A 57,671-nucleotide genomic window follows, 5' to 3' on the forward strand; every position below is an offset into this window, starting at 1 on the left:
AGCACGCGCGCTTCCATCTGCGCTTCCAGCGACAGCGGCACGTGCACCGCCATCTGGTCGCCGTCGAAGTCCGCGTTGAACGCCGCGCACACCAGCGGGTGCAGCTGGATCGCCTTGCCTTCGATCAGCACCGGCTCGAACGCCTGGATGCCCAAGCGGTGCAACGTCGGCGCACGGTTGAGCAGCACCGGGTGCTCTTTGATGACGTCTTCCAGGATGTCCCAGACGATGGGGGTGCCCGCCTCGACCTCTTTTTTGGCCGCCTTGATGGTGGTGGCGATGCCCATTTGCTCCAGCCGCGCGAAGATGAACGGCTTGAACAATTCGAGTGCCATCAGCTTGGGCAAACCGCACTGGTGCAGCTTGAGCGTCGGGCCCACCACGATGACCGAGCGGCCCGAGTAGTCGACGCGCTTGCCCAGCAGGTTCTGGCGGAAGCGGCCACTCTTGCCCTTGATCATGTCAGCCAGCGACTTCAGGGCACGCTTGTTGGCGCCCGTCATGGCCTTGCCGCGGCGGCCGTTGTCCAGCAGGCTGTCCACGGCTTCCTGCAGCATGCGCTTTTCGTTGCGCGCGATGATCTCCGGCGCCTTGAGCTCCAGCAGGCGCTTGAGCCGGCTGTTGCGGTTGATGACGCGGCGGTACAGGTCGTTGAGGTCGGAGGTGGCGAAGCGCCCGCCGTCCAGCGGCACCAGCGGACGCAGATCCGGCGGCAGCACGGGCAGCACTTCCAGGATCATCCACTCGGGCTTCATGCCCGACTTCTTGAACGCCTCCAGCACCTTCAGGCGCTTGGCGTTCTTCTTGACCTTCATCTCGGAGCCGGTCAGGTCGTTGCGCAGTTTCTCGATTTCGGCGTCCAAATCGATGGCCTGCAGCAGCTCTTTGATGCCTTCGGCGCCCATCTTGGCGACGAACTCGTCACCGTACTCGCGGCGCTTGGCGTCGTAGTCGTCCTCGGACATGATGCTGAACTTCTTCAGCGGCGTCATACCCGGGTCGACCACCACGTAGGCCTCGAAATACAGCACGCGCTCGATGTCGCGCAGCGTCATATCGAGCACCAGGCCCAGCCGCGACGGCAGGCTCTTGAGGAACCAGATGTGCGCGCACGGCGCGGCCAGCTCGATGTGGCCCATGCGCTCGCGGCGCACCTTGGTCTGGGTCACTTCGACGCCGCACTTCTCGCAAATGACGCCGCGGTGCTTGAGGCGCTTGTACTTGCCACACAAGCACTCGTAATCTTTGATGGGGCCAAAGATCTTGGCACAGAACAGACCGTCGCGCTCCGGCTTGAAGGTGCGGTAGTTGATGGTCTCGGGCTTTTTCACCTCACCGAACGACCAAGAGCGGATTTTTTCCGGCGAGGCCAGACCGATCTTGATGGCATCGAAGTGCTCGTCGGGCGTGAACTGCTTGAACAGGTCGAGCAAGGATTTCATGGCGTGCGTCCTCGGGTGGGGGCTCTATTCAGTTGCGTTCCAGCTCGATGTCGATACCGAGCGAGCGGATTTCCTTGACCAGCACGTTGAACGATTCGGGCATGCCCGCATCGATCGCGTGCTCGCCCTTGACGATGGATTCGTACACCTTGGTGCGGCCCTGCACGTCGTCGGATTTGACGGTGAGCATCTCCTGCAGCACGTAGGACGCGCCATAGGCTTCCAGCGCCCAGACTTCCATCTCGCCGAAGCGTTGGCCACCGAACTGCGCCTTGCCGCCCAGCGGCTGCTGGGTGACCAGGCTGTAGGGGCCGGTAGAGCGCGCGTGCATCTTGTCGTCCACCAAGTGGTGCAGCTTCAGGTAGTGCATGTAGCCCACCGTCGTCTTGCGCTCCAGCGGGTCGCCGGTGCGGCCGTCGTAGAGCTGCGCCTGCGTGCGCGACTCGGTCAGGCCCTTGGCCTTGGCCACCTCATCGGGGTAGGCGAGCTGCAGCATGGCGCGAATCTGCTCTTCGCTGGCGCCGTCGAACACGGGCGAGGCAAACGGCACCCCCTTGGTCAGCTCGCGCGCCATGGCGACGATTTCGTCGTCCGACAGCTCGTCGAGGTTCTCCTTGCGGCCCGTGGAGTTGTAGATCTTGTCCAGGAAGGCGCGGATCTCGGCCACCGCCGCTTGCCGTTGCAGCAGCTCGCCGATGCGCTCGCCCAGCCCCTTGGCCGCCCAGCCCAGGTGCACCTCCAGCACCTGCCCGATGTTCATGCGCGAGGGCACCCCCAGCGGGTTGAGCACGATATCCACCGGCGTGCCGTCGGCCATGTAGGGCATGTCTTCCACCGGCACGATCTTGGACACCACGCCCTTGTTGCCGTGGCGGCCCGCCATCTTGTCACCGGGCTGTAGGCGGCGCTTGACGGCCAGATACACCTTGACCATCTTCAGCACGCCCGCCGGCAGCTCGTCGCCCTGGGTCAGCTTCTTGCGCTTTTCTTCGAACGCTTGGTCGAACGCGTGGCGCGTGGCCTCCAGCGAGTTCTTGATCGACTCCATCTGCGCGGCCAGATCATCGTCGGCGACGCGGATGTCGAACCAGTGGTGGCGGTCGATCTCGGTCAGGTACTCCTTGGTCAGCACCGTCCCCTTGGGCAGGCGCTTCGGCCCGCCGTTGGCGGTCTTGCCGATGAGCAGTTTTTCCAGGCGGTCGTAGGCGTCGGCCTCGACGATGCGCAACTGGTCGTTGAGGTCGAGGCGGTAGCGCTTGAGCTCGTCGTCGATGATCTGCTGCGCGCGCTTGTCACGCTGGATGCCCTCGCGTGTGAAGACCTGCACGTCGATGACGGTGCCCTGCGAGCCCTGCTCCACGCGCAGCGAGGTGTCCTTGACATCGGACGCTTTCTCGCCAAAGATCGCGCGCAGCAGCTTTTCCTCGGGCGTGAGCGTCGTCTCGCCCTTGGGCGTGACTTTACCCACCAGCACGTCACCGGGCTGCACCTCGGCGCCGACGTAGATGATGCCCGACTCGTCCAGCCGGTTGAGCTGCTGCTCGGACAGATTCGGGATGTCGCGCGTGATTTCCTCCGGCCCCAGTTTGGTGTCGCGCGCCATGACCACCAGCTCCTCGATGTGGATGCTGGTGTAGCGCTCCTCGGCCACCACTTTCTCGGAGATCAGGATCGAGTCTTCGAAGTTGTAGCCGTTCCAGGGCATGAAGGCGATCAGCATGTTCTGGCCGATCGAAATTTCGCCCAGATCGGTGGAAGCGCCATCCGCGATCACCGCGCCCTTGTGGATGCGCTCGCCCTTCTTGACGATGGGGCGCTGGTGGATGTTGGTGTTTTGGTTGGAGCGCTGGTACTTGATCAGGTTGTAGATGTCCACGCCCACTTCGCCCGCCACCGCCTCGTCGTCGTTGACGCGGATGACGATACGGGTGGCGTCGACGTAGTCCACCACGCCGCCGCGCTTGGCGGTGACGACGGTGCCCGAGTCGATCGCGGCCACACGCTCGATGCCCGTGCCAACCAAGGGCTTCTCGGGCCGCAGCACCGGCACCGCCTGGCGCGACATGTTGGCGCCCATGAGCGCGCGGTTGGCGTCGTCGTGCTCCAGGAACGGCACGAGCGAGGCCGCCACCGAGACGATCTGCGCGGGCGAGACGTCCATGTACTGTACGCGATCCGGCGTGGTCAGCACCGATTCGCCCTTCTCGCGTGCCGACACCAGCTCACCGACCAGGCGGCCTTCTTCGTCCAGCTCGGCGTTGGCCTGGGCAATGATGTACTTGCCCTCCTCGATGGCCGACAGATAGTCGATCTGGTCGGTCACCTTGCCGTCCACCACGCGGCGATACGGCGTCTCGATGAAGCCGTACTCGTTCAGCCGCGCGTACAGCGCCAGCGAGTTGATCAGGCCGATGTTGGGGCCTTCGGGGGTCTCGATCGGGCACACGCGACCGTAGTGCGTGACGTGCACGTCGCGCACCTCGAAGCCGGCGCGCTCGCGCGTCAGACCACCCGGGCCCAGGGCCGAGACGCGCCGCTTGTGCGTGATCTCGGCCAGCGGGTTGGTCTGGTCCATGAACTGCGACAGCTGGCTGGCGCCGAAAAACTCCTTGAGCGCGGCCGAGATCGGCTTGGAGTTGATCAGGTCGTGCGGCATCAGCGGCTCTTGTTCCGCTTGGCCCAGCCGCTCCTTGACCGCCTTTTCGATGCGCGCCAGCCCGGTGCGGAACTGGTTTTCGGCCAGTTCGCCCACGCAGCGTACGCGGCGGTTGCCCAGGTGGTCGATGTCATCCACCTCGCCCTTGCCGTTGCGCAGGTCCACCAGGATCTTGACCACGGCCATGATGTCCTCGTTGGTCAGGACCATCGGGCCTTCGGACGACTCACGGCCGACGCGGGCGTTGAACTTCATGCGCCCCACGCGCGACAGGTCGTACGTCTCCGGGTTGTAGAACAGGCGGTGGAACAGGGCCTGCACCGCGTCCTCGGTCGGCGGCTCGCCGGGGCGCATCATGCGGTAGATCGCCACCCGGGCAGCAAATTCGTCGGCCGTTTCATCGATGCGCAGCGTCTGGCTGATGTAGGGCCCTTGGTCCAGCTCGTTGGTGTAGATGCAGGGCAGCTCCTGGATGCCGGCCGAGCGCAGCTTCTTGAGCAGGGTTTCGGTCAGCTCGTCGTTGGCGCGCGCGATGATCTCACCGGTGTCGGGGTCGACGATATTTTTGGCCACCACCCGACCGATGAGGTAGTCCTCGGGCACGCTGATGTGGGTGGTGCCCGCCTGCTCCAGCTCACGCACGTGGCGCGCCGTGATGCGCTTGTCTTTGGCGACCACGACGCGGCCGTTGGCGTCGGTGATGTCGAAGCGCGCCACTTCGCCCTTGAGCCGCTCGGGCACGAAGGCCATCAACGCCCCGCTGTCCATCAGACGGAAGTGGTCGTTGACGTAGAAATTGGCCAGGATCGCCTCCGGCGTCAGGCCGATGGCCTTGAGCAGAATAGTCACCGGCATCTTGCGCCGGCGGTCGACGCGGAAGTACAGCAGATCCTTCGGGTCGAACTCGAAATCCAGCCACGAGCCGCGGTAGGGAATGATGCGGGCCGAGAACAGCAGCTTGCCCGAGCTGTGCGTCTTGCCCTTGTCGTGCTCGAAAAACACCCCCGGCGAACGGTGCAACTGGCTGACGATGACGCGCTCGGTGCCGTTGATGATGAAAGAGCCCTTGTCGGTCATCAGGGGCACCTCGCCCATGTAGACCTCTTGCTCCTTGACCTCTTTGACCACCTTGGACTGTGGCGTGGAGGCCTCGCGGTCGTAGATGATGAGCTGCACGCGCGCACGCACCGCCGACGCATACGTCAGGCCGCGCGTCTGGCATTCACGCACGTCGAACACCGGCTTGCCCAGCGTGTATTCGACGAACTTCATCTCGACATAGCCGTTGTGCGACACGATCGGAAACGCCGACTCGAACGCGGCTTGCAGGCCGACCGATTTGCGCTCGCGCGGCGGCACGTCGGCTTGCAGAAACGCCGTGTAGGCGTCCTTTTGCATCTGCAGCAGGTAGGGGATTTCCAACACGCTGTCGCGGCTGCCAAAGCTCTTGCGGATGCGCTTGCGTTCGGTGTAGGAGTATTGAGCCATGAGATCTCCGGGCTTGAGGTCTGCGGCGACTGACGGCGCACGGCGGGTGCGCGCCTGGGGGTTCTTGGCGACCGGCCCCTACCGGTCTCTGGGCAGACGGCCCGCGCGCGGCGCGCAGGCCCGAACCAAGCGGTCTTGCTGCAGTCGGGGTCAGAAGACACGGCAAAGCGGTCGGCAATATGACCGTTTTGCCGTGTGCTCTGCAAGCGGCAAAGGCTGGAGGCCCGCACAGGCACTCCAGCCCTTGGATCAAGAGCCGATTACTTGAGTTCGGCCTTCGCGCCGGCTTCTTCCAGCTTCTTCTTGGCGGCCTCGGCGTCGGCCTTGGGCATCGCTTCCTTGACGGTCTTGGGCGCGCCATCGACCAGGTCCTTGGCTTCCTTCAGACCCAGGCCGGTGATCTCGCGCACGGCCTTGATCACGCCCACCTTGTTCGAACCGGCTTCCTTGAGGATCAGGTCGAACTCGGTCTTTTCTTCGGCGGCCGGGGCGGCAGCGCCCGCAGCGGCAGCGGGGGCGGCCATGGCGGCGGCGCTCACGCCAAACTTCTCTTCGATCGCCTTGACCAGATCGTTGAGCTCCATCACCGTCATGGTGTCCAGAGCGGCCAGGAATGCGTCTTTGTCGAATGCCATGATGATTTCCTAAAAAACGGGTTGATTGGGAACGACCGAATTAGGCGGGCTGCGCCTCACCCTTTTTCTCGGCCAGGGCCGCGACCACGCGCGCCAGGCGCGACACCGGCGACTGCATGAGGCCCAGCAACTGCGACAGCAGGACCTCCTTGGAGGGGATGCTCGCCAGCGACTTCACGCCGTTGACATCCAGCGGCTTGCCGGCGTAGACCCCACCGCGCAGGACCATCTTGTCGTTGGTCTTGGCGAACTCGACCACCACTTTCGCGGCGGCGACAGCGTCTTCCGAAAAGCCGTAGATGAGCGGACCGGTCATCTGGTCGGCGGCGACCTCGAAGGGCGTGCCAGCCAGGGCACGGCGCGCCAACGTGTTTTTCAGCACATTGACGGTCGCACCGGCCTTGCGGGCCTCGACACGCAACTTCGTGAGGTCGGCCACCGTGATGCCACGGTACTCGGCCATCACCAGCGTCTGCGCCTTCGCGGCCAGTGCCGACACTTGGTCGACGACGGCCTGCTTCTCACTGCGGTTCAGACTCAAGGTTGACTCCTTTGAGAACCCCTCCCGGGGAGGAGGGGGTTTCCCGATCACGCGACCCCGACCCCGGAGCCACGCACCTGTTGCAGCGATCAACCGTTTTCAGGAAACCGCACCGGCTCGACCCGGTACCCGATTCCATCCCGCGGCGGGATCGCCATCTGCGCTGGCTGTCGACCCGATCGTCGACACTTAAGTGAGCCGATGGCCCACACCAGCGGTCTCGGATGGCTTCGCCACACCTGGGCAGACGCGGCGAACCCACCACACACTCGCGCCATGCGCACAGCAGCCACTGCACGCGTGACGCGGATTCCATTCAGCCCGCAGCCGTCACCGTCTGCGGATCGACCCGCACGCCCACGCCCATGGTCGACGACACGGCGATCTTGCGCAGGTACTGACCCTTGGCCGCAGCCGGCTTGGCCTTGTTGAGCGCTTCGATCAACGCCGCCAGGTTGCCCTGCAGCTTCTCGGTGTCGAACGACCGACGGCCGATGGTGGTATGCACGATGCCCGCCTTGTCGACGCGGAACTGCACCTGACCCGCCTTGGCATTGCGCACCGCGGTGGCCACGTCCGGCGTCACGGTGCCCACCTTGGGGTTGGGCATCAGGCCACGCGGACCCAGAATCTGACCCAGCGTGCCGACGACGCGCATCGCGTCGGGGGCAGCGATCACGACGTCGAAATCGATGTTGCCGGCCTTGACCTGTGCCGCCAGGTCGTCGAAACCGACGACGTCGGCACCGGCAGCCTTGGCCTCTTCCGCTTTGGCGCCCTGAGCAAACACCGCGACCCGCTTGGTCTTGCCGGTACCATTGGGCAGCACCACGGCGCCACGCACGACTTGGTCCGACTTGCGGGGATCGACGCCGAGTTGCACGGCGACGTCGACCGATTCATCGAATTTGGCGGTGGCGCATTCCTTGACGATGGCCAGCGCCTCGGGCAGCGGATACAGCTTGGTCGAGTCGACCTTGCCTTGCAGGGCCTTTTGCTTTTTGGTCAGTTTCGCCATCTCACAGCCCCTCCACGATCACACCCATCGAACGCGCCGAACCAGCGATCGTGCGCACGGCGGCATCCAGATCGGCAGCAGTCATGTCCTTCATCTTGGTCTTGGCGATTTCCTCGAGCTGCGCGCGCGTGATCTTGCCGACCTTCTGCGCATGCGGCTTGGACGAGCCCTTGTCCAACTTGATCGCCTTCTTGATCAGCGTGGTCGCCGGCGGCGTCTTGATGATGAAGGTGAAGCTCTTGTCCGCGTAGGCGGTGATGACCACCGGCAGCGGCAGACCGGGCTCCATGCCCTGGGTCTGGGCGTTGAACGCCTTGCAGAACTCCATGATGTTGAGGCCGCGCTGACCCAGCGCCGGACCGATCGGGGGGGAGGGGTTGGCTTTACCCGCTGGCACCTGCAGCTTGATGAAGCCGACGATTTTCTTGGCCATGAGTGATATGCTCCTGCGAGTGCTGTCGGCATCGCGCGCCCCAAGGGACGCTCGTCACCTCCTCGCACCAAGACCCGGATATCTCTTTCGGCCGCACTGGGCAGCCGCCGCACCGTCGCCGAGCCGACCCCGACAGCACGAAGCCCGCGCACGGCTGCGCAGGCTGAAGAACTTGGCATTATAGCGCGTTTTCGGAAATGCGCTAGGCGCTGCGGCAAGCGCCGACGCGCTTCAGGTCTTCTCCACCTGATTGAAGTCGAGCTCGACCGGGGTCGCGCGACCAAAGATCGTGACCGACACGCGCAGCTTGTTCTTCTCGTAGTTGACTTCTTCGACGGAGCCGTTGAAGTCGGCGAAGGGTCCTTCCTTGACGCGCACCAGCTCGCCCACCTGGAACTCGACCTTGTGGCGAGGACGGTCCGCCCCCTCCTGCATCTGGCCAATGATCTTTTGCACTTCCTCTTCGGAAATCGGCGAGGGTCGGTTGCGCGCGCCGCCGACGAAACCCGTCACCTTGCTGGTGTTCTTGACCAAGTGCCAAGTGTCGTCGTCCATCACCATTTCCACCAGCACGTAGCCGGGGAAAAACTTGCGCTCGGTGGTGCGCTTGACACCGTTTTTGATCTCGACGACCTCTTCGGTCGGCACCAGGATGCGACCGAACTTGTGTTGCATGCCCGCGCGCTGCACGCGCTCGAGGATATTGCGCTCGGCCGCCTTTTCCATCCCGGAATACGCATGCACGACATACCAGCGCATGCCTTCGGCGGGCGTCGCGCTCATCGGGGGCGTTGCGTTCGCTTCGCTCATATTCACCTCCAACCCAGGATGAGGCCGTAGAGCACCCACTCCAGCAGCTTGTCCGTCAGCCACAGAAACAACGCCATGACCACGACGAACGCAAAGACGTAGGCGGTCATCTGCGTGGCCTCCTTGCGGGTCGGCCAGACGACCTTTTTGACTTCCTTGATGGCATCACGCCCGAAGGCGATGAGCCGCTGCCCCGGCGTGGCGGTAGCGCCGATGCCCAGCGCGACACCGATCGCCACCAGCAGCACGGCCCACTGCACCCAAGCCCCTTGGGCCTTGAGCCAATAAAAACCCACGAATCCGAGCAGCACACACAGCGCGACGGCGGCCAGTTTGGCCTTGTCCGCGCTGCTGCTGACGGTTTCGATTTCCGTAGAGGCCATCGCCCACACCTTCATTGACTGAAACCACGCGCCAGACGCCGCGCACCAGAAACACAAGCCCGCTGCGGTCCGGGGACACGGGCGGGCTTGGACGATGCAACCAGTGACGTGGCGCGCATCACCGGGTGGCAGGGGCAGAGGGAATCGAACCCCCAACCTTCGGTTTTGGAGACCGACGCTCTGCCAATTGAGCTATGCCCCTTCAGCGACTGGCCACGGATCGCGGCCAGCCACGCCTATGCTATCACTCGATGATCTTGGACACCACGCCGGCGCCGACGGTGCGGCCGCCTTCGCGGATCGCAAAGCGCAGGCCCTCTTCCATCGCGATCGGGGCGATCAGCTTGACCGTGATGGTCACGTTGTCGCCCGGCATCACCATCTCTTTGTCCTTGGGCAGCTCGATGGCACCCGTCACATCGGTGGTGCGGAAGTAGAACTGCGGCCGGTAGTTGTTGAAAAACGGCGTGTGGCGGCCGCCTTCTTCCTTGGACAGCACGTAGACTTCGCCCACGAAGTGGGTGTGCGGCGTGATGGAGCCGGGCTTGGCCAGCACTTGGCCGCGCTCGACTTCTTCGCGCTTGGTGCCGCGCAGCAGAATGCCAACGTTGTCGCCCGCCTGGCCCTGGTCGAGCAGCTTGCGGAACATCTCCACGCCGGTGCAGGTGGTCTTGGTCGTCGGGCGCAGACCCACGATCTCGATTTCGTCACCGACTTTGATGATGCCGCGCTCGACACGCCCGGTCACCACGGTGCCGCGACCGGAGATCGAGAACACGTCTTCGATGGGCATCAGGAACGGCTGGTCCACCGCGCGCTCGGGCGTGGGGATGTAGGTGTCCAGCGCCTCGGCGAGTTTCAGGATGGCTTGCTCGCCCAGCTCGCCTTTGTCGCCTTCGAGCGCCAGCTTCGCCGAGCCCTTGACGATGGGGATGTCGTCGCCGGGGAACTCGTACTTGGAGAGCAGCTCGCGCACTTCCATCTCGACGAGCTCGAGCAGCTCGGCGTCGTCGACCATGTCGCACTTGTTGAGGAAGACGATGATGTAGGGCACTCCAACCTGGCGCGCCAGCAGGATGTGCTCGCGGGTTTGCGGCATGGGGCCGTCGGCGGCCGACACGACCAGGATGGCGCCGTCCATCTGGGCGGCACCCGTGATCATGTTCTTGACGTAGTCAGCGTGGCCGGGGCAGTCGACGTGCGCGTAGTGGCGGTTGGCGGTTTCGTATTCGACGTGCGCGGTGTTGATGGTGATGCCGCGCGCCTTTTCTTCGGGCGCCGCGTCGATTTCGTCGTACTTCTTGGCTTGGCCGCCGAACTTGGACGCCAGCACCGTCGTGATCGCCGCCGTCAGCGTCGTCTTGCCGTGGTCCACGTGACCAATCGTGCCCACGTTGACGTGCGGCTTGGTCCGCTCGAATTTCTCTTTTGCCATCGTTACCGCTCCGAATGGATGTTTGCCGAACTCACTCACACGCCCCTGCGTGGGGCGAAGACATTTGTGCTGGTGCCCATGGGCAGGATCGAACTGCCGACCTCTCCCTTACCAAGGGAGTGCTCTACCACTGAGCCACATGGGCTTGCGACCGCCTCGCGACGACCACAAAAAACCTTCGCGAAACCCAGTCACCGGCGCGTCGCTGGAGCGGGAGACGGGAATCGAACCCGCGTCATCAGCTTGGAAGGCTGAGGTTCTACCATTGAACTACTCCCGCGGACCATTTCCAAGCCAACCCGCAAGATTCGGACACGGGCCGCCACCGCCTTCACTCTGGCCAACACAACCGGCATCGCTGGTGGAGGGGGTTGGATTCGAACCAACGTAGGCGTAAGCCAACAGATTTACAGTCTGCCCCCTTTAGCCACTCGGGCACCCCTCCGGCGAGAGCCCCAGATTATGCCACGTTTTGTTGGCCGTTTTCGGCCTGGGCTGAAAATTGTTGAACGACCGACGCCGCCCACAGGGCGATGCGGCCAGCCGTATCGGCCGCGCCGCGGATGCCGTTGATGCTGCGCTGGCTCAAGTGGCGCTCGCAGGCCACCGCCGCGCGCAGCCGGCCGTCGGCGCGCAGCGCGCGCACCGCTTCGTGCGCCTGCACACCGCACGCCACCACCCATTGCAAGCCGGCCAGCTCGCGGGCCAGGCGCTCCAGGTTGTCGGGCTGCAGCACCTCGGCCACGGTCGGCACCGAGCGCCCCGTCAAGTCGGGATATTCGACCCGTGGCCAGGCGTTGGTCACCACGTAGTCCACGCGCTGCGCCGACGCGAACCGATGCGGGTCGAGCCGCTGCAGTGCGACGAGCGCACGCGCCAGGTTGGCGCCCGTGCCCGCCGCGCAGGGGTAGCCGCGCTGGGCTTCGAACCGGCCTGGACAGATGAAGACGAAACCGGTGCGCGCCCCCGGACACGGCTGGTGGTGCGGCGTCGCCCCAGACGCCAGCGGCAGCGGCGCGCTCATGCCGGATCGAACAGTTGGGCCAGCGCCAAGCCGGGGTCGGGCGCACGCATGAACGCCTCGCCCACCAAGAAGGCGTGCACGCCCGCATCGCGCAACCGCCGCACGTCGTCGCGCTGCACGATGCCGCTTTCGGTGACCAGCAGGCGATCGGCGGACACGCGCGGCAGCAGGTTCAGCGTCGTCTCCAGCGAGACCTCGAAGGTGCGCAGGTCGCGGTTGTTGACACCGATGAGCGGGGTGCGCAAGCGCAGCGCGCGGTCGAGCTCGGCGGCGTCGTGCACTTCCACCAGCACCGCCATGCCCAGTTCGTGCGCGATGGCCTCGAAGTCGGCCATCTGCGCATCGTCCAGACACGCCGCGATGAGCAAAATGGCGTCGGCACCCCACGCACGCGCCTGCCAGACCTGGTAGGCGTCGACGATAAAGTCCTTGCGCAGCGCGGGCAGCGCCGCCGCCTCGCGCGCCTGGCGCAGGTAGGCCGGGTGGCCCTGGAAATAGGGCTGGTCGGTCAGCACCGACAGGCAGGCGGCACCGAAGCGGGCGTAGCTGGCCGCGATCGCGGCGGGGTCGAAGTCGGCGCGCAGCACGCCCTTGGAGGGGCTGGCTTTCTTGACCTCGGCGATGACGGCGGCGCGGCCCGCGGCGACCTTGGCGCGCAGCGCGCCGACGAAATCACGCGGCGGATCGTCGCGCCGTGCGGCTTCGGCGCGCCCGCGCAGCGTGGGCAGCGGTTCGGCGGCACGGGCGGTGGCGACCTCCTCGCGCTTGGTGGCGCAGATGCGCTGCAGGATGTCGCTCATGCGGCAGCCTCCGCGCCCAGGCGGTGCGCCGTGGTGACGAGTTGCTCGAGCTTGGCTTTGGCCGCGCCACTGGTGAGCGCCGCGCGGGCACGCTCGATGCCAGCGGCGATGGAATCCACCACGTCGGCAGCGTAGAGCGCAACCCCGGCATTGAAGACGACGATGTCGGCGGCCGGCCCCGACTCGCCGTCGAGCACCGCCAGCAGCCGCGCGCGCGACTCCTCGGGCGTGGCGACCTGGAATGCCCGGTGGCTGGCCATCGCCAGGCCAAAATCCTCGGGGTGGATGTCGTACTCGACGATCTCGCCGTCCTTGAGCTCGCCGACCAAGGTGGCGGCACCGAGGCTGACCTCGTCCATGCCGTCGCGGCCATGCACGACCAGCGCATGCCGCGCCCCCAGGCGCTGCAACACGCGCACCTGGATGCCCACCAGATCCGGGTGGAACACGCCCATCAGGATATGGGGCGCACCCGCCGGATTGGTCAATGGCCCGAGGATGTTGAACAGCGTTTTGACCCCCATCTCGCGCCGCACCGGGGCCACGTTTTTCATGGCCGGGTGGTGGTTGGGCGCGAACATGAAGCCGATGCCCACCTCCTCGATGCAGCGTGCGATCGCCGCAGGCGGCAGCTGGATGTTGACGCCCAGGCTCTCGAGCACGTCGGCGCTGCCGGATTTGCTGCTGACGCTGCGCCCGCCATGCTTGCTGACCCGCGCACCCGCGGCGGCGGCCACGAACATGGCACAGGTCGAGATGTTGAAGGTGTGCGCGCCGTCCCCACCCGTGCCCACGATATCGACCAGGTGCGTCGTGTCCGGCACGTGCACCGGGGTGGCGAATTCGCGCATCACCTGCGCTGCGGCGGTGATCTCGCCGATCGTCTCCTTCTTGACACGCAAGCCGGTGAGGATGGCCGCAATCATGAGCGGCGAGACCTCGCCGGCCATGATCAGCCGCATCAGGTGCAGCATCTCATCGTGAAAAATCTCGCGGTGCTCGATGACGCGCTGCAGCGCTTCCTGGGGCGTGATGTGGTGGCGATGGGACATGAAAGACCTCCGAGGGGACGGGAATCGAGGCGCACGCTAGGTGGACGGCCCAGCGCGGCCGCCGGATTCAGGGGGCCAGCAGAAAATTTCGCAACAGCGCGTGGCCGTGTTCGGACAGCACGCTTTCGGGGTGGAACTGTACCCCGTGCACCGGCAGCTCGCGGTGCTGCACGCCCATGATCTCGCCGTCGTCGCACCAAGCGGTGATGGTCAATACCGCGGGCAGCGTGGCGCGGTCGATGGCCAGCGAGTGGTAACGGTTGACGGTGAACTGGCGCGGCAACCCGGCAAAGAGCCCGCTTTGCGTGGTGGTAATGACACTCGTCTTGCCGTGCATGAGCTCGCGCGCGCGCACGATGGTGCCGCCGAACGCCGCACCAATGCTTTGGTGCCCCAGACACACGCCCAGGATGGGTACGCGCCCGGCGAAGTGGCGAATCGCCGCCACCGAGATGCCGGCTTCCGCCGGCGAGCACGGCCCCGGCGAAATCACCAGCCGATCGGGCGCGCGCGCGGCGATGCCCTCTAGCGTGATCTCGTCGTTGCGAAACACCTCCACCTCGGCCCCGAGCTCGCCGAAGTACTGCACCAAGTTGTAGGTGAACGAGTCGTAGTTGTCGATCATCAATAACCGAAGGCTCATACCCGCCCCTCCTCGACGAGTTCGGCCGCGCGCAACAACGCGCGCGCCTTGTGTTCGGTCTCCTGCCACTCGAGCGCGGGCACCGAGTCGGCGACCACGCCAGCCGCGGCCTGCACGTACAGCGTGCCGTCGTGCACGACACCGGTGCGAATCGCGATCGCCAGGTCCATGTCGCCTGCATAGCTCAAGTAGCCCACTGCGCCACCATAGATGCCGCGCTTGGTCGGCTCGAGCCGGTCGATCAGCTCCATGGCGTGTACCTTGGGTGCACCGGTCAGCGTGCCAGCAGGGAAGGTCGCGCGCAGCACGTCCATGTTGTCGAGGCCCGGGCGCAGCACGCCTTCGACGTTGCTGACGATGTGCATCACATGGCTGTAGCGCTCGACGGCGAATGCCTCGGTGACGCGCACGCTGCCGATCTCGGCGATGCGCCCGATGTCGTTGCGCGCCAGGTCGATGAGCATGACATGCTCGGCACGCTCCTTCGGGTCGGCGAGCAACTCCTGCTCGGCGGCCTTGTCCAGCTCGGGCGTGGCGCCGCGCGGGCGGGTGCCCGCCAGCGGGCGGATGGTGACCTTGACGCCCTGCGGCGTGCGCTCTTGCCGCACCAGGATTTCGGGCGAGGCGCCGATGACGTGCAAATCACTGCCGCGCGCGTCCGCCCCCGCCAGGTTGTAGTAGTACATGTAGGGGCTGGGGTTGAGGGAGCGCAGCGCGCGGTACAGGCTCAGCGGCGGATGGGCAAACGGCTTGTGCATGCGCTGGCCGATCACGATCTGCATGAAATCGCCCTGCTGGATCAGCGCCTTGGCCTGCTCCACCGCGGCCATGAAATCGGCCTGGGTGCGCTCGTGCGTCGCGGCCACGGGAGCGGCGGGCTCGAGCGTCGGCACGCCGACCGGCGCGCGCAGGCGCTCGGCCAACACCTGCAGCCGCTGCTGGGCGTGCGCGTAGGCGTCGGGCTCAGCCGGGTCTGCATAGACGATCAGATACAGACGGCCGGATAGGTTGTCGATGACGGCCAGCTCCTCGGTTTGCAGCAGCACGATGTCGGGCAACCCCAGCGGGTCGGGCGGGCAGGTGCCGACCAGCTTGGGCTCGATGTGGCGCACCGTGTCGTAGCCGAAATAGCCCGCCAGGCCGCCGCAAAACCGCGGCAATCCCGACAGGGGCGCGACGCGAAAGCGCCGCTGATACGCCGCGATGGCGTCGAGCGGGTTGCCGCCAATTGTCTCGATGACGGCGCCGTCGCGCACCACCTCGGTGCGGGCGGCATCACCAAAACCGCTGCTGCGCAGCCAGGTGCGCGCGGGCAGACCGATGATGCTGTAGCGGCCGAAGCGCTCGCCACCGACGACCGATTCGAGCAAAAAGCTGTTGCGCCCGCCGTCGCTGGCATGGGCGAGCTTGAGGTAGAGCGACAGGGGCGTGTCGAGGTCGGCCAGCGCCTCGGCGACGAGCGGGATGCGGTGGTGGCCGAGGTCGGCCAAGCGGCGGAATTCCTGTTCGGTGATCACGGCAATCGGGCTCCGGGCGGGGGGCGGCCGGCGATCCACTGCGGGCGGTCGGCGCGGCCGGTGAAGATCCTACGGGGCCGGTCGGGACAACCGGCGAGGCGGCTCGAACATCCCACTGCCAGGGGGCAGGAGCCCGGCCGCACGAGAGGGGCTCGAGGGAATCAGACGCGCGTCGTTGGCTGACGCCAAGGCCAAGCCTCCCGGCGGCCGGTCTTGAGGGCGGCCGCCCGGCGAGCGTCGAACAGGCTGCGCGCAGCGAACATGCGCACAGTGTAGCAAAGGCGTGCCAGGCCTGGCCATGCGCCGACAGCCGGGACGGCCCTATGATGGTGGGTTGCCCGGCTTTGGCCTTGATCACTCCAACGCATGACCCCGCTGCCCGTCTCGCCCCCGCCAGCCCCGCCCGAGCGCTACATCCGCGTGCGCGGCGCACGCACGCACAACCTGCGCAACCTGGACCTGGACATCCCGAAGGATGCGCTGGTCGTGATCACCGGCCTGTCGGGCTCGGGCAAGTCGAGCCTGGCCTTCGACACGCTGTACGCCGAGGGGCAACGCCGCTACGTCGAGAGCCTGTCGGCCTACGCGCGGCAGTTTCTGGAGCGTATGGACAAGCCCGACGTGGACCTGATCGAGGGACTGAGCCCCGCCATCGCCATCGAACAGAAGGCCACCAGCCACAACCCACGCTCGACGGTCGGCACGGTCACCGAGATCCACGACTACCTGCGCCTGCTGTTCGCACGCGCTGGGGTGCCCTATTGCCCGCACCACGATCTGCCCCTGCAAGCCCAGACCGTAAGTCAGATGGTCGATGCGCTGCTGGCACTGCCGCCCGAGGCGCGGCTGATGCTGCTGGCCCCGGTGGTGGCACCCGATGCAGACGGGGCGGCGGCCGCGTTGCGCGGCCTGCAGGCGCAGGGATTCGTGCGTTTTCGCATCGATGGCGACGTGGTCGAGGGCGACGAAGCGCACCAACGCCTGCGCCCCGGCGCGGCGCTGGAAGTGGTGGTCGACCGCTTGAAGGTGCGGCCCGACGCACGCCAACGCCTCGCCGACAGCCTCGAGGCCGCGCTGCGCGTGGGTGGCGGCAAGGCGCGCGCACTCGAACTGGAGACGCAAACGCTACACGCGTGGTCGGCGCGCCCCGCGTGCCCGGTGTGCGACCACACGCAAGCGCCGCCCGAGCCGCGGCTGTTTTCCTTCAACGCCCCACAGGGCGCCTGCCCGCGCTGCGACGGGCTGGGACACGTCGAGCTGTTCGACGCCACGCGCGTGGTGGCCTTCCCCGAGCTCAGCCTGGCCAGCGGCGCCATCAAAGGCTGGGACCGGCGCAACGCACACGCTTTCGCCCTCATCGAAAGCCTGGCGGCCCACTACGGCTTCGACCCCGAAACGCCATGGAACGCGCTGCCCGAGTCGGTGCGGCACGTGCTGCTGCACGGCAGCGGCAACGAGACGATCGCCTTTCACTACACCGCCGACGGCGGGCGGCGCGTAACCCAGCGCCACCCCTTCGAGGGCATCCTGCCCAACTTCGAGCGCCGCTGGCGCGACACCGACTCGGTCGCCGTGCGCGAGGAACTGGGCCGATACCGCAGCACCCATGCCTGCCCCGCATGCGGCGGGACCCGGTTGCGCCCCGAGGCGCTGCAGGTCTATCTGGGCGAGGGCGAGCAGCGGCGCCACATCCACGCCATCACCCAGATGACGCTGGCCGAGGCGCTGGCGTACTTCGACGGTCTGCGGCTGCACGGGGCGCGCGCCGAGATCGCCAGCAAAGTGGTGCGCGAAATCCAGGCGCGGCTGCGCTTCCTCAACGACGTGGGGCTGCCGTACCTGACCCTGGCGCGCAGCGCAGACACGCTCTCCGGCGGCGAGGCGCAGCGCATCCGACTGGCCAGCCAGATCGGCTCGGGCCTCAGCGGCGTGATGTATGTGCTCGATGAGCCCAGCATCGGCCTGCACCAGCGCGACAACGACCGCCTGATCGCCACGCTGCTGCGCCTGCGCGATCTGGGCAATACGGTCATCGTGGTCGAACATGACGAAGACATCATGCGCGCCGCCGACCACCTGATCGACCTGGGCCCCGGCGCGGGCGTGCACGGCGGCCAGGTGCTCGCGCAAGGCCACTGGACGGCGGTGGCGGCCGAGCCGTCATCGGTCACGGGCCAGTACCTGTCCGGGCGGCGTCGTATTCCGGTGCCCGAGCGACGCTTGGCCTGGGTGCCCAACCCCTCGGCACCGGCCGCCGCGCCGTCCCCTGCGCGGCGCGGCGGCTGGCCCACGCAGGCCACTCGTGCCAGCGCTGATCGGCCAGCGCTCGACACCCCGCCGCCCACGGGCGCGGCGCTGCGGCTGGTGGGAGCGCGCGGGCACAACCTGCGCAACGTCACGGTGGCGTTTCCGGTCGGGCGCTTCATCTGCGTCACGGGGGTGAGCGGCTCGGGCAAATCCACGCTGGTCAACGACACGCTGCTGCGCGCCGTGGCACGCCACCTCTACCGCAGCCACGATGAGCCCGAGCCCTTCGAAGCGATCGAAGGGCTGGAGCACTTCGACAAGGTGATCGCGGTGGACCAAAGCCCGATCGGGCGCACCCCGCGCTCCAACCCGGCTACCTACACGGGGCTGTTCACCACCATCCGTGAGCTGCTCGCCGAGACCCCAGCCGCCCGCGAGCGCGGCTGGGGGCCGGGGCGCTTTAGCTTCAATGTGGCGGGCGGCCGCTGCGAAGCCTGCCAGGGCGACGGCGTGGTGAAGGTGGAAATGCACTTCCTGCCCGACGTGTACGTGCCCTGCGACGTCTGTGGCGGCCGCCGCTACAACCGCGAGACGCTCGAAGTGCGCTACAAGGGGCGCCACATCGCCGAGATCCTCGACCTCACGGTCGAGCAGGCGCACGCCTTCTTTGCGGCCGTGCCGACCCTGCAGCGCAAGCTACAGACCCTGCTCGACGTCGGGCTGGGTTACCTGCGCCTGGGCCAGAGCGCCACCACGCTGTCGGGTGGGGAAGCGCAGCGCGTCAAGCTGGCGCAAGAGCTGTCCAAGCGCGACACCGGCCGCACGCTCTATATCCTGGACGAGCCCACGACCGGTCTGCACTTCGCCGACATCGAGCTGCTGCTGCAGGTGCTGCATCGGCTGCGCGACGCGGGCAACACCATTGTCGTCATCGAGCACAACCTCGACGTCATCAAGACGGCCGACTGGATCATCGACATGGGGCCCGAAGGTGGCGCGGGCGGTGGGACGGTCGTGACCTGCGGCACGCCGGAAGCCGTGGCGGCACACCCCGACAGCCACACGGGCCGCTACTTGGCTCGGGTGCTGGCGCGAGGGTGACCCCCCTCACAGCCCCGCCAGATCCTCGATCGCATCGACCACGATCGCCGTGCCGATCGCGATCAGCAGGATGTCGGCCGCGACCCGGACGAAACGGTATCCCGGGGGAGGATCGCCAAGGCGGCGCTGCAGCTCCTTTGGCAAGGGGTAGGTCACGACGCCGGGCGGCAGCGGCTTGCCGAGCGTCCACGCCTTGGCCAACCCCGGCGGGCGGCAGCCGTTGTTTTTCTTCGCCAGCCCCGGCGGGCAGTGCCCTTGGGCGATCTGGGACCCGAACACCAGGCGCACCGCCTCGCGTTGGCGGTCACCAAAGTAGCCGCCGATCGCGATCGACAGCGCGTCGTTGCCGCTGGTGGCAGCCACCGCGCCGCGTGGTGCGTCGTGCGTGGGCGCTGCCGGGTGGGTGGCATGCGCGGGTTTGCCGTGGCCGGCCCACTCGGGCTTGGCCGCCCAGGCCCCAGGGGCGGCCGCGCAGGCCCATGAGACCGCCAGCGCCAGCCCCACGCGTCGTAGATGCCCATGATCCGCCAGGATGTCCATCGCCATTGGCCCTTTGCTGGCATCATAGACCGCTCGGGCCAGGCCGACGGCAACCGTTTGGCAACGCCTGCAACCAACCGTAACAGCCCATCTCACATCCCACCCCCATGAGCGGTTTCGACTTCGACCTCTTCGTCATCGGTGGCGGCAGCGGCGGCGTGCGCGCCGCGCGCCTGGCCGCCCAGCGCGGCGCCCGCGTCGCCCTGGCCGAAGCGCGCGGCCTGGACGGCCTCGGCGGCACCTGCGTGACGCTGGGGTGCATCCCCAAGAAACTCTACCACTACGCGGCTCACTACGCGCATGGATTCGACGAGGCACGCGGCTATGGCTGGCACGTTGACCCGCCGCGCCTGGACTGGGCGACGCTCAAACGCCGCCGCGCCGCCGAGATCGCGCGCCTCAATGGCGTGTACGAACGGCTGCTGCAAGGCAGCGGCGTGACCGTGCTGCACGGCTGGGCCCGATTGGCCGATCCGCATACCGTGGAGCTGCACACCCCGCGCCCCGATGGCAGCACCGGCACGCAGCGCTGGCGTGCCGAGCGCATCCTGATCGCCACCGGCGGCACACCGCACGTGCCGCACTTTCAGGGCCGCGAGCACGTCATCACCTCGGACCAGGTGTTCGACCTGGAGCCCTTCCCGCAGCGCTTGCTGGTCGTGGGTGGGGGCTACATCGCGTGCGAATTCGCCTCCATCTTTTTGGGGCTGGGCGCGCGCGTCACGCAGTTGTACCGCGGCGAGCAAATCCTGCGCGGCTTCGACGACGAGGTGCGGCACTTCTTGGCCGATGAGATGCGCAAAAAGGGGCTGGACCTGCGCCTCGCCACCAGTGTGGTCGCCGTGCGGCGCGCCGCCGACGGCCTGCACGCCGTGCTCGACGACGGCGGCCACGTGGTGGCCGACGCCATCCTCTACGCCACCGGGCGCGTGCCCAACGTGCACGGCCTGGGCCTGGAGGCGCTGGGTGTGGCGCAGGGCGCGCAAGGCGCCATCGTGGTCGACGACCACTTCTGCACCAACGTCCCCAGCGTATACGCAGTGGGCGACGTGGTGGCGCGTGCGGCACTGACCCCGGTCGCGCTGGCCGAAGCCATGGCCGTGGTGGACCACCTGTTCGGGCCCGCCCCCGGCCAGTCGGCGCGTAAGGCGCGCTACGACCTCATCCCCACCGCCGTCTTCACCTTGCCCAGCGTCGGCACGGTGGGCCTGACCGAGGCGCAAGCCCGCGCCGAAGGCCGGCGCTTGCGCATCTACCGCAGCGCCTTTAAGCCGCTGCGCCACACGCTCAGCGGCCACGACGAGCGCGCGCTGGTCAAACTGGTGGTCGATGACGCGAGCGACCGGGTGCTCGGCCTGCACATGGTAGGCCCAGACGCGGGCGAGATCGTGCAAGGCTTTGCCGTCGCCCTGCGCTGCGGCGCAACCAAGGCGCAGTTCGACGCCACACTGGGCATCCACCCCACCCTGGCCGAAGAATTCGTCACGATGCGCGAGCCGGTGACTACCGGCTAACCAGGCCCGTGCAGCCCTCTATCGCCTTCACCATGAACCATCGTTCAGAACCCCATCCCACCGACGGTGTGCCGCCCTTGCGCACGCCCCCCTTCGTCGCACCGCAGTCCTTCACCGATGCCGATGCTGCCGTGGCCCATGTGCGGCAGCTCTACGACGCCGCCGTCGGCTTCTTGCAGGCCGAGCTGCACGCGTATGTGCGCACGCCGCTCGATCCTGACATGGGGCTGGCGCGCGTGCGCGCGACCTACCCCTTCGTGCGCCTGCGCACGCAGCGTGCCACCCGCCTGCCGCAGGCCCGGGTGGCGGGACGACTGAGCTATGGCTTCGTCGCTGGCCCGGGGCGCTACGAAACCACCCTCACCCGGCCCGATCTGTTCGCCGACTATTGGCGCGAGCAGTTTCGCCTGCTGTTGGACAACCACGGCGAACCGCTCGACATCGGCCTCAGCAACGAGCCCATCCCGGTGCACTTCGCGCTGGGCGAGGACGCGCATTTCGAAGGAGAGCTCGACACCCTGCACCGCGCCCGCTTGGCCGACGTGTTCGACCTGCCCGACCTGTCCGCGATGGACGACGGTATTGCCAACGGCACCCACACGCCCCCGCCGAGCGCGCCGCAGCCGCTGGCGCTGTTCACCGGTGCGCGCATCGACTACTCGCTGCAGCGGCTGCGCCACTACAGCGGCACCTCGCCCGCGTGGTTTCAAAACTTCGTGCTCTTTACCAACTATGGCTTCTACGTCGACGAGTTCGTCCGGCTGGCCCAGCAGGAGATGACCCGCCCCGACAGCGAGTACGTCGCCTTCGTCGAGCCGGGCAACGTGGTCTCCTGGCGCGCCGGGCTGACGGCGGCCGAGCGCTGCGCGCTGACCGGCCCCACCGGCAGCCCCCCACCGCGCCTGCCGCAAATGCCGGCCTACCACCTGGTGCGCGCGGATCGCAGCGGCATCACGCTGGTCAACATCGGGGTGGGGCCCAGCAACGCCAAGACGGCCACCGACCACATTGCCGTGCTGCGCCCCCATGCGTGGCTGATGCTGGGCCACTGTGCCGGGCTGCGCACCAGCCAGCAACTCGGCGACTACGTGCTGGCGCACGCCTATGTGCGAGAGGACCACGTGCTCGACGAAGAGCTGCCGCTGTGGGTACCCATCCCCGCGTTGGCCGAAATCCAGCAAGCGCTGGAAGCGGCCGTGGCCGACGTGACCGGACTGGAGGGCGCCGCGCTCAAGGGCGTGCTGCGCACCGGGACGGTGGCCAGCACCGACAACCGCAACTGGGAGCTGCTGCCCGACAACCTGCCCCAGCGGCGCTTTTCGCAATCGCGCGCGGTGGCGCTGGACATGGAGTCCGCCACCATCGCCGCCAACGGTTTTCGCTTCCGCGTGCCCTACGGCACACTGCTGTGCGTGAGCGACAAACCGCTGCACGGCGCCATCAAACTGCCCGGCATGGCCGACCGGTTCTACCGCGAGCGCGTCGACCAACACCTGCGCATCGGGCTGCGCGCCATCGAGCGGCTGCGCGCGGCGGGCGTCGATCAACTGCACAGCCGCAAGCTGCGCAGTTTTGCCGAAGTCGCGTTTCAGTGACCCGCGGCGCTGGGCGCCGTCAGGCCCAGCGGCCCATCGGCTCGCCCATGCGCACCGGGCGGCCCGGTACCCAGTCAGGGTTCAGGGCCGCCACGCCTGGCGGTAGCAGCACGATCACCGTCGAGCCCAACAAAAAGCGGCCCATCTCCACCCCCCGCGCCAGGGTAATGTCGCGGTCGCCGTAGTCCCAGCGGCGCACGATGCCGGGCCGCGGCGGGTTGACCACCCCGTGCCAAATGGTGGCCATGCTGCCCACGATGGTGGCCCCCACCAGCACCAGCACGAACGGAAAGCGCTGGCCATCGCGCTCGCCTTCGAACACACAGATCACGCGCTCGTTGCGCGCGAACAGCCCCGGCACCCCGCGCGCCGTCGTCGGATTCACCGAAAACAAATCCCCCGGCACATGCACCATCTGGCGCAGCCGCCCCGTACACGGCATGTGGATGCGGTGGTAGTCGCGCGGGCTCAGGTACAGCGTGGCAAACGTCCCGTCGGTGAACGCGGCGGCCAGCGCGGTGTCGCCGCCCAGCAGCGCGCCGACGGTGTAGTCGTGGCCTTTGGCCTGCAGCATGCGGTCCCGCTGGATGGCGCCGCACTGACTGATCGCGCCATCCACCGGACACACCAGATCGGCCGCGGCCAACGGGCGCGCATCGGCGCGCAGCGCGCGCGTGAAAAAGTCGTTGAACGTGGCGTAGGCGGCCGGATCGGGCTGGGCCGCTTCGGCCATGTCCACCGCATAGCGCCGGATGAAGCGCCGGATGGCCACTTGCGTCACCGGCCCGAGCGGCCGGCGCGCCAACGCGCCCGCCAGCGCCGTCAGCACCTGCTTGGGCAAAAGGTATTGCAGCGCCACCGCTGCGCGTTCCGAAACCTGCATGGGGCGCCGATCGTAGCACCAAGCCCGTGGCGCGGGCGACCCGCGAACAGCCAGAGCACCATGCACAATGCGGCTCATGACATCCCCGTTGTTCGAAATCGACGGCTTGGTCAAGCACTATGCCGGGCGGCCCGTGGTGCAGGACCTGTCGTTTGCCATCGCGCCGGGCGAGTGCCTGGGACTGCTCGGCCCCAACGGGGCGGGCAAGACGACCACACTGCGCATGGCGCTGGGGCTGGTGGTGCCCGATGCCGGGTGCGTGCGCATCCTGGGGCTGGACATGCCCGCGCACGCGCAGGCCGTCAAGGCCCGGCTGGGCGTGGTGGCGCAGTTCGACACGCTGGACCCGGACTTCACGTGCGCCGAGAACCTGCTCGTCTACGGGCGCTATTTTGGGCTGACGGCGCGCGAACTGCGCCCACGGATCGCCGAGTTGCTGGACTTTGCCGCGCTGGCGCACAAGGCCGACGCGCGCCCGGGTGAACTGTCGGGGGGCATGCGCCGACGCCTGAGCCTGGCGCGCGCGTTGGTGAACGACCCGGCGCTGCTGCTGCTCGACGAGCCGACCACGGGGCTCGACCCCCAGGCGCGCCACCTGATGTGGGAGCGGCTGCAGCGCCTGCTGCAGCAGGGTAAGAGCATTTTGCTGACCACGCACTTCATGGACGAGGCCGAGCGGCTATGCCACCGGCTGGTCATCGTCGACCACGGCCGCAAGATTGCCGAAGGCCGCCCCCGCGAGCTCATTGCCCAACACCTGGAGCCGGAGGTGGTGGAAATCTACGGCGAGCAGGGCCACGCCGACGCACGACAAGGACTCCCCCCCGAGGCGCGGGCGCTGGCTGCCCGCGTCGAGGTCAGCGGCGAGACGGCGTTTCTGTACACGCACGACGCGCGCCCGCTGCTGGCAGCGCTGGGCGCGCAGCCGCGTTTACGTCTGCTGCACCGCCCGGCCAATCTGGAAGACTTGTTTCTGAAACTGACCGGGCGCCAGATTCGGGCGGAGGGGTAGGATCGACGCCATGGCAACGCCCACGACCCTCCCAGAGCCACCCCGCGTCGCGCCAGCCCGCACGGTCTGGCATCCCCCTCGTCCCACACGCCGCTTCGCGGCCGTCTGGCTACGCAATTTGCTGGTGTGGCGAAAACTCGCCATCCCCAGCCTGGTGGGCAACATCGCCGAGCCGCTCATCTGGCTGGTTGCATTCGGCTACGGCATGGGGGCGCTGGTGGGCAGCGTCAATCTGCGGCTGCCCGGTGGAGAGGTCCAGGCGGTGCCCTATCTGGTCTTTCTAGCCAGTGGCAGCATTTGCATGAGCGCGATGAACGCCGCCACGTTCGAGGCGTTGTATTCCGCGTTTTCGCGCATGCACGTGCAAAAAACCTGGGACGGCATCCTCTACGCGCCGGTCACGCTGGACGACATCGTGCTGGCCGAGATGCTGTGGGCCGCGTTCAAAGCGCTCTTTACCGTCAGCGCCATTTTGGCGGTGATGCTGGCGCTGGGCATCAGCCACACGCCCAAGCTCGCGCTGGCGTGGGCCGTGCTGGGGCTCACGGGCACGGTGTTTGCCAGCCTGGCGCTGATCTTCAATGCGCTGGCCAAGGGCTACGATTTTTTCACCTACTACTTCACGCTGTTTCTCACGCCGATGATGTTTTTGTCGGGCGTGTTCTTTCCGCGCGAGCAACTGCCGGGCTGGGTGCAGACGATCAGCGACGCCTTACCCCTGACCCATGCGGTGGCGTTGGTGCGGCCGATGTTCCTGGACCGTTGGCCCGAGCAACCGTTGCTGCACCTGGCGGTGCTGCTGGCCTATGGAGGAGTGGCGTTTTGGATGGCGCTGGCGCTGACGCGGCGGCGGTTTTTCGGCTAGGGCTGGGTTCAGACCAAGCTGGGCTCGCGTACCGATAGCCCCAGCGCATCCAGCGCCTGCGTCAAATGCCCCACAGTGCCCTCGATGTGCCGCAGCTTCTCCAGCCCGAACAGGCCGATGCGGAAGGTACGAAAGTCCGCCGGCTCGTCGCACATCAGGGGCACGCCAGCGGCGGTTTGTAAGCCCACGGCCGCAAATTTTTTGCCATTAGCGATATCGGGATCGTCGGTGTAGCTGACCACCACGCCCGGTGCCTCGAATCCGGCCGCAGCCACGCTGCGCAAACCGCGCGCGGCCAACTCGGCACGCACGCGGCGGCCCAGCTCGGCCTGCGCCGCTTTCATGGCGGCAAAGCCCGCTTCGCGCGTCTCTTGCATCACGTCGCGCAGCCGCACCAGCGCATCGGTGGGCACGGTCGTGTGGTAGACGTGCCCACCCTGTTCGTAGGTTTCCATCACCTGCAACCACTTCTTCAGGTCGCAGGCGAAGCTGGTGCTGGTCGTACCGTCGATCGCGTGGCGCGCACGCGCCGACAGCATCACCATGGCGCACGCGGGCGAGCCGCTCCAGCCTTTCTGCGGTGCCGAAATCAGCACGTCCACGCCGCTGTCGCGCATATCCACCCACATCGCCCCGGAGGCGATGCAGTCCAGCACAAACAGGCCGCCCACCGCGTGCACCGCCTCGGCGACGGCATGCAAATAGTCGTCCGGCAACATCATGCCGGCGGCCGTTTCCACGTGCGGGGCGAACACCACCGCGGGGCGCTGCGCGTGGATGGTCGCCACCACCTCATCCAGCGGCGCGGGTGCCCAGGGTGCCTGCGGTTCGTCGCTCACGCGCCGGGCTTTGAGCACGTGCGCCTCGGCCGGGATGCGCCCCATGTCGAAGATTTGCGTCCAGCGGTAGCTGAACCAGCCGTTGCGCAGCACCAGTACGCGGCGGTCGGTGGCCCATTGGCGCGCGACCGCCTCCATGCCAAACGTGCCGCTTCCCGGCACGAGCGCCACCGAATGCGCGCCGTAGACCTCCTTGAGGATGCCCGAAATATCGGTCATGACACGCTGGAAGCGCCGGGACATGTGGTTGAGCGCGCGGTCGGTGTATACCACCGAAAATTCGAGCAACCCATCGGGGTCGACGTGGGGCAGCAAACCTGGCATGGACGACTCTCCTGTGGTGACCCACGGCGCGGGTGACGCGCCGCGGCAGACCGCGCCAGCTTAGCACGGTCGGCGCCAGGCGTCGACGGCGGCACGCACCACGCCTTGGATGCTGCCGCTGCGGGCGTACTGCGCGCGCAAAAAACTGGCGTGATTGCCAGCCATGCCCGCGACGCGCTCGATCTCGTCGAGTGCCTCGTCACTCTGCAGCACCTGGGCGTGCGGGCGCAGGCGACGTACGGTGGCCAAGATATCCTCGCGTAACGACAGGGCCTCGCGCGTGCGCGGGTGCACCAGCGTGCCCTCGAGCCCGAAGCGGCAGGCCTGAAAACGGTTGTACGTGTAAACGAGGTAGTCGTCCTCCACGGGCGCGGGGTCGCCGCCCTCGAGCAAGTGCCGACACAACGCTTGCAGGTAGCCAGCCAGCGCCGCCGCGCGCTCCACGGTCAGTGGTGTGTCGCACACGCGCAGTTCGATCGTGCCGTACTCGGGCTTGGGGCGAATGTCCCAGTAGAAATCTTTCATCGACCGCACCACGCCCGTGGCTTCCATCTTGCGGAAATAGCCTTGCTCGAATGCCTCCCAACTCAGCACGAAGGGTGCACGGCCACTGAGGGGAAACGCAAACACCGAGTTCAACCGCGCCGAGTCGAACAGCGTATCGACCCCCTGAAAAAACGGCGACGACGCCGACAGCGCGATGAAGTGCGGCACGTAACGGTTGAGCGCATGCAGCAGAAACAACGCCTCGTCCGCCGAGCGACAACCGATGTGCACGTGCTGCCCGAACACGGTGAACTGCTTGGCCAAATAGCCGTACAGGCCCGACAGCTGCTGAAAGCGCGGCTTGTCGAAGATGCGCTGCTCGAACCAGCGCTGAAACGGGTGGGTGCCGCCACCCGCGAGCTCGACATTGAGCCGGTCGGCCGCTGCCACCAGCGTGTCGCGGATCGCGCGCAGCTGCGCCAGCAGCTTGCCGTGGCGGGTATGCACGCCAGTGGCGATCTCGATCATGCTTTGCGTCATCTCGGGCGTGACGGTGCCCGGAAACGGCGCACGCTGCAGCAGCGCCAGCAAGTCGTCGGCGCTGCTGGAGAGGTCCTGGTCGTAGGTGTTGACGATTTGCAGTTCGAGCTCGACGCCCATGGAGAGCGCAGCGGAGGTCTTGAACGGCTCCAGCGGCATGGCGGGCTCCTCAACGCGGGGGCGGACTCGGGGGGACGGACGCCGTGGCCGGCCCCCTCGATGGCGAGCCAGCCTCGCGCGCGGCAACCAGCGCCCATTGCGTGACCCACGGACCGCACAACTCCAACCACAACAGTGCGGCGGACAGAAACCACAGGGCCTCGGCCGCTGGCGGCAGGCCCAGCACGATACTGCGCTCGAGCAGCAACAGCGTCATGGCCGACATCGGCACCAGCGCCACACCGGTCAGCGCCCCTTTGCGCGGCGTGGTGCCGCTGGGTACGGCCAACATCGCGTGGATGGCCACGGGGATCAGAATCCGGGCGGCCAAGACGACGGCGGCCACGCCCCAAACGGCGCCCTGTGTCAGCGCATCCCACGACAAACGCGAGCCGACATAGACGAACAGAAACACACCCAGCAGCAGGCCCAGCGAGCCGAAGTCGCGCTGTGCGTTGGCCACGAACACGCGCCGCTCGCGCAAAGCGACGCCAAAACTGAGCGCCGCCAGCAGCGGCGACAGGTGCAGCGCGTCGGACACCACCGTCAGCCACACCAGTGCCAACGCGTAGCCCACCGTGGGTGCTGCGGGTGACGTGAACGGCCCGCGCAGCAGGGCCGCTACCACGATGGCCAGCGCCACACCCAGCGCGATCGAGATGCCCACCGCATACACACTGCCGAGGGCGGCCTGCGCCCAATCCCCCGCCTCGCTCAGGTACCAGTGGCCGGTCACCCCTTTGACGAGCAATACCGCCACCACACACTGGATAGCGGCCAGGTGCAACACGCGCTCGGTCACCTGCCCGGCGGCACGCAAGTCATTGGCCACACGCAGCAAGCTGGCCGGCGACGCCGCCACCGCAACGGCGGCGAGCAGCGGACGCCACTGCCCCCCCAACCCGGCGGCGGCCAAGGCCCACAGCACGGCGACGAAAATCACCACCGACTGCAACAGCCCGATCAGCAGCACCCACGGGTTGCGCCGAAACCAACCCAGGTGGATGCGGCAGCCCAGCTCGAACAACACCAGCGACAGCGCAAGCTGCGCGAGCAACGCCGGCCCGCCGCTGTCGGCATCCAAGCCCACGGCAAGCCCGATGGCGCTGCCCGCAAGGCCAACGGCCACGTAAACGCTCACCCGCGGCACGCCGTGCGGCTGCCAGCGCTCCCCCAGCCACCATGCCAACCACAGCAGCGCAGGCCAGCCCAGCAGTGCGGCCCGTATCGAATCGAAACCTGCCATGGTCATGCGACCGCAAAACGCGCACGCAGTTCCGCCAGCCCCAGTTCATCGAGCATGCGCGCCAGCCGCTCGGCGGCGCTGCGCTTGCGGCGTCCCGTGCGCTGCGCCAGGATCAGCTCGTTTTTCAACGAGTGCTCCCAGCCCACGAGCTCGGTCACGGTCACGTCGTAGCCCATCGCCTCCAGCCGCAGGCAGCGCATCACATTGGTGACCTGGCTGCCAAACTCGCGCGTGTGCAGCGGGTGCCGCCACAGCTCGGCCAGCGGCGTGCGCGCCAGCTGCAGCGCCTTGTGGCGGCGCAGCGCGGCCGCTACTTCGGCCTGACAGCAGGGCACAACCACGATCGCCTGCGCCTGCCGCTGCAGCGCGAAGTCGATCGCGTCGTCGGTGGCGGTGTCGCAGGCGTGCAGCGCGGTGACCACGTCCACCGTCGCGGGCAGCGCCGCCATCGCGTCGCGCACCGTCGCCGCCACGAAGCGCATGCGCGCAAAACCCAAGCGCTGTGCCAGGTCAGCCGAGCGCGCGACCAACTCCGCGCGCGCCTCGACCCCCCACACGGTGCCGACCGCGCGCTGGGCAAAAAACCGGTCGTAGAGCAAAAACCCCAAATAAGACTTGCCCGCGCCGTGGTCCACCAGCGTCACGTCGCCGCGCGCCTGCAGCGCTTGCTGTAGCAACGGCTCAATGAACTGCAGCAGGTGGTTGACCTGCTTGAGCTTGCGGCGCGAGTCCTGATTGAGTCGGGCGTCGCGCGTCAGGATATGCAGCTCCTGCAGCAAGGCGACCGACTGGCCGGCGTACAGCTCGGCCAGCACGTCGGGGGCGAGGCTGGCCGCGGGTGGGCGATGGCGGGCGCGGGACATGCGGCGATCATACGCGCGGGCGTCGCGTCGCCGCGCCAATGGTGCTAGCATGGGGCACCGGTGCTCGCCGCGTGTGGCGGCGTCGAGCCGGTCGAGCAGAGGAGACTGCCATGGGTACCATCGTCGGCTACACCACCCCGAAGCTGCCAGAAAACAAACTGCGACGCTACCCCACCAAGGTCATCAACATCATCGGTGGGCCAGGCTGCGACAAATCGCTGTACTCCTCGGCCATCGTGCTCAAATTGCACCTGATGCACAAGACCGTGGAGCTGGTGCCGGAAGTGGCCAAGGCGCTGGTCTGGCAGGGCGACACCGACGCGCTGCGCAACCAGTACGACATCGCGCTGCTGCAGTACAACATGCTGGCCGCCCTCGACGGCCAGGTGCAATACTTGGTCACGGAGGGCGGACTGCCGCAGCTGCTGTACTACAACGCGCACTACCCGGACAATATCTGCGACGTCGAAAAGACGCGCAAACAGATCCTGGCGTGGTACCACCAGTTCGACCACATCAACGTGTTCGCCGAGCGCGACCCGGACAAGCCCTACATTCGGGCTGGCCGACTGCAGGACGAAACCCGGGCGCGCCAGATCGATGCCGAAATGCGCAACCTGCTCAGCGCCGAGGGCATCCGCTACACCCTGCTGCCGCCCGACCACCGCAAGATCATCGAGTGGACGGGCACGCTGGGCCAGCCCAGCGCCGGCTGACGGCGGCGGTGCCTGCCGTCACGCCAGCAGCGCGTTGACGCGGCGCACGTAGGCCGCCGGGTCCTCGGGCAGGCCGCCCTCGGCCAGCAGCGCTTGGTCGAACAAGATGTGCGCGTAGTCGTCGAAGCGCTCCCCTGCGTCGGCGAGCTTTTTCACCAGCGCGTGCTCGGGGTTGACTTCCAAGATGGGTCTGACCTCCGGCGCCTTCTGACCCGCGGCCTTGAGCAGACGCGCCAGCTGGAGCGAATACTCGCCATCGTCCACCACCAAACAGGCGGGCGACTCGACCAGGCGGCTGGTCACGCGCACGTCCTTGGCCCGGTCTTTGAGCGCATCGCGCAGGCGCTCGAGCACGGGCTTGAATGCCTCGGCGGCTTGTTCGGCCGCTTGTTTCTCGGCCTCGTCTTGCAGCTCGCCCAAATCCACCGCGCCCTTGGCCACGGAACGCAGCGGGGTGCCATCGAACTCGTGCAAAAACGACAGCGCCCACTCGTCCACGCGGTCGGTCATCAGCAGCACCTCGATACCCTTCTTGCGAAACACCTCGAGCTGCGGGCTGTGTTTGGCCGCGGCCAGCGTGTCGGCGGTCAGGTAGTAAATCGCCTTTTGCCCCTCCTTCATGCGCGCCTTGTAGTCGGCCAGGCTGACGGTGGGCGCGTCGCTCTGGGTGGAGGCAAAGCGCAGCAGGCGGGCGATGCGCTCGCGGTGGGCGAAGTCCTCGCCCAGCCCTTCCTTGAGCACGGCGCCGAACTGGGCCCAGAAGCGCGTGTAGCGACCGGCGTCGCGCTGGGCCTGGGCCTTTTCGTCGTCGGACAGCGCATCCCACGCCTCGCCCTCGGGCAGGCGGTCCTTGGCGGCCAAATCCTCCAGCATGGCGAGCACGCGGCGCGTGTTGCCGTCGCGGATGGCTTTGACGTCGCGGCTTTCCTGCAACAGCTCGCGGCTGACGTTGAGCGGCAGGTCGGCCGAATCGACCACGCCCTTGACCCAGCGCAGGTAGGTGGGCATGAGCGCTTCGGCGTCGTCCATGATGAAGACGCGCTTGACGTAGAGCTTGACGCCCGCGCGCTTGTCGCGGTTCCACAGGTCGAACGGCGCCTTGGCCGGAATATAGAGCAGCTGGGTGTACTCGGTGCTGCCCTCTACCCGGTGGTGGCTCCAGGCCAGCGGTGGCTCGTCGTCGTGGGCGATGGTTTTGTAGAACTCGATGTACTGCTCGTCGCTGATGTCCTTCTTGGGCCGCGTCCACAGGGCGCTAGCGGCGTTGACCTGCTCCCACTCGTCCAGCAGCACGTACTCGCCCTTGTCCTTGTCCCATTGCTCCTTGGGCATCAGGATCGGCAGCGAGATGTGGTCTGAGTATTTGCCGATGATGGACTTGAGCTTCCAGCGGTTGAGGTATTCGCTCTTGTCGTCGCGCAGGTGCAGGATGACGCTGGTGCCGCGCGCGGCGCGGGTGATGGCCTCGGTCTCGAAGGCGCCCGTACCGTCGCTGCTCCAGCGCACGCCCTGCTCGGGCGCCAGGCCCGCGCGGCGGCTTTCCACCGTGATGCGGTCGGCGACGATGAAGCCCGAGTAAAAACCGACGCCAAACTGGCCAATCAGCTGTGCGTCTTGCTGCTGGTCACCCGAGAGCCGCTGCAAAAACTCGCGCGTGCCACTTTTGGCGATGGTGCCCAGGTGTTCGATGGCTTCCGCCTCGCTCAGACCGATGCCGTTGTCGGTGATGGTGATGGTCTTGGCCGCCTTGTCGAACGTGACGCGGATATCCAGGTTGGGCGCATCCTCGTACAGCGCGGGGTTGGCCAGTGCCTCGAAGCGCAGCTTGTCGCACGCGTCGGATGCGTTGGAGATCAGCTCGCGCAAAAAGATGTCGGGGTTGGAGTACAGCGAGTGCGTGACCAGGTGCAGCAGCCGGGCCACTTCGGCCTGAAACGCGTGGGTGTGTTTGCTCATGAATCAGACGTCCGTTACAACCGAAAACGGGTAAAGCCCTGCGGGAACATACGGCTCGTCATCCGCCCGCCCCGCAACAATAGGACACTGGGGACAGAGCGCCCGTATTTCAAGAGGCCAGCTCACGGCCGCCCCGGCCGCTGCGGCACCGCCTCAGAAGCGTTCGTGCTCCCCCAGGTAGCGCCACTGGCCCGGCGGCAATGCCCCCAAGGTCACGCCGCCGATGCGCACGCGCTTGAGGCCCACCACGTGCAGACCCACCTGCTCGCACATGCGGCGGATCTGGCGCTTGCGGCCCTCGGTCAACACGAAGCGCAACTGCTCGGGATTGACCCACTCGACCTGGGCGGGCCGCAGCGCCACACCGTCGAGCGCCAGCCCGTGGCGCAACAGCGCCAAGCGCTGCGGCGGAAAGACCGCCTGCACGTTGCGCGCCACCACCCCCGCCGAACCCGGCGCCCCCCACTGCACGCGCACCAGATACTCTTTGTCCACCGTCGAGTGCTCGCCCACCAGCGCCTTGGCCACCCGGCCGTCTTGCGTGAGCACGAGCAGCCCCGTGGAATCGATATCCAGCCGGCCCGCGGGCGCAAGCCCACGCGCGTGGGCCGGCTGAAACCGCCGCCGCGACCGATCCTCGCACCAGCGGGTCTGTGGCCGGATCAGCGTGGCCGCGCTGGGGTGGCCGTCCTCGGGCTGACCGCTGACGTAGCCGACGGGTTTGTGCAACACGATCGTCACCCGCTCGCGCTGCTGGGCGCGGGCAGGCGCCGCCACGTCGATGCGATCGGCCTCGGTGACAGTCTGCCCCAGCGTGGCGGGGTGCCCGTTGACGCGCACCCAGCCACGCGCGATCCACTCGTCGGCCTCGCGGCGCGAACACAGGCCGAGGTCGGCCAAGCGCTTGTTCAAACGGATGGTCATGCCGCCACTGTACCCGACGGGGGCGCGGCGGGTGACCCCGTGCTGCGCCAGGTGCGGCACCAAGCCGCCCAGTCGTCCACCGGCATGGGCCGCGCGATGTGGTAGCCTTGCGCCTCGTCGCAGCCCAGGTCGCGCAGTGCCACCAGGATGGCTGCGTTTTCCACCCCTTCGGCCACCACCGACAACCCCAGGTTGTGCGCCAGGTCGATGGTGGATCGGACGATGACGGCGTCGTCGGCTGCGCGCTCCATGCCCATCACGAAGGAGCGATCGATCTTGAGCTCCTGCACCGGCAGCCGCTTCAGGTAGGCCAGCGACGAGTAACCCGTGCCGAAATCGTCGATGGACAACCGAAAACCCATCGCGGCCAGTCGATTGAGCGTCGCTTCGGCCCGCTGCGGGTCGTCCATGATAGCGCTCTCGGTGATCTCCAAACCGACCGCGGCCGGGCCGATCCCGTGGCGGCGCTGCCACGCTTCGAGCCATTCGACCAAATCGGGGGCCATCAGATCGCGCGTCGAGAGGTTGATCGCCACACGCAAACCGGGACTGGCGGCCTGCAGCCCCGGCCACTGGCGCGCGGTCTCTTCCACCATCCAGCGCGTCAACGCCCGCACGAACCCCGTCTGCTCGGCAAACGGGATGAACTGCATCGGCGGCACCAGGCCGCGCCGGGGGTGGTGCCAGCGCACCAACGCCTCGGCGGCAACCACGGCCCCGGTGCGCACGTCGATCTTGGGCTGCAGATACAAGCGCAGCTCGTGCCGGTCGACCGCCTGACGCAGGTCGCTCAGCAGCGACAGCGTCTGCGCGCTGCCGGCATCGAGCGCGGCGTCATAGCGCAAGCAGTGCTCGGCGCGCGCCTTGGCGGCCCGCATCGCAATCTCGGCCCGCCCGAGTAGCGTATCGGCGTCGGCGCCATCGTCGGGCCACACCGCAACGCCCATGCCCGCGCTCAAATCGACCGTCTGCTCGTCCAGCACGAGCGGCGCCTGAAAGGCCGCCGCAAGCCGCTCGGCCAGGGCCATGGCCGCATCGGCATCGGCACCCGGCACCAGCACGCAAAACTCGTCTCCGCCCACCCGCGCCAGCAGCGCACCCGGGGCGTCCACCACGTCGCGCAGGCGTTGGGCCGCGGCGCGCAGCACGGTGTCGCCAAACGCGTAGCCCAGCACGTGGTTGATGTGTTTGAATCGATCGAGGTTGAGCGTCAGCACCGTCAGCGGGTGGGACGGCGACCGTCCGTCCAACACCTGCAACAGCGCCAGCCGCAGCCGCGCCCGGTTGGGCAGCCCCGTCAGCGGGTCCTCGAACGCCAAGCGCTGAATGTCCGCCTGTTGACGCGCGAGGCTGCTGCGCATGGTCTCGAACCCGCGGGCGAGCGCCCCCACCTCGTCACCGCGGTCGGCGCCCTCCAGCGCCACCGCGGCTTCGCCGCGTTCCAGGGCTTGGGCTGCACGGGTCAGGGCACGCAGCGGCCGCGTTACTCGGCGCATCGCCGCCCAGTTGATGGCTGCAAACAGCGCCACACCCAGCGCCGCGACGACCAGCAGCAGCCACTGCAGCTGCCAAAACGGCGCCATCGCCTCGTCCACCGAGCGCAACAGCACGGTGGTGGCCTCGCCGTGCAGCGTATCGAGCGCAAAGGCCCGCGCCAGGTAGCGCTCGCCATCGAAGGTCAAGGGGCTCACCCCCAGCGGCAGCGCCGCGATCGCGGCGTGCCGCTGCGGCGGCCGCGCCACCCCGGTGCTGACCACGACCGCCGGCTCCTGCCCCGGCCCGTGGCCCACCACGGCCAACGGCACCGCGAATAGCTGATCCATATCGTCGGCCAAGGCCTGGTCGATCGGAAAACTCATCAGCACCCAGCCAATCACGAGTGGCGCGCGCACCGGCACCAGAACGAACTGGTAGGGCACACGGTCCAGCAGTGCGAGCACGCTCGGTCGCTGCGGCTGCTCGGCCAGCGAGCGGGCCACGGCCTGCAGCCGATCGTCCACTTGTTGCGGCGACAACGCGGTGGCGGGCAAGTCGGTGCGCGTGACGAGCCGTCCTTCGGCATCCAGAAAAGCCGTCAGCACCGACCCGATGCGCTCACCGTGGTTTTCCAGCGCCGACAGCACCGTCTCGCGATCCGCCGAGGCGACGGCCGTACGAAACCCGTAGTCGCTGGCCAGCAACTGGGCGCCCTGCCGCAGCCGCGCCGCGTTCTGGTCGAGCAACCGGCGCCAGACGCGCTCGCCCGTGGCCAGTTCCTTGGCAATGACGGCCTGCGCCTGCCGCTCGATGCCCACACGCACGATCGCAAAGACCACGGCCTGCACCAGCAACAGCAACACGACGCTGATGCCCACGATGCGCGGCGCCAGCCGGGTGTGGCGCCAGCCGTGCCGCCCGTCCGCGCGCGCGTTCAACGCCCCACCTCCGCCAACACCACGTCGACCACCACCGGGGCGCCGTCGCGTAGGGTCACGGCGCGGCGCACGCCGTTGGAGCCGACCGGCAGATCCGGGTGCCACACCACCAGCGCATAGGCACCGGCCGGGACCGGTGCCAGCCGCGTCGTGCCTTTGGGGTCCGTCAAGCCATGGTACGGGGTGTCCGCCACCACGATCCACCCCACCATGTGGTCATGGATGTTGCAGCCGAGCAACACGACACCGGCCCGGTCGAACACGACCGGGTTGGCGGGGGTGCCGGCATAGAGCTTGATCTCGAATGGCTTGGCCGGTGACAGCGAGTAAACGTGGTGCCGCACCGTGTCCTGGTTCGGAAAGGACACCGCCGTGCCACGCGTGACCACCAGCACTTGGGGATTGAACGTTTTGTCACGCTGAACCATCTCGACCCCAGTCAGAGGCGTGACCGCACGGGCGGCCTGGGGTGACTCCAGCATCACGACCGCCTCCGGCAGCGGCTGGCCGCGCGCGTCGCGCACCGTCACCCGCAACTCGGCGGCGCTGGCCAAGGTCGCCGCCAGCCAAAGCCCCACCACCAGCCAACGCCACATGGGAACACCGCCCGCGTCACGGCTCGATGGCCAGGCCACGCACGGCCTCGCCATCGCCCAGAGGGCCCAAGTCCTGCGCGCTGCCGCGGCCCAGGTCCACCCGCAGCAGCCGCGTCGGCGCGCCAGAGGCTTCCGCCCGCACAGCTGCGAATGCCGCGTTGTCGACGTCCGCGATGTCGAAGGCCGCGTCGGCCAGCGGGCCGGTGCCAAGCGGCCCGACGACCGTCAGCCCCCCAAGATCGGGCGACACGAAGGGTGAGGCATCTTCGTGCGAGCCTTGCATCAGCAGCAGCCCACGCGCATCGATGGCGTATTTGGTGGTCTTTTTTTCGTCCCGCGTGTTGTAGGTGTAGCCCGACGCCAGCACGCGCGGCGGCTGGGCGTCCGGCGCCCCAGCCACCCACTGCAAGTCGGCATCGCGCTTGATGAGCGCGGCGGTATCGGGGTGCACGCGCGCGTTGACACCCTGCGCGGTAGTGAGGCGCAGCCGGTCCACCGTTGGGTTGAAATCCACGCCCACTGGCCCTGGGGCCAGTGGCAAATCCGCGATTCGCCCCACCTCGCGCACCGCGCCGGTCGCGGTGTCGATGGTCAGCAAGCGGTTGCGGTCGGTCACGGCATAGAGCACACCTTTGGCCACACGAAAATCCATGCCAACGACGGATTCTCCCGATTCGAGTCCCTGCAGTGGGCGGCGCTGCACCACCTTCTGCGGGGCATCCGCGCGCACCTGGAGCAGGGTGTGCGATGCCGTCAGCACCCACAGCGTATGCGGCTGCGGTGCCCGTGCGGGCTGCGCGCTGGCGACGGTTGCTGCGAGCAACGATATGGCGGCAATGGCCCGCGCTACCCAGCGCGTCATCGGAGTCCACCCGCTCGACATCGGCATCTCCTTTCGTCGTTGAGTCACGGACACGGCTGAGGGAACACCTCCGGGCCCCGGCGTGACTGCCGCGCCCGGTCCCGCGCACCGCTGATATATCAATGTCATCTTATACGACAAAGCGCCGCCTGCTGCCTGCTGCGGTTGCGCCCTTGCGGCCCGCCCGACTCAAGCCTCACGACGGCAGTCCGGCGCGGCGCAGCATCTGCAGATCGAGCACCCGCAAGCCCCCATACTCCACCTGAATCGCGCCCGCCTGCTGCCAGCGCGCCAGCGCCAAGTTGACGCGCTGGCGCGACAGGCCCACCAGATACGCCAGCTCTTGCTGGGTGATACGCAGCACCTGCCCCACACCCGGAAAGAGACCCGGATGGAAAAGATTGGCCAGGCTGCGCGCCACGCGCACGTCCGGGTCGGTGATGCGGTCGATCTCGCGCGCGGCGATGAACTGCCCCAGGCGTTCGTTGAGCTGGTGCATCACGAAGCGGTTGAAGGCGATCGAATGGTCCAGCAGCCAGTGAAAGGTATCCACCGGCAACCCCGCCACGCGGCTGCGGCGCAGGGCCTGGATGTTGTAGCGGTAGGCCTCGCGCTTGAGTGCCGTGCCCTCGCCGAACCAGCCGCCCGGGGCCACACCGGTAAAGGTCATGATCGGCCCCTGGCTGTCGTCGTTGCTCATTTTGAGCAACCCGTCGATGAGGCCGAACCAATACGTCACCGGCCGCCCGACGCGGCAAATGTAGTCGCCCGCATCGGCCTCGCTGACCACGAGCGCATCCACGGCCCGCAGGCGCGCCTCGCCCTCTAGCCGGGTCAGCCAGGGGATGCTGGCGAGCTCGTCCTCGTTGAGCGCGCGCGCGCGCTGCCGCAGTCGATTGGCTTGGCTCACGGTGGTCCCTCGAACTCCCGCTGTGGTGTCGCCATTCTTCGCCCACGCTCTCCCGCGCCCGAAAGCACCTAGGGAAAGTCCCAGTTAGGGCAACCCCTAGATTGTCAACGGACAGACAGAACAGCGTCAAACGCACCCGTACATTTGCGGCAACACAGCGGCACCGCCTCGTGTTGACACGACCGCCGCGGCAGAGGAGCCTGTATGCAAACGACATTTCCCCGCCTGCTGATCCAGCACGCGAGCGCGCGCCCGGACGCGCCCGCCATGCGCGAAAAGGAATACGGCATTTGGCAAACGACCACCTGGCGCCAGATGCTCGACCGCGTGCGGCACATTGCCGCCGGCCTGCACCAGCTGGGCCTGCAACGGGGCGAGCACCTGGTGGTGATCGGGGCCAACCGCCCCAGCCTGTACGCCACCATGCTCGCGGCGCAGTCGCTCGGCGCCATCCCGGTGCCGCTGTACCAGGACGCCGTGGCGGCCGAATGCGTCTTCCCGATCAACAACGCCGAGGTGCGCTTCGTCGTCGTGGAAGACCAGGAGCAGGTCGACAAGATGCTGGAGATCCGGCCGCAGTGCCCGCAGCTTGCGCACATCCTGTTCGACGACCCGCGTGGGCTGCGCAATTACGACGCGCCCGGCCTGGCGGGGTTGAAGGAGATCGAGGCCGCGGGCGCCGTGTTCTGCCAGGAGCACCCCGACTTCTTCCAGGAAGAGGTGGAAAAGGCCCGCCCGGACGACGTCGCGGCGATGTTCTTCACCTCCGGCACCACCGGCAACCCCAAGGGCGTGGTGCACACCCACTTCACGCTGCTCAACCGCGCCGAAGTGGGCGCCAAGTTCGACAAGCTGACCGAAAAGGAAGAGGTCCTGGCCTACCTGCCGCCGGCGTGGATCGGGCAGAACATCTTCAGCTACGCGCAGTGGCTGGCGTGCGGCTACGTGGTCAACTGCCCCGAATCGGCCAGCACCGTGATGATCGACCTGAAGGAAATCGGGCCGACCTACTACTTTGCGCCGCCGCGCGTGTTCGAGGGGCTGCTGACCAGCGTCATGATCCGCATGGAGGACGCCGGCGCCCTCAAGCGCAAGCTGTTCCACACCTTCATGGACGTGGCCCGCCGCGTCGGCCCGCAGCTGATGGACGGCAAGCCCGTCGGTCTGGGCGACCGGCTGCTGTATGCGTTGGGCGACATCCTGATCTACGGCCCGCTGCGCAACACGCTGGGCTTTTCGCGCGTGCGGGTGGCCTACACCGCCGGCGAAGCCATCGGCCCGGACCTGTTCACCTTCTACCGCTCGATCGGCATCAACCTCAAGCAGCTCTACGGCTCCACCGAGACGGCCGTGTTCGTCTGCCTGCAGCCCGACCACGAGGTCAAGGCCGACACCGTCGGCGTGCCGTGCGAGGGGGTGGAAATCAAGCTGTCCGAGCAGGGCGAGATCCTGGTGCGCTCGCCCGGGCTGCTCAAGGAGTACTACAAAAACCCCAAGGCCACCGCCGAGGTGCTGGACGCCGACGGCTGGTACCACACCAGCGACGCCGGCTTCCTGGACAGCTCCGGGCACCTGAAGATCATCGACCGCGTCAAAGACGTGGGGCGCCTCAAGGGCGGGCCCAACGACGGCGCGATGTTCGCGCCCAAATATGTCGAAAACAAGCTCAAGTTCTTCTCGTACATCAAGGAGGCGGTGGCCTTCGGCGACGGGCGCGAGAAGGTCTGCGCGATGGTCAACATCGACTTCGAGGCCGTGGGCAACTGGGCCGAACGGCGCGGCCTGCCCTACGCGGGCTACACCGACCTGGCCGGCAAGCCGGAGGTGTACGCCCTGATCCAGGAGTGCGTGGAAAAGGTCAACGCCGACCTCAGCCGCGATCAGATGCTCTCGGGCAGCCAGATCCACCGCTTCCTGATCCTGCACAAGGAGCTCGACGCTGACGACGGGGAACTCACGCGCACCAACAAGGTCCGCCGCGGCTTCATCGCCGAGAAGTACGCGGTGCTGGTCGACGCACTCTACGGCGGCAAGACCGAGCAGTACATCGAGACCCAGGTCAAGTTCGAGGACGGCCGCACCGGCCAGATCAGCGCGACCCTGCGGATCGTGGACGCCAAGACCTTCGCCCCCCTGAAGGCCGCGGCCTAAAGCACGCGCCCGACGGCACTTCGACCTTTCAGGATGCCCCATGGCCCACAAGCAAATCGGTGACGTCATCCTCGACGTCCAGAACATCAGCCTGCGATTCGGCGGCGTCAAGGCGCTGACCGACATCTCGTTCAACGTCCGGGAGCACGAGATCCGCGCCATCATCGGCCCCAACGGAGCGGGCAAGAGCTCGATGCTCAACTGCATCAACGGCGTTTACACGCCGCAGGAGGGCAGCATCACCTTCCGCGGCCAGACGTTCACGCACATGAACTCGCGCCAGGTGGCCGAGATGGGCATCGCGCGCACGTTCCAGAACCTGGCCCTGTTCAAGGGCATGAGTGTGCTCGACAACATCATGACCGGGCGCAACCTGCGCATGAAGAGCAACCTCTTCCTGCAGGCACTGCGCATCGGTCCGGCCGAGCGCGAGGAAATCGAACACCGCGAGAAAGTCGAGCGCATCATCGACTTCCTGGAAATCCAGGCCTGGCGCAAAACGCCCGTGGGGCAGCTGCCCTACGGGCTGCAAAAGCGCGTCGACCTGGGTCGCGCGCTGGCCATGGAGCCGCAAGTCCTGTTGCTCGACGAGCCGATGGCGGGCATGAACGTCGAGGAAAAGCAGGACATGTGCCGCTTCATCCTCGACGTCAACGACGAATTCGGCACCACCATCGTGCTCATCGAGCACGACATGGGCGTGGTGATGGACATCTCCGACCGCGTGGTGGTGCTGGACTATGGCAAGAAGATCGGCGACGGCACGCCCGACGAGGTGCGCAACAACGAAGACGTGATCCGCGCCTACCTGGGCACGAGCCACTGAAGGAGCCCCGACGATGGCCTTTTTTCTGGAAACCCTCTTTGGCGGCCTGATGGCCGGCATGCTGTACTCGCTGGTGGCGCTCGGCTTCGTGCTGATCTTCAAAGCATCCGGCGTGTTCAACTTCGCGCAGGGCGCGATGGTGCTGTTTGCCGCGCTGGCGATGGCGCGCTTTTCGGAATGGTTGCCGCAGTGGTTCGGCTTCGAGAGCCTGCTGCTGGCCAACGTGCTGGCCTTCGCACTGGCGGCGCTGCTGATGTTCGCGCTGGCCTGGCTGATCGAGGCCCTGGTGCTGCGCCACTTGGTCAACCAGGAGGGCGCCACGCTGCTCATGGCCACGCTCGGTATCGCCTACTTCATCGACGGCCTGGGACAGACCATTTTCGGCAGCGACATCTACCAGATCAACATCGGGATGCCCAAGGACCCGATCTTCGTGCTCGAGGGCACGTTCGAGGGGGGACTGCTGCTCAATCAGGAGGACCTCTTCGCCGCCGGTATCGCCGCGGTGCTGGTGGCCGCCTTGTCGTTGTTCTTCCAGAAGACGAGCACGGGCCGCGCCCTGCGCGCGGTGGCCGATGACCACCAGGCCGCGCAGTCGATCGGCATCCCCCTCAACCGCATCTGGGTCATCGTCTGGTGCGTAGCCGGCATCGTCGCGCTGGTGGCCGGCATGATCTGGGGCTCCAAGCTGGGCGTGCAGTTTTCGCTGTCAACGGTGGCGCTGCGCGCGCTGCCGGTCATCATCCTGGGCGGGCTGACGTCGGTGCCCGGCGCCATCGTCGGCGGCCTCATCATCGGCGTGGGCGAAAAGCTCTCCGAGGTCTATCTCGGCCCCTACGTCGGCGGCGGCATCGAAATCTGGTTCGCCTACGTGCTGGCACTGGTATTCCTGCTGTTCCGTCCGCAGGGCCTGTTCGGCGAGAAGATCATCGACCGCGTGTAAGGAACTCCCCACCATGATCTACCGTGAAAATGGCCAATTCAAGACCAGCTACCGGGAGGACCAGCAGATCTTCCCGATTGCGCAGGACCGCTGGTTCATCCTGGCGCTGGTGGCGTTTGCGTTCGTCGGCGTGCCACTACTGGCCGATGAATACTTCTTTCGTGCCATCCTGATTCCGTTTCTGATCCTGTCGCTGGCTGCGATCGGGGTGAATATCCTGGTCGGCTACTGCGGGCAAATCTCGCTCGGCTCGGGCGCCTTCATGGCGGTGGGGGCTTACATGGCCTACAACGCCTTCATCCGCGTCGAGGGCATGCCGCTCATCGCCGCGTTGATCATCGGCGGCCTGTGCGCCACGATCGTGGGCATCATTTTTGGCATCCCCAGCCTGCGCGTCAAGGGCCTATATCTGGCGGTGGCGACGCTGGCAGCGCAGTTTTTCTGCGACTGGGCGTTCCTGCGCATTGGCTGGTTCACGAATAACAATCCATCGGGGTCGGTGTCGGTGTCCAATCTGAGCGTGCTTGGCTGGACGATCGACACCCCGATGGAGAAATACCTGTTCTGCCTGACGTTCGTGGTGGTGTTTGCGCTGCTGGCCAAGAATCTGGTGCGCTCCGCGATCGGGCGCGAATGGATGGCGATCCGCGACATGGACGTGGCCGCCGCCGTCATCGGCATCCGCCCGGTCTATGCCAAATTGTCGGCGTTCGCGGTCAGCTCGTTCATCATCGGCGTGGCCGGCGCCCTCTGGGGCTTCGTGCATCTGGGCTCGTGGGAGCCCGCCGCCTTCTCCATCGACCGCTCGTTCCAGCTGCTGTTCATGGTCATCATCGGCGGGCTGGGCTCCATCATGGGCAGCTTCTTTGGCGCTGCCTTCATCGTGCTGCTGCCGATTTTTCTGAACCAGTTCCTGCCCTGGCTGGGCGGGTTATTCGGGATTGCCATCTCGACAGCAACGGTGTCTCATACCGAGCATATGATCTTTGGCGCGCTGATCGTGTGGTTCCTGATCGTCGAGCCGCACGGTTTGGCCAAACTGTGGAGTATCGGCAAACAAAAGTTGCGCATCTGGCCGTTCCCACACTGATGCATGCCTTTTCCACCCCGTGCTTCAACCACCCAAGGAGACAGACCATGAAGCCACGTTCCGCCCTCCTCGCTGCCGCGGCAGCCTCCGCCCTTCTGTCCAGCGCACTGCTGGGCAACGCGGCCTATGCACAGGCCAAGGAGCAATTCTTCCCCGTGTTGGTGTACCGCACCGGCGCCTTTGCGCCCAATGGCGTGCCCTGGGCCAATGGCTTCGTGGACTACCTCAAGCTGACCAACGCGCGCGGTGGCATCAATGGTGTCAAGATCGTTTGGGAAGAATGCGAGACCGGCTACGCCACCGACCGCGGCGTCGAGTGCTACGAACGCCTCAAAGGTAAGAATGGCGGTGCCACAATGTTCCAGCCGCTGTCGACCGGCATCACCTTCGCACTGACCGAAAAGGCCCCCGTCGACAAGATCCCGCTCATCACCGCAGGCTATGGTCGCAGCGAATCGCAAGACGGCGGCGTCTTCAAATGGAACTTCCCGCTCGCGGGCACCTATTGGGTCGCCGCCGACGTGCTCATCCAGCACATCGGCAAGAAGGAAGGTGGCCTGGCCAACCTCAAGGGCAAGAAGATCGCGCTCGTCTATCACGACAGCCCGTTTGGCAAAGAACCCATTCCGCTGCTGCAGGAACGCGCCGCCATGCATGGCTTCCAGCTCAGCCTGCTGCCGGTGACTAGCCCCGGCGTGGAACAAAAATCCACCTGGCTGCAAATTCGCCAACAGCGCCCCGACTACATCCTGTTGTGGGGCTGGGGCGTCATGAACTCCACCGCGCTCAAGGAAGCCCAAGCGGTTGGCTACCCGCGTGAGAAGATGTATGGCGTGTGGTGGGCCGGCGCCGAGCCGGACGTCAAAGACGTTGGCATGGGAGCCAAGGGCTACAACGCGATCACCATGCAACACGGCGCCGAACCCAACGCCCCGTTCATCAAGGAGATCCTGGAGAAGGTTCACGGCAAGGGCCAGGGCACGGGACCCAAGGAAGAGGTCGGATCGGTGCTGTACGTGCGCGGCGCGATGAGCGCGATGCTGGCCGTGGAGGGTGTGCGCGCGGCGCAAGAGCGCTTCGGCAAGGGCAAAGTCATGACCGGCGAGCAGGTGCGCTGGGGTCTGGAAAACCTCAACCTGACGCAGGCCAAGCTCGACGCGCTGGGCTTCAAGGGCGTGATGCGGCCGATTTCCACCAGCTGCCAGGACCACATGGGCGCGGCCTGGGCGCGTATCCATACCTGGGACGGCACCAAGTGGCAGTTCACGAGTGACTGGTACCAGGCCGACGAGCAGATTATCAAGCCGATGGTGCGCGCAGCCGCGGACAAGTACGCGGCCGAGAAGAAGATCCAACGCCGCACGCCGCAGGACTGCCAGTCCTGATACGACTCGGGGGGCGCGACTTCCCCCCCCGGGTCCACCACGGGAGCAGCGCCCATCGGGGTTGGCAGCTCCCGTCACCACCCGCCAGCGCCGCCGCGTCGGTGCTGGCGCGTGGTGCCGTCGCACCCAGTCATTTCATCGAGGTCCGCCATGACGACAACCCCACCCGTCCTCACCGTCAACGGCATCGAGGTCATCTACAACCACGTCATTCTGGTGCTCAAGGGCGTTTCATTGCAGCTCGCCGAGGGCCAGATCGCCGCCATTCTGGGGGGCAACGGCGCGGGCAAAACGACGACGCTGCGCGCCATCTCCAACCTGCTCAAGGGCGAGCGTGGCGAGGTTACCAAGGGCTCGATCGAGCTGCGCGGCGAGCGCATCGAAAACCTCACGCCAGCGGAACTGGTCAAACGCGGCGTGGTGCAGGTCATGGAGGGGCGGCACTGCTTTGCCCACCTCACCATCGAGGAGAACCTGCTCACGGGCGCCTACACGCGCAAGGACAAGGCCGAAATCGCGGCCAACCTGGAGAAGGTCTACACCTACTTTCCGCGCCTGAAGACACGGCGCACCAGCCAGGCCGCCTACACCTCGGGCGGCGAACAACAGATGTGTGCGATCGGCCGCGCCCTGATGGCCAACCCCAGCGTCGTGTTGCTCGACGAGCCCTCGATGGGGCTGGCGCCGCAAATCGTGGAAGAAGTCTTCGAGATCGTCAAGGACCTCAATCAGAAGGAAAAAGTCTCCTTCCTGATCGCGGAGCAAAACACCAACATGGCGCTGCGCTACGCCAATTACGGTTACATCATGGAGTCGGGCCGCATCGTGATGGACGGCAAGGCCGAGGACCTGCGCAACAACGAAGACGTCAAAGAGTTCTACCTGGGCATGGGCGGTGGTGAGCGCAAGAGCTTTCGCGAGGTCAAGAGCTACAAGCGCCGCAAGCGCTGGCTGGCCTGACCCTGCTGCCCCCCCCTGGCCCCGTGCCCTCCTCGACGACCTTTGGACGCTGCGTACCATGCCTGCCCATTACGACGCCCTCGAAACCCGTTCCCCGGCCGAGCGCGAATCCGCCCAGTTCGCCGCATTGCCCAAACTGATCGCGCACGCGTGCGCGCACTCGACGGCGTGGCGTGAACGGCTGGCAGGGATCGACCCTGCCCAGATCACCACGCGCGCCGCGCTCGCTCGCCTGCCCGTGCTGCGCAAACATGAGTTGATGGAGCGCCAACAGGCGGCGCGGCAAGAGGGTGGCGATCCCTTCGGAGGGCTGGCCACCATCGGCTGGAACGGTTTGTTGCGCGCCCGCGGCGTGCGACGCGTATTCCAGTCGCCCGGCCCCATCTATGAACCCGAGGGCCACGCGAGCGACTATTGGCGCAGCGCGCGCGCGCTGGTGGCCGCCGGCTTCGAACCCGGCGACTTGATCCACAACGCCTTTAGCTACCACTTGACGCCGGGGGCGTGGATCATGGAGGCGGGCGCGCAGGCGCTGGGCTGCCCGGTGGTTCCGGGTGGGGTGGGCAACACTGAGCAGCAACTGGCGGCCATCTTCGACTTGCAGCCGGTGGCGTATTGCGGCACGCCAAGCTTTTTGCGCATCTTGGCGGAAAAAGCCGAAGCGGTAGGCCGGACACTGCCCATCCGCAAAGCGCTGGTCTCGGGCGAGGCCTTCCCGCCCAGCCTGCGCGACTGGCTGGCGGAGCGGGGCGTGGTCGCGTACCAAGCCTACGCCACCGCCGACGTCGGCCTCATCGCCTACGAAACGGCCGCGCGCGAGGGCTTGGTCGTCGACGAAGGTGTCATCGTGGAAATCGTGCGCCCCGGCACCGACGAACCGGTGCCGGACGGCGAAGTGGGCGAGGTGGTGGTCACCGCGCTCAACCTGGACTATCCGCTGATCCGATTCGGCACGGGCGACCTGTCGGCGGTGCTGCCCGGCCCATGCCCCACCGGGCGTACGAATACCCGCATCCGCGGCTGGCTGGGACGGGCCGACCAGACGACCAAAGTCAAGGGCATGTTCGTGCACCCGGCCCAGGTGGCCGAGGTGGTACGCAGACACCCGGAAGTGCGTCGGGCGCGCTTGGTGGTCAGCGGCCGCATGGCCGACGACCACATGCGCTTGCTGGCGGAGACCGATCAACCTTCGCCCGCGCTCGAGCAGGCCCTGCACGCCACGCTGCGCGAGGTGACCAAGCTGCGCGGCACGGTCGAGCTGGTGGCCAGTGGGTCGCTGCCCAACGATGGCAAAGTGATCGAAGACGCTCGTACCTACGACTGACCGCCCGCTCAGGCGAGCCGTTGTCCCCACGCAACAAGTAGCCGGATGGACCCCGCGCCGTGGGCGCACAATACGGCACAATACGGGCATCGCAACGATCGTTCCCGGTCTTGGCATCTGCTCTTGCTCATCCCGTTGGCCGCTCGCCGTTGCCGACGTTGACGTTGGCCGCCTTGGGCGTCGTCTACGGCGACATCGGCACCAGCCCGCTCTACGCGCTCAAGGAGGTCTTCAACCTCGGGCGGCTGCCGGTCACGCCCGACAACGTCTACGGCGTGCTGTCCCTGGTTTTCTGGACACTGACCCTGGTCGTGTCGCTCAAGTACGTCACGCTCATCCTGCGGGCGGACAACCAGGGCGAGGGCGGCCTGGTCGCGATGCTCGCCTTGGCATCCACCGCCGTGGCGGATCGGCCGCGGCTCAAGCGCGCGCTGCTCGCGCTGGGCATTTTTGGCACGGCCATCTTTTTCGGTGATGGTGTCATCACGCCTGCGATCTCCGTGCTGTCGGCGGTCGAAGGGCTGGAGGTCCTCACCCCCGCGCTGGAGCCCGTGGTGGTGCCGGTGACGCTGGCCGTTCTGACGGGTCTCTTTGCCCTGCAGCGACACGGCACGGCCCGCATCGGCCGCCTGTTCGGACCGATCATGGCGGTGTGGTTCGCAACGTTGGCCACTCTAGGGCTGCTCAACATCCCCCGCCACCCGGAGGTGCTGCAAGCGCTCGCACCGCATCACGCCGTCCAGTTCGTGCTGTCGCAGCCGTGGGTGGCGTTCTTGACCTTGGGGGCGGTGGTGCTGTGCGTCACGGGGGCAGAAGCGCTCTACGCGGACCTGGGGCATTTCGGCCGACGCCCGATCCGGCTGGCATGGTTCGGTCTGGTCATGCCCGCGCTGGTGGTGAACTATTTCGGTCAGGGCGCGCTGCTGTTGGACGCGCCCGATGCCGTCGAAAACCCGTTTTACGCCATGGCGCCCGCTTGGGCGCTGCCCGCGCTGATCGGGCTGGCCACGTGTGCGACGGTGATCGCGTCCCAAGCCCTCATCACAGCCGCGTTTTCCGTCACCAAGCAGGTGGTGCAACTGGGGTATCTGCCGCGCCAGCGCCTGTTGCACACGTCCGTGCGTGACACCGGCCAAATCTACATTCCCACCGTCAACGCGGCGCTGTACCTCGGCATCGTCGGTGCGGTGCTGGGGTTTGGGTCGAGTTCCGCGCTGGCATCCGCCTACGGCATCGCCGTCACCATCGACATGCTCATCACGACGTTGATGACCTTCTTCGTGGTGCGCTACGCGTGGCGCTACCCATGGTGGATGTGCGTGGGCGCCACGGGTCTGTTTCTGGCCATCGACGCCGTCTTCTTCGCCGCCAATGCGGTCAAGCTGCTCAGTGGGGGGTGGTTCGCGCTGGCCATCGGCGCGGCGATGTTTACCTTGATGACCACCTGGCACAGCGGCCGAGAACGCCTGGCACAACGCCTGCACGAGCAGTCCATCGAGCTCGAGGCCTTCCTGGCGAGCATCTTCTCGGCCCCGCCGCTGCGCGTGCCTGGCACGGCCGTCTTCCTCAATGCCGAGCCGGACGTCGCGCCCAATGCGCTGCTGCACAACCTCAAGCACAACAAGGTGCTGCATGAGACGAACCTGTTCGTGACCGTGCGCCATCACGAGGTCCCGTGGATCGGCTTCGACCGGCGGGTCGAGGCGCAGCCGCTGGGCCACGACTGTTGGCGCGTCGTGCTGCACTTCGGCTTCAAAAACGATCCCGACGTACCACAAGCCCTTCAGCTGTTGCGCAGCCACGGGGTGCCGCTGGACGACATGGACACCTCGTATTTTCTGTCGCGCGAGATCGTGCTGCCACGCCACGATGAAGGGCCGATGCACTGGCGCAACAAGCTGTTTGCAGGCATGCACCGCAACGCCACATCCATCGCTGATTTTCTACACCTGCCCGCCAACCGCGTGGTCGAACTTGGCGCGCAAATCGAAATCTGAGCGCGTTCGTGGTTTCCCGCATGGTGCAGGGTGGCGCCGACGCGCTACCATTCGTCGGTCATTCATGTCTCCGTTGGAGCCGACCAAACATGAAACGCCTTGTTGCGCTCGCCCTGTCGGCCGCGGTTTTTGCCGCATCTGCCCAGGACTTCCCTTCCAAGCCCATCACCTTCGTCGTGCCGTTTGCGGCAGGCGGCCCCACTGACACCGTCGCACGCCAGCTCGCCGAGTCGATGCGCAAGCACTTGAACAACGCCACCATCGTGGTCGACAACGCCGCCGGCGCCGGTGGCACGATCGGCGCCAACAAGGTCGCGCGTGCGACACCCGACGGACACACGCTGTTGGTGTGGCACATCGGCATGGCCGCGACCCCGGCGCTATACCGCAAACTACCCTATAAACCGCTTGAGGACTTCGAGTACCTGGGCATCATCAACGACGTGCCCATGACCCTGGTGGGCAAGCCCCAGTTGCCCGCCAACACGTACCGTGACTTCGAAAATTACATTCGCGCCAACCAGGGCAAGCTCAACCTGGGGCATGCAGGGCTGGGCTCGGCATCGCATCTGTGCGGTCTGATGTGGCAATACGCGGTCAAGCTCGACAAGTCGATGACGACCATCGCCTACCGCGGCACCGGCCCTGCGATGAACGACCTGATCGCCGGCACGATCGATGTCATGTGCGACCAGACGACCAACACCACGCAGCAGATCGAGGCCGGCCGCATCAAGGCCTTCGCCGTCACGACCGCCAAACCGCTGTCGGATCACCCGCTGCTCAAACACTATCCCACGCTGCAGGAGATGGGGCTCAAGGATTTCAACCTCACCATTTGGCACGGCCTGTATGCGCCCAAGGGCACGCCCGAGCCCGTCCTCAAACGCCTCAACGAAGCACTGCGCGCCGCCTTGCGCGACCCAGAATTCATCCAAAAACAAAAAGCTCTAGGCGCGATCGTGAGCAACGACCGGCGCAGCACGCCCGAAGGCCACAAAGCCTTCGTCGCGAGCGAAATCGCGAAAATCAAAGCGGTGGTAGACGCCGCCGGTCAATACGCCGACTGAGCAAGTCAGGGCTTCCGGACCGCGCGAGGGTCAAACGCCCCAGACCACTTCGCTGCCTTCGCGCTGGCAGTGCTGCAGCATCTCGATGAAGGGCGCGACGCGCGTGCGCAATGGCACGCGCTCTTCGACGGGCTCCAAGGGTTCTTCGCCCTTTTCTTCGGCTTCGCGGCGCCGGCGTTCGGCTTCGGCTTCTTCGGCGGCCACTGCGGCACGCAGCGCCTCGATGGCGGCGGGCATTTGCTCCGGCAGGATGATGCCCGGCCCCGACGGATCCTTACCTAGGATTTCCAGGACCCGCCGGCCGTTGGGCTCGAGCATGACCACGTCACCAGTGGCCTTGGATTTGAAGCGGTACAGCATGGTTGGCTCCTTTCGAGAATCGAGATCGGGGTTGCGCCTCCCCAGCATGTTACGATTCTGACGGCACGGCAACCCCGCGCTAAGTGGGCCCCGGGTCAGATGTGCTCATCCTTGAGGGCGACGGTCAGCAGGTGCCGAATGGCGCGCAACAATGCCAACTCGGTCGCGCCGAACGACGGCAGGGCCGCGGCGGGCCCATCGGCGTGAATCCAGCCGATCCATTCGTCGCCCCGCCACAAGGGAAACACGAGCAGCACCCCATCGCGTGGCAGGCGGTCACGGTACCACTGCGGCAGACGCGCCACCAGATGTGCCGCCGGCGTGCACTCGATACGGGTATCCTTGCGCAGCCGCCCCAGCGTCGCCAGTAAATCTTCGCTTGCCGACGCGCCACGCGAAGCCATTACGCGGTAGAAGGGAGCCACCTTGGCGGCGCCGTCGCCCAGCCAACGGCACGCCTGGCACACGCCATCGGCGCCGGGCTTCACCAGCCAAGTGCGGCGCACGCCGAGCGCACGGTGCAAGGTTTCCAGCCCCAGCTCGACGCGCAGTGGCGCGGGCGCGCCCTCCAAGAGGGCGGCGGTCGCGTCCTGCAGTCCCTGGGCCAGCGTCAGCAAACCGCTGGGCAGATCCAGGGATCGCGTGTCGTCCTCGCCACCTCGGTCATCGTTCGCATCAGTGCTGGGCGTCGCGGGGGCGGGGCTCGCCGTACCGCTGACCGGATGCAGCGGATCGGTCTGCTCGCTGCGCAGCCACGCCGTCCACTCGGGTGCGCTCAAGCTGCGCGCCAAGTCGACCGCCTCGAGCAAGGCCAGATAGTTCGAGCGCGCCTGCCGGGCGGTCTCGGCCACCATTTCCGACGACTGATTCACCAAATGCCCATAGCGCGCGGACAGGCGACGGAACCCCTCTCCCGATCCTTCGCTGGCACCGCGCAGCCAGGCATCGGCCAAATCGGTTCCGGCGGCGGCCACCCAACGCACCCATTCGACCCGATCCTGCGGGGGACGGGGCGGGACGGGGCCGGCCGGTCGCTCCATGGCCCGACACAGCGCCTCGGGAAAACCCCAGTCCCGCGCAACGGCCTGCGTCAGCGCGTCATATCCCACCCCGAGATGCTTGAGCACCGCGGCGTGTTCGCGCGCGGGGTCACCCTGCGCTTCGGCCCGTATGCGCTGTGCCTCGGCGGGAAAAAAGCACTCTGTCAACATCCGGCCCAGCCCCTGGAACAGTCCGGCGAGGAAAACCTCCTCCCGCTCCGGGCCTTGACCGCAAAGCTCGGCGGCCATCTGCGCCGCCAACAGCGCCCGTGCGTAGGCCTCGCGCAAGCGCTGGGACTGAGCGCGGTCTTTCCACTGCTCGAGCAACACCAGGCTGGCCGCGATACCACGCACCGCATCCAGGCCAATCAGGCTCAATGCACGCGAGACGGTGGACACGCCACCCCTATGGGCCACGTGCGGTGCCGCGTTGACCACACGCAGCAGCTTTTGGGTCAGCGCGACATCCTTGAGGATCTCCTCGGCCAAGCGGTGCAGGTTTTCCTGCTCGTCGCCTGCCAGCACCTGGATGCGGCTGACCTGTGCCGACAGCGCGGGAAACTCGGCGTTCCCGCGCAGATGAGCCAGCAGCGCTTCGAGTCGCTGCTTTTCACTCGAGGTAGCGGGCGTGGTGCTGGCGTCCCCCATCCGCCGCTCAAACATGCTCGTGCGCCCGCAGTACCGTGTCGACCAGACGGCCAGCGATTTGCGCCACCGCCAGCGCAGCTGGAGACCCCGGCGCCTGCAACAGCAGGAGCTGCCTGCGCATCACCGCCTCTTTGACCGCCTTGTCCGCGGGGATATCCCCCATGTGCACGAGCCGCACGGTGGCAGGGCGCTTGTCCGCGCCCGCGGACGGCGCTGCACCGACGAACCGGTTGAGCACCGCCTGCAGTTGCGCGGTGATGGCCCGTCCATCCCCCGGACGCGCGGCCTGATTGACGATCAGCCGCACGAGTTGGCGTTGCTGCTGCGTCGCCAAAACCTTGATGGTGGCGTAGGCATCGGTGAGCGAGGTCGGCTCGGGCGTGGCGACGAGCAGGATCTCGCTGGCCAGCGACAGGGCGAACAACACAACATCCGAAATACCGGCGCCGGTGTCGAGCAGCACGACATCGTAACGCGGCACGACCTGGCCCATGAGCCGCAAAAAGTCCTCACGCACCTCGGGCGTCAACCGCGAATACTCCACCATACCGGATCCGGCGAGCAACACCGAAAACCCGCCTGGCGCCTTCACGATCGCATCGTCGAGCCCGCACTTGCCCGTGAAGACGTCGTGTAGCGTCAGTTTGGGGTAGAGATTGAGCACGACGTCCAGATTGGCCAGGCCCAAATCGGCATCAAGCACCAGCACGCGCAAGCCTCGGCGCGCCAACGCGGCGGCCAGGTTGGCCGCGACGAACGTCTTGCCCACGCCCCCCTTACCGCTCGTGATGGCGATGACCCGCCCCTTGCTCGGGCGAAACAAGACGCCGCCGGGGGCCGGGTCGGATGTCGTGGAGGTGGTCTCGGCAGTGTTCATGGACATCAGGCATCGCCTCGCATTCAAACCGCGTCGGCGGAGTCGATGATAAGGCCGTCCGCATCGTGCCAGCCAAACAGCAAGTGTTTTTCCTCCGCACTCACCTCGGTGTGGGCGACCGGCTCGATCAGGACACGGTTGCGCCCCTGGCGCTTGGCCAAATAGAGCTGCCGATCCGCGCGCTCCAGCCAGTGTTCGGCGCTGGAGCGCACCCATGCGGGAGAATACGCCCCGCCCGCGCTGATGGTCACATGGATCGTGGTCACCCCGTCGGGCAACACGATGGGGCTCTCCTGCACCGTTCGGCGCAGCCGTTCGGCCAGCGCCGCGCCCGCCGACGGCGCGCAATTGGGGAACACGACCCCGAACTCCTCGCCGCCCAGACGCGCCACGGTGTCCATCGGGCGCACGGCCGATTGCAGCGCGTGCGCCACGGCGCGCAAGACCGCATCGCCCGCGGCATGCCCATGGCGGTCGTTGACCGATTTGAAGTGGTCGATGTCGATCATCACGAGCAACGCGGTCTCGCCCGCCCGGGCCGACCGGTCTAACTCCTGCGTCACGCGCGCTAGAAACGCACGCCGGTTGGGCAACCCCGTCAGGGCGTCACGCTCGCTGAGTTCGCACAACGCATCGATGATCGCCTGCAGCTCGACCTCGGGCGGCGCGCCCTCAGGCACGGACAATGCTACCCCCGCCTGCTGCAACAGGGTACGGGCATGATCCAGTCGCAGTTGGTCGTGCTGCATGGGCTGACTCGCCAAAACGGACCCCGTGACCCCGTCGAACCGAGATGCAAGGGTTTGGGCAGTATAGCGCGTCCTCCCTTCAGGCCCCCGGCACGACGAGCGGCCCGTCATTCATCTCGCCACCAACGCACGCGGCGCGGCGCGCAGGGCTTCACCGCCGCGCCAATGGCCGCGATGTGGTCCGGCGTGGTCCCGCAGCACCCCCCAACGATGTTGACCAGCCCCTCCGCCGCAAAGCCGTGCAACAGACGCGACGTGTCCTCGGGCGTCTCATCGAACCCCGTCTCACTCATGGGGTTGGGCAGACCGGCATTGGGATAGCAGCTGATGTACGTGCCTTGCGCCACCCGCGCCAGCTCTTGAATATAGGGCTTCATCAACGCCGCCCCGAGCGCGCAATTGAGCCCCACGGCAAGCGGCTGCGCGTGACGCACGCTGGCCCAAAATGCCGTCACCGTCTGCCCACTGAGCAGTCGGCCGGACGCGTCGGTCACCGTCCCGCTGATCAGAATGGGCAGGCGCTCGCCGGTGTCGTCGAAGGCGCGCTCGATCGCGAACAACGCTGCCTTGGCATTGAGCGTGTCGAAAATGGTCTCGACCAACAGCACGTCAGCGCCCCCCTCGATCAGCCCCAAGGCCTGCTCGTGGTACGCGTGCTCCAGCTCATCGAACGTCACATTGCGCGCTCCGGGGTCATTAACGTCCGGACTGATGCTGGCCGTCCGTGGCGTGGGCCCAAGCGCGCCCGCCACGAAGCGGGGCCGATCCGGCGACGAATATGCCTCGCACGCCTGGCGAGCCAGCCGCGCCGACTCGACATTCATCTCGTAGGCCCAAGCCTCCAGCCCATAGTCGGCCTGCGCGATTGCCGTGGCACCAAACGTATTCGTCTCAATGATGTCGGCCCCGCTGGCGAGGTACCCCTCGTGGATCTGGCGGATCACATCGGGCCGCGTCAGGCTCAACAGATCATTGTTGCCCTTGAGGTCAACCGGGTGAGACTCGAAACGCGGATCGGCGTCGCGTCCGCCCGGCCCCGCCCCGCGATATTGGGCTTCGTCCAATCGAAAGCGCTGGATCATCGTGCCCATGGCACCGTCGATGATCACGATACGGCGCGCGAGCAGCGCCACCAGCTCTCGCCCCCGGGTGTACACGTTCCTCATATTGGTCCCCGATTGTGCCGCAACGCGAAGACGCGACACCAAAAAGCAAACCCCGGCATCCGCAGGGGATGCCGGGGTGGCTAGCAATAACAGCCTGACGATGACCTACTTTCACACGCGAGGTGCGCACTATCATCGGCGCGAAGGCGTTTCACTGTCCTGTTCGGGATGGGAAGGAGTGGGACCACCTTGCTATGGTCGTCAGGCATAACCGGTTCTCACCTGCTGCGATGGGGCTTGGCCCCGCACGGTTGGGGCGGCCGCAGCAGCAAGTGCTCACAGAGTCGAATCTCGCGTCGGATTGGCGTCGGGCTGACGGATGCCGTCTGTCGTGCGGCTCTTGCCACACGCCCACATTCGTTGCCGATCGTTGAAGACACTTCCTTGTTGCAGCGTTGCACGACTTGCGTCTTCGTGCCGCTCGTGCGTCGCAGCGCGCCGCAGGCGCGCCACAGGCTCACAAAGCTATAGGGTCAAGCCTCACGGGCCATTAGTACTGGTTAGCTCCATGCATTGCTGCACTTACACACCCAGCCTATCAACGTCGTGGTCTACGACGACCCTTCAGGGGGGTCAAGCCCCCAGGCAGATCTCATCTTGGGACGAGTTTCCCGCTTAGATGCTTTCAGCGGTTATCTCTTCCGCACATAGCTACCCGGCGATGCCACTGGCGTGACAACCGGTACACCAGAGGTGCGTCCACTCCGGTCCTCTCGTACTAGGAGCAGGCTCCCTCAAATCTGCAGCGCCCACGGAAGATAGGGACCAAACTGTCTCACGACGTTTTAAACCCAGCTCACGTACCTCTTTAAATGGCGAACAGCCATACCCTTGGGACCGGCTACAGCCCCAGGATGAGATGAGCCGACATCGAGGTGCCAAACACCGCCGTCGATATGAACTCTTGGGCGGTATCAGCCTGTTATCCCCAGAGTACCTTTTATCCGTTGAGCGATGGCCCTTCCATACAGAACCACCGGATCACTTAGACCTGCTTTCGCACCTGCTCGACTTGTCAGTCTCGCAGTCAAGCACGCTTATGCCTATGCACTACCAGCACGATGTCCGACCGTGCCTAGCGTACCTTCGTGCTCCTCCGTTACGCTTTAGGAGGAGACCGCCCCAGTCAAACTGCCTACCATGCACTGTCCCCAACCCCGATTCAGGGGCCCAGGTTAGAACCTCAAACGCACCAGGGTGGTATTTCAACGTCGGCTCCACGGCACCTGGCGGCACCGCTTCACAGCCTCCCACCTATCCTACACAGATCCGTTCAAAGTCCAATACAAAGCTACAGTAAAGGTTCATGGGGTCTTTCCGTCTTTCCGCGGGGAGATTGCATCATCACAAACATTTCAACTTCGCTGAGTCTCGGGAGGAGACAGTGTGGCCATCGTTACGCCATTCGTGCAGGTCGGAACTTACCCGACAAGGAATTTCGCTACCTTAGGACCGTTATAGTTACGGCCGCCGTTTACCGGGACTTCGATCAAGAGCTTGCACCCCATCACTTAATCTTCCGGCACCGGGCAGGCGTCACACCCTATACGTCCACTTTCGTGTTTGCAGAGTGCTGTGTTTTTAGTAAACAGTCGCAGCCACCTATTTTTTGCAACCCATTCGCGCTTCGTTGTTCACTACACGCTACTAGGGCACACCTTATCCCGAAGTTACGGTGTCAATTTGCCGAGTTCCTTCTCCCGAGTTCTCTCAAGCGCCTGAGAATACTCATCTCGCGCACCAGTGTCGGTTTGCGGTACGGTCAGCTGCAAGCTGAAGCTTAGTGGCTTTTCCTGGGACCCCATTCGGTCACTTCGCGAGAACTAGCCCGCTCGATCGACGGCCTCGGCATACGATGGGTGGATTTGCCTGCCCATCACCTACTTCCGCCTAAACCGGCACTTCCAACCGCCGGATGACCTAGCTTGATCCGTCCCCACATCGCACTTGCAGCCGGTGCAGGAATGTTGACCTGCTTCCCATCAGCTACGCATCTCTGCCTCGCCTTAGGGGCCGACTCACCCTACGCCGATGAACGTTGCGTAGGAAACCTTGCGCTTACGGCGAGCGGGCTTTTCACCCGCTTTAACGCTACTCATGTCAGCATTCGCACTTCTGATACCTCCAGCAGCCCTCTCGAGCCACCTTCACAGGCCTACAGAACGCTCTCCTACCATGCGTGTTGCCACGCATCCGCAGCTTCGGTAGCCGGCTTGAGCCCCGTTACATCTTCCGCGCAGGACGACTCGATCAGTGAGCTATTACGCTTTCTTTAAATGATGGCTGCTTCTAAGCCAACATCCTGACTGTCTTAGCCTTCCCACTTCGTTTCCCACTTAGCCGACTTTAGGGACCTTAGCTGGCGGTCTGGGTTGTTTCCCTCTCGTGTCCGGACGTTAGCACCCGGTGCACTGTCTCCCACGCTCAGACTCTTCGGTATTCGGAGTTTGCCTTGGTTTGGTAAGTCGCCATGACCCCCTAGCCAAAACAGTGCTCTACCCCCGAAGGCCATACGTGAGGCACTACCTAAATAGTTTTCGGAGAGAACCAGCTATTTCCAGGTTTGTTTAGCCTTTCACCCCTATCCACAGCTCATCCCCTACTTTTGCAACAGTA

At 66.4% G+C, this 57,671-nt stretch carries 45 protein-coding genes, 4 tRNA genes, 2 rRNA genes and 2 pseudogenes (2 of these 53 running past the window's edge); 15 read left to right on the forward strand and 38 right to left on the reverse strand.

Features of this window, described 5'->3' with window-relative positions:
• The 19 genes and pseudogenes from rpoC to ACPYIS_RS02860 form a co-directional block, all read right to left on the reverse strand.
• On the reverse strand, window positions 1–1,442 hold the 5' portion of the coding sequence (gene rpoC / locus ACPYIS_RS02770) for a DNA-directed RNA polymerase subunit beta' (RefSeq protein ID WP_424895118.1). It extends 2,758 nt beyond the left edge of the window; the window shows 1,442 of its 4,200 coding nt (coding positions 1–1,442); its start codon is at window positions 1,440–1,442; its stop codon lies beyond the left edge, outside the window.
• 28 nt (window positions 1,443–1,470) lie between these two features.
• Window positions 1,471–5,586, reverse strand: coding sequence for a DNA-directed RNA polymerase subunit beta (rpoB, locus tag ACPYIS_RS02775; RefSeq protein WP_424895117.1), 4,116 nt, complete (start codon window positions 5,584–5,586; stop codon window positions 1,471–1,473).
• Between the two features lie 260 nt (window positions 5,587–5,846).
• Entirely contained in the window at window positions 5,847–6,221 is a 375-nt protein-coding gene (rplL, locus tag ACPYIS_RS02780) for a 50S ribosomal protein L7/L12 (RefSeq protein ID WP_314226260.1), read from the reverse strand.
• Window positions 6,222–6,261: 40 nt separating this feature from the next.
• Window positions 6,262–6,762: a 50S ribosomal protein L10 gene (gene rplJ / locus ACPYIS_RS02785; RefSeq protein WP_314226261.1), complete on the reverse strand. Its 501-nt coding sequence runs from the start codon at window positions 6,760–6,762 to the stop codon at window positions 6,262–6,264.
• A gap of 316 nt (window positions 6,763–7,078) precedes the next feature.
• Window positions 7,079–7,780: a 50S ribosomal protein L1 gene (gene rplA / locus ACPYIS_RS02790; protein WP_424858559.1), complete on the reverse strand. Its 702-nt coding sequence runs from the start codon at window positions 7,778–7,780 to the stop codon at window positions 7,079–7,081.
• Window position 7,781: 1 nt separating this feature from the next.
• Window positions 7,782–8,213: a 50S ribosomal protein L11 gene (gene rplK, locus ACPYIS_RS02795; protein ID WP_132962721.1), complete on the reverse strand. Its 432-nt coding sequence runs from the start codon at window positions 8,211–8,213 to the stop codon at window positions 7,782–7,784.
• Between the two features lie 231 nt (window positions 8,214–8,444).
• The gene (gene nusG, locus ACPYIS_RS02800) at window positions 8,445–9,023 is read right to left on the reverse strand and encodes a transcription termination/antitermination protein NusG (protein WP_314226263.1); all 579 of its coding nucleotides are present in this window, start codon (window positions 9,021–9,023) and stop codon (window positions 8,445–8,447) included.
• Between the two features lie 2 nt (window positions 9,024–9,025).
• Entirely contained in the window at window positions 9,026–9,406 is a 381-nt protein-coding gene (gene secE / locus ACPYIS_RS02805) for a preprotein translocase subunit SecE (RefSeq protein WP_424858558.1), read from the reverse strand.
• A 126-nt stretch (window positions 9,407–9,532) separates the two neighbouring features.
• Window positions 9,533–9,608, reverse strand: a tRNA-Trp gene (locus tag ACPYIS_RS02810).
• 42 nt (window positions 9,609–9,650) lie between these two features.
• A complete protein-coding gene (tuf, locus tag ACPYIS_RS02815) occupies window positions 9,651–10,841 on the reverse strand; it encodes an elongation factor Tu (RefSeq protein WP_424858557.1) in 1,191 nt (396 codons plus the stop codon).
• A gap of 70 nt (window positions 10,842–10,911) precedes the next feature.
• Window positions 10,912–10,986: transfer RNA gene (locus ACPYIS_RS02820), tRNA-Thr, on the reverse strand.
• Window positions 10,987–11,047: 61 nt separating this feature from the next.
• A tRNA-Gly gene (locus ACPYIS_RS02825) sits at window positions 11,048–11,121 on the reverse strand.
• Between the two features lie 79 nt (window positions 11,122–11,200).
• Window positions 11,201–11,286: transfer RNA gene (locus ACPYIS_RS02830), tRNA-Tyr, on the reverse strand.
• Between the two features lie 15 nt (window positions 11,287–11,301).
• Window positions 11,302–11,865: a hypothetical protein gene (locus ACPYIS_RS02835; RefSeq protein ID WP_299019015.1), complete on the reverse strand. Its 564-nt coding sequence runs from the start codon at window positions 11,863–11,865 to the stop codon at window positions 11,302–11,304.
• Window positions 11,862–12,665, reverse strand: coding sequence for an indole-3-glycerol phosphate synthase TrpC (gene trpC, locus ACPYIS_RS02840; protein ID WP_314226561.1), 804 nt, complete (start codon window positions 12,663–12,665; stop codon window positions 11,862–11,864). Before trpC ends, ACPYIS_RS02835 begins: the two co-directional genes overlap by 4 nt.
• A complete protein-coding gene (gene trpD, locus ACPYIS_RS02845) occupies window positions 12,662–13,717 on the reverse strand; it encodes an anthranilate phosphoribosyltransferase (protein ID WP_299019019.1) in 1,056 nt (351 codons plus the stop codon). Before trpD ends, trpC begins: the two co-directional genes overlap by 4 nt.
• A gap of 67 nt (window positions 13,718–13,784) precedes the next feature.
• Window positions 13,785–14,360, reverse strand: a complete 576-nt coding sequence (locus ACPYIS_RS02850) for an anthranilate synthase component II (RefSeq protein ID WP_314226559.1) — start codon at window positions 14,358–14,360, stop codon at window positions 13,785–13,787.
• Window positions 14,357–15,199 (reverse strand): annotated as a pseudogene (locus tag ACPYIS_RS02855) (anthranilate synthase component I family protein); the annotation flags it as partial. The gene ACPYIS_RS02850 and the pseudogene ACPYIS_RS02855, both read right to left, overlap by 4 nt.
• A 98-nt stretch (window positions 15,200–15,297) precedes the next feature.
• Window positions 15,298–15,877: pseudogene (locus ACPYIS_RS02860) on the reverse strand (anthranilate synthase component I); the annotation flags it as partial.
• Window positions 15,878–16,243: 366 nt separating this feature from the next.
• On the opposite strand from ACPYIS_RS02860, the gene uvrA reads away from it, so the two are divergent.
• Window positions 16,244–19,225 (forward strand): excinuclease ABC subunit UvrA, encoded by a 2,982-nt coding sequence (uvrA, locus tag ACPYIS_RS02865; RefSeq protein WP_424858556.1) that lies wholly within the window; start codon window positions 16,244–16,246, stop codon window positions 19,223–19,225.
• 6 nt (window positions 19,226–19,231) lie between these two features.
• On the opposite strand, the gene ACPYIS_RS02870 is transcribed toward uvrA, so the two are convergent.
• The gene (locus tag ACPYIS_RS02870; RefSeq protein ID WP_424895116.1) at window positions 19,232–19,771 is read right to left on the reverse strand and encodes a hypothetical protein; all 540 of its coding nucleotides are present in this window, start codon (window positions 19,769–19,771) and stop codon (window positions 19,232–19,234) included.
• Between the two features lie 101 nt (window positions 19,772–19,872).
• Between ACPYIS_RS02870 and gorA the strand changes: the two genes are divergently transcribed.
• Together gorA and ACPYIS_RS02880 are read left to right on the forward strand one after the other, a co-directional pair.
• Window positions 19,873–21,279, forward strand: a complete 1,407-nt coding sequence (gorA, locus tag ACPYIS_RS02875) for a glutathione-disulfide reductase (protein WP_424895115.1) — start codon at window positions 19,873–19,875, stop codon at window positions 21,277–21,279.
• Window positions 21,280–21,311: 32 nt separating this feature from the next.
• Window positions 21,312–22,874: an AMP nucleosidase gene (locus tag ACPYIS_RS02880; RefSeq protein ID WP_299019031.1), complete on the forward strand. Its 1,563-nt coding sequence runs from the start codon at window positions 21,312–21,314 to the stop codon at window positions 22,872–22,874.
• Window positions 22,875–22,893: 19 nt separating this feature from the next.
• Here the strand turns inward: ACPYIS_RS02880 and asd are convergent, their stop codons facing one another.
• On the reverse strand, window positions 22,894–23,757 hold the full coding sequence (gene asd, locus ACPYIS_RS02885; protein ID WP_424858553.1) for an archaetidylserine decarboxylase: 864 nt from the start codon (window positions 23,755–23,757) through the stop codon (window positions 22,894–22,896).
• Between the two features lie 76 nt (window positions 23,758–23,833).
• On the opposite strand from asd, the gene ACPYIS_RS02890 reads away from it, so the two are divergent.
• Window positions 23,834–24,769 (forward strand): ATP-binding cassette domain-containing protein, encoded by a 936-nt coding sequence (locus ACPYIS_RS02890; protein WP_299019035.1) that lies wholly within the window; start codon window positions 23,834–23,836, stop codon window positions 24,767–24,769.
• 10 nt (window positions 24,770–24,779) lie between these two features.
• Window positions 24,780–25,634, forward strand: coding sequence for an ABC transporter permease (locus tag ACPYIS_RS02895; protein WP_299019037.1), 855 nt, complete (start codon window positions 24,780–24,782; stop codon window positions 25,632–25,634).
• An 8-nt stretch (window positions 25,635–25,642) separates the two neighbouring features.
• Here ACPYIS_RS02895 and ACPYIS_RS02900 read toward each other — a convergent pair whose 3' ends face one another.
• The 4 genes from ACPYIS_RS02900 to ACPYIS_RS02915 are packed head-to-tail and all read right to left on the reverse strand — an operon-like array spanning window position 25,643 to window position 30,091.
• The gene (locus ACPYIS_RS02900; protein ID WP_424858552.1) at window positions 25,643–26,797 is read right to left on the reverse strand and encodes an aminotransferase class V-fold PLP-dependent enzyme; all 1,155 of its coding nucleotides are present in this window, start codon (window positions 26,795–26,797) and stop codon (window positions 25,643–25,645) included.
• Between the two features lie 60 nt (window positions 26,798–26,857).
• Window positions 26,858–27,982, reverse strand: coding sequence for a YbdK family carboxylate-amine ligase (locus ACPYIS_RS02905; protein WP_299019041.1), 1,125 nt, complete (start codon window positions 27,980–27,982; stop codon window positions 26,858–26,860).
• A gap of 10 nt (window positions 27,983–27,992) precedes the next feature.
• Window positions 27,993–29,234, reverse strand: coding sequence for a cation:proton antiporter (locus tag ACPYIS_RS02910; RefSeq protein WP_424858550.1), 1,242 nt, complete (start codon window positions 29,232–29,234; stop codon window positions 27,993–27,995).
• Window positions 29,231–30,091 (reverse strand): class I SAM-dependent methyltransferase, encoded by an 861-nt coding sequence (locus ACPYIS_RS02915; RefSeq protein WP_299019045.1) that lies wholly within the window; start codon window positions 30,089–30,091, stop codon window positions 29,231–29,233. Before ACPYIS_RS02915 ends, ACPYIS_RS02910 begins: the two co-directional genes overlap by 4 nt.
• A 110-nt stretch (window positions 30,092–30,201) precedes the next feature.
• On the opposite strand from ACPYIS_RS02915, the gene ACPYIS_RS02920 reads away from it, so the two are divergent.
• On the forward strand, window positions 30,202–30,807 hold the full coding sequence (locus ACPYIS_RS02920) for an AAA family ATPase (RefSeq protein ID WP_299019048.1): 606 nt from the start codon (window positions 30,202–30,204) through the stop codon (window positions 30,805–30,807).
• 18 nt (window positions 30,808–30,825) lie between these two features.
• Here ACPYIS_RS02920 and htpG read toward each other — a convergent pair whose 3' ends face one another.
• The 6 genes from htpG to ACPYIS_RS02950 form a co-directional block, all read right to left on the reverse strand.
• A complete protein-coding gene (gene htpG / locus ACPYIS_RS02925) occupies window positions 30,826–32,763 on the reverse strand; it encodes a molecular chaperone HtpG (RefSeq protein ID WP_424858549.1) in 1,938 nt (645 codons plus the stop codon).
• Window positions 32,764–32,916: 153 nt separating this feature from the next.
• Complete coding sequence (locus ACPYIS_RS02930) at window positions 32,917–33,687, reverse strand: pseudouridine synthase (RefSeq protein ID WP_366139707.1); 771 nt, start codon at window positions 33,685–33,687, stop codon at window positions 32,917–32,919.
• The gene (locus ACPYIS_RS02935; protein ID WP_425973852.1) at window positions 33,684–36,101 is read right to left on the reverse strand and encodes a putative bifunctional diguanylate cyclase/phosphodiesterase; all 2,418 of its coding nucleotides are present in this window, start codon (window positions 36,099–36,101) and stop codon (window positions 33,684–33,686) included. The genes ACPYIS_RS02930 and ACPYIS_RS02935 overlap by 4 nt, the downstream gene beginning before the upstream one ends.
• Window positions 36,098–36,697: a methylamine utilization protein gene (locus ACPYIS_RS02940; RefSeq protein WP_299019054.1), complete on the reverse strand. Its 600-nt coding sequence runs from the start codon at window positions 36,695–36,697 to the stop codon at window positions 36,098–36,100. Before ACPYIS_RS02940 ends, ACPYIS_RS02935 begins: the two co-directional genes overlap by 4 nt.
• A 16-nt stretch (window positions 36,698–36,713) precedes the next feature.
• The gene (locus ACPYIS_RS02945; RefSeq protein WP_424895111.1) at window positions 36,714–37,580 is read right to left on the reverse strand and encodes a DUF4394 domain-containing protein; all 867 of its coding nucleotides are present in this window, start codon (window positions 37,578–37,580) and stop codon (window positions 36,714–36,716) included.
• A gap of 175 nt (window positions 37,581–37,755) precedes the next feature.
• Window positions 37,756–38,469 (reverse strand): Crp/Fnr family transcriptional regulator, encoded by a 714-nt coding sequence (locus ACPYIS_RS02950; RefSeq protein ID WP_424860121.1) that lies wholly within the window; start codon window positions 38,467–38,469, stop codon window positions 37,756–37,758.
• Window positions 38,470–38,673: 204 nt separating this feature from the next.
• On the opposite strand from ACPYIS_RS02950, the gene ACPYIS_RS02955 reads away from it, so the two are divergent.
• The 9 genes from ACPYIS_RS02955 to ACPYIS_RS02995 all read left to right on the forward strand — a co-directional run bounded on the left by ACPYIS_RS02955 (window position 38,674) and on the right by ACPYIS_RS02995 (window position 50,215).
• Window positions 38,674–40,620, forward strand: coding sequence for an AMP-dependent synthetase/ligase (locus ACPYIS_RS02955; protein ID WP_424860120.1), 1,947 nt, complete (start codon window positions 38,674–38,676; stop codon window positions 40,618–40,620).
• Window positions 40,621–40,660: 40 nt separating this feature from the next.
• Window positions 40,661–41,446 (forward strand): ABC transporter ATP-binding protein, encoded by a 786-nt coding sequence (locus ACPYIS_RS02960; protein WP_424860119.1) that lies wholly within the window; start codon window positions 40,661–40,663, stop codon window positions 41,444–41,446.
• Window positions 41,447–41,459: 13 nt separating this feature from the next.
• Window positions 41,460–42,389 (forward strand): branched-chain amino acid ABC transporter permease, encoded by a 930-nt coding sequence (locus ACPYIS_RS02965; protein ID WP_424860118.1) that lies wholly within the window; start codon window positions 41,460–41,462, stop codon window positions 42,387–42,389.
• A 13-nt stretch (window positions 42,390–42,402) separates the two neighbouring features.
• Window positions 42,403–43,479 (forward strand): branched-chain amino acid ABC transporter permease, encoded by a 1,077-nt coding sequence (locus ACPYIS_RS02970; RefSeq protein ID WP_424860117.1) that lies wholly within the window; start codon window positions 42,403–42,405, stop codon window positions 43,477–43,479.
• Between the two features lie 47 nt (window positions 43,480–43,526).
• On the forward strand, window positions 43,527–44,864 hold the full coding sequence (locus ACPYIS_RS02975; RefSeq protein ID WP_424860116.1) for an ABC transporter substrate-binding protein: 1,338 nt from the start codon (window positions 43,527–43,529) through the stop codon (window positions 44,862–44,864).
• Between the two features lie 150 nt (window positions 44,865–45,014).
• Window positions 45,015–45,824, forward strand: coding sequence for an ABC transporter ATP-binding protein (locus ACPYIS_RS02980; protein ID WP_299020010.1), 810 nt, complete (start codon window positions 45,015–45,017; stop codon window positions 45,822–45,824).
• Window positions 45,825–45,882: 58 nt separating this feature from the next.
• Window positions 45,883–47,148: a phenylacetate--CoA ligase family protein gene (locus tag ACPYIS_RS02985; protein WP_424860115.1), complete on the forward strand. Its 1,266-nt coding sequence runs from the start codon at window positions 45,883–45,885 to the stop codon at window positions 47,146–47,148.
• A gap of 110 nt (window positions 47,149–47,258) precedes the next feature.
• Window positions 47,259–49,145, forward strand: coding sequence for a potassium transporter Kup (locus ACPYIS_RS02990; RefSeq protein WP_299020013.1), 1,887 nt, complete (start codon window positions 47,259–47,261; stop codon window positions 49,143–49,145).
• Window positions 49,146–49,234: 89 nt separating this feature from the next.
• Entirely contained in the window at window positions 49,235–50,215 is a 981-nt protein-coding gene (locus ACPYIS_RS02995; protein WP_299020015.1) for a tripartite tricarboxylate transporter substrate-binding protein, read from the forward strand.
• 30 nt (window positions 50,216–50,245) lie between these two features.
• Here the strand turns inward: ACPYIS_RS02995 and ACPYIS_RS03000 are convergent, their stop codons facing one another.
• The 7 genes from ACPYIS_RS03000 to ACPYIS_RS03030 all read right to left on the reverse strand — a co-directional run.
• Entirely contained in the window at window positions 50,246–50,575 is a 330-nt protein-coding gene (locus ACPYIS_RS03000; RefSeq protein WP_299020017.1) for a DUF1840 domain-containing protein, read from the reverse strand.
• Between the two features lie 95 nt (window positions 50,576–50,670).
• Entirely contained in the window at window positions 50,671–52,278 is a 1,608-nt protein-coding gene (locus tag ACPYIS_RS03005) for an HDOD domain-containing protein (protein WP_424860114.1), read from the reverse strand.
• Entirely contained in the window at window positions 52,271–53,140 is an 870-nt protein-coding gene (locus ACPYIS_RS03010) for a MinD/ParA family protein (protein WP_299020025.1), read from the reverse strand. Before ACPYIS_RS03010 ends, ACPYIS_RS03005 begins: the two co-directional genes overlap by 8 nt.
• Window positions 53,141–53,163: 23 nt before the next feature.
• Window positions 53,164–53,889, reverse strand: a complete 726-nt coding sequence (locus tag ACPYIS_RS03015) for a GGDEF domain-containing protein (RefSeq protein WP_424895107.1) — start codon at window positions 53,887–53,889, stop codon at window positions 53,164–53,166.
• A 107-nt stretch (window positions 53,890–53,996) separates the two neighbouring features.
• Complete coding sequence (locus ACPYIS_RS03020; RefSeq protein WP_299020023.1) at window positions 53,997–55,055, reverse strand: homocysteine S-methyltransferase family protein; 1,059 nt, start codon at window positions 55,053–55,055, stop codon at window positions 53,997–53,999.
• Window positions 55,056–55,147: 92 nt separating this feature from the next.
• Window positions 55,148–55,261: ribosomal RNA gene (gene rrf / locus ACPYIS_RS03025) — 5S ribosomal RNA — on the reverse strand.
• Window positions 55,262–55,524: 263 nt separating this feature from the next.
• Window positions 55,525–57,671: ribosomal RNA gene (locus tag ACPYIS_RS03030) — 23S ribosomal RNA — on the reverse strand; it runs 733 nt beyond the window's last position.

Origin of the sequence: Tepidimonas sp. HKU78 (assembly GCF_049860815.1) — a bacterium.
Lineage (GTDB): Bacteria > Pseudomonadota > Gammaproteobacteria > Burkholderiales > Burkholderiaceae_C > Tepidimonas.

Coding starts and splice junctions, on each gene's coding strand:
- asd (WP_424858553.1), bottom strand. CDS start 23,757: ATGCAGGTTTCGGAACGCGCAGCGGTGGCGCTGCAATACCTTTTGCCC.
- ACPYIS_RS02880 (WP_299019031.1), top strand. CDS start 21,312: ATGAACCATCGTTCAGAACCCCATCCCACCGACGGTGTGCCGCCCTTG.
- tuf (WP_424858557.1), bottom strand. CDS start 10,841: ATGGCAAAAGAGAAATTCGAGCGGACCAAGCCGCACGTCAACGTGGGC.
- rplA (WP_424858559.1), bottom strand. CDS start 7,780: ATGGCGAAACTGACCAAAAAGCAAAAGGCCCTGCAAGGCAAGGTCGAC.
- ACPYIS_RS02905 (WP_299019041.1), bottom strand. CDS start 27,982: ATGCCGCTGGAGCCGTTCAAGACCTCCGCTGCGCTCTCCATGGGCGTC.
- ACPYIS_RS02970 (WP_424860117.1), top strand. CDS start 42,403: ATGATCTACCGTGAAAATGGCCAATTCAAGACCAGCTACCGGGAGGAC.
- ACPYIS_RS02940 (WP_299019054.1), bottom strand. CDS start 36,697: ATGTGGCGTTGGCTGGTGGTGGGGCTTTGGCTGGCGGCGACCTTGGCC.
- rpoB (WP_424895117.1), bottom strand. CDS start 5,586: ATGGCTCAATACTCCTACACCGAACGCAAGCGCATCCGCAAGAGCTTT.
- uvrA (WP_424858556.1), top strand. CDS start 16,244: ATGACCCCGCTGCCCGTCTCGCCCCCGCCAGCCCCGCCCGAGCGCTAC.
- ACPYIS_RS02955 (WP_424860120.1), top strand. CDS start 38,674: ATGCAAACGACATTTCCCCGCCTGCTGATCCAGCACGCGAGCGCGCGC.
- ACPYIS_RS02915 (WP_299019045.1), bottom strand. CDS start 30,091: ATGTCCCGCGCCCGCCATCGCCCACCCGCGGCCAGCCTCGCCCCCGAC.
- ACPYIS_RS02945 (WP_424895111.1), bottom strand. CDS start 37,580: ATGTCGAGCGGGTGGACTCCGATGACGCGCTGGGTAGCGCGGGCCATT.
- trpD (WP_299019019.1), bottom strand. CDS start 13,717: ATGTCCCATCGCCACCACATCACGCCCCAGGAAGCGCTGCAGCGCGTC.
- rplK (WP_132962721.1), bottom strand. CDS start 8,213: ATGGCCAAGAAAATCGTCGGCTTCATCAAGCTGCAGGTGCCAGCGGGT.
- ACPYIS_RS02910 (WP_424858550.1), bottom strand. CDS start 29,234: ATGACCATGGCAGGTTTCGATTCGATACGGGCCGCACTGCTGGGCTGG.
- ACPYIS_RS02890 (WP_299019035.1), top strand. CDS start 23,834: ATGACATCCCCGTTGTTCGAAATCGACGGCTTGGTCAAGCACTATGCC.
- ACPYIS_RS02895 (WP_299019037.1), top strand. CDS start 24,780: ATGGCAACGCCCACGACCCTCCCAGAGCCACCCCGCGTCGCGCCAGCC.
- rplL (WP_314226260.1), bottom strand. CDS start 6,221: ATGGCATTCGACAAAGACGCATTCCTGGCCGCTCTGGACACCATGACG.
- ACPYIS_RS02930 (WP_366139707.1), bottom strand. CDS start 33,687: ATGACCATCCGTTTGAACAAGCGCTTGGCCGACCTCGGCCTGTGTTCG.
- ACPYIS_RS02960 (WP_424860119.1), top strand. CDS start 40,661: ATGGCCCACAAGCAAATCGGTGACGTCATCCTCGACGTCCAGAACATC.
- ACPYIS_RS02995 (WP_299020015.1), top strand. CDS start 49,235: ATGAAACGCCTTGTTGCGCTCGCCCTGTCGGCCGCGGTTTTTGCCGCA.
- ACPYIS_RS03000 (WP_299020017.1), bottom strand. CDS start 50,575: ATGCTGTACCGCTTCAAATCCAAGGCCACTGGTGACGTGGTCATGCTC.
- trpC (WP_314226561.1), bottom strand. CDS start 12,665: ATGAGCGACATCCTGCAGCGCATCTGCGCCACCAAGCGCGAGGAGGTC.
- ACPYIS_RS02850 (WP_314226559.1), bottom strand. CDS start 14,360: ATGAGCCTTCGGTTATTGATGATCGACAACTACGACTCGTTCACCTAC.
- ACPYIS_RS02900 (WP_424858552.1), bottom strand. CDS start 26,797: ATGCCAGGTTTGCTGCCCCACGTCGACCCCGATGGGTTGCTCGAATTT.
- htpG (WP_424858549.1), bottom strand. CDS start 32,763: ATGAGCAAACACACCCACGCGTTTCAGGCCGAAGTGGCCCGGCTGCTG.
- ACPYIS_RS02980 (WP_299020010.1), top strand. CDS start 45,015: ATGACGACAACCCCACCCGTCCTCACCGTCAACGGCATCGAGGTCATC.
- secE (WP_424858558.1), bottom strand. CDS start 9,406: ATGGCCTCTACGGAAATCGAAACCGTCAGCAGCAGCGCGGACAAGGCC.
- ACPYIS_RS02920 (WP_299019048.1), top strand. CDS start 30,202: ATGGGTACCATCGTCGGCTACACCACCCCGAAGCTGCCAGAAAACAAA.
- nusG (WP_314226263.1), bottom strand. CDS start 9,023: ATGAGCGAAGCGAACGCAACGCCCCCGATGAGCGCGACGCCCGCCGAA.
- ACPYIS_RS02835 (WP_299019015.1), bottom strand. CDS start 11,865: ATGAGCGCGCCGCTGCCGCTGGCGTCTGGGGCGACGCCGCACCACCAG.
- ACPYIS_RS03020 (WP_299020023.1), bottom strand. CDS start 55,055: ATGAGGAACGTGTACACCCGGGGGCGAGAGCTGGTGGCGCTGCTCGCG.
- ACPYIS_RS03015 (WP_424895107.1), bottom strand. CDS start 53,889: ATGCAGCACGACCAACTGCGACTGGATCATGCCCGTACCCTGTTGCAG.
- ACPYIS_RS02975 (WP_424860116.1), top strand. CDS start 43,527: ATGAAGCCACGTTCCGCCCTCCTCGCTGCCGCGGCAGCCTCCGCCCTT.
- ACPYIS_RS03005 (WP_424860114.1), bottom strand. CDS start 52,278: ATGTTTGAGCGGCGGATGGGGGACGCCAGCACCACGCCCGCTACCTCG.
- ACPYIS_RS02870 (WP_424895116.1), bottom strand. CDS start 19,771: ATGGCGATGGACATCCTGGCGGATCATGGGCATCTACGACGCGTGGGG.
- ACPYIS_RS02965 (WP_424860118.1), top strand. CDS start 41,460: ATGGCCTTTTTTCTGGAAACCCTCTTTGGCGGCCTGATGGCCGGCATG.
- gorA (WP_424895115.1), top strand. CDS start 19,873: ATGAGCGGTTTCGACTTCGACCTCTTCGTCATCGGTGGCGGCAGCGGC.
- ACPYIS_RS03010 (WP_299020025.1), bottom strand. CDS start 53,140: ATGAACACTGCCGAGACCACCTCCACGACATCCGACCCGGCCCCCGGC.
- ACPYIS_RS02985 (WP_424860115.1), top strand. CDS start 45,883: ATGCCTGCCCATTACGACGCCCTCGAAACCCGTTCCCCGGCCGAGCGC.